This window comes from Christensenella sp. KGMB01412 (genome assembly GCF_055522415.1).
Genome location: NZ_JBVFVW010000012.1, coordinates 1 through 57,671 on the forward strand (window position 1 = coordinate 1; position 57,671 = coordinate 57,671).

The 57,671-nt window shown below is 49.0% G+C and carries 47 protein-coding genes, 1 tRNA gene and 1 riboswitch (1 of these 49 running past the window's edge); of the genes, 35 read left to right on the forward strand and 13 right to left on the reverse strand.

From position 1 onward, the window contains the following. Positions 1-215: 215 nt before the first annotated feature. Positions 216-299: riboswitch (cyclic di-GMP riboswitch) on the forward strand. Positions 300-449: 150 nt separating this feature from the next. The 18 genes from ACS5WU_RS12890 to ACS5WU_RS12975 all read left to right on the forward strand — a co-directional run bounded on the left by ACS5WU_RS12890 (position 450) and on the right by ACS5WU_RS12975 (position 20,828). Continuing rightward, positions 450-5,234 (forward strand): Ig-like domain-containing protein, encoded by a 4,785-nt coding sequence (locus ACS5WU_RS12890; protein ID WP_302761991.1) that lies wholly within the window; start codon positions 450-452, stop codon positions 5,232-5,234. Between the two features lie 147 nt (positions 5,235-5,381). Further along, complete coding sequence (locus tag ACS5WU_RS12895; RefSeq protein WP_046442441.1) at positions 5,382-6,329, forward strand: glycosyltransferase family 2 protein; 948 nt, start codon at positions 5,382-5,384, stop codon at positions 6,327-6,329. 206 nt (positions 6,330-6,535) lie between these two features. After that, positions 6,536-6,685 carry a 50S ribosomal protein L33 gene (gene rpmG / locus ACS5WU_RS12900; protein WP_046442442.1) on the forward strand — a complete coding sequence of 50 codons (150 nt, stop codon included), beginning with the start codon at positions 6,536-6,538 and terminating at the stop codon, positions 6,683-6,685. Between the two features lie 19 nt (positions 6,686-6,704). Continuing rightward, positions 6,705-6,977, forward strand: a complete 273-nt coding sequence (gene secE, locus ACS5WU_RS12905) for a preprotein translocase subunit SecE (RefSeq protein ID WP_052740200.1) — start codon at positions 6,705-6,707, stop codon at positions 6,975-6,977. A 14-nt stretch (positions 6,978-6,991) separates the two neighbouring features. Then, positions 6,992-7,633, forward strand: a complete 642-nt coding sequence (nusG, locus tag ACS5WU_RS12910; RefSeq protein WP_082103351.1) for a transcription termination/antitermination protein NusG — start codon at positions 6,992-6,994, stop codon at positions 7,631-7,633. A gap of 106 nt (positions 7,634-7,739) precedes the next feature. Further along, the gene (rplK, locus tag ACS5WU_RS12915) at positions 7,740-8,165 is read left to right on the forward strand and encodes a 50S ribosomal protein L11 (RefSeq protein ID WP_046442443.1); all 426 of its coding nucleotides are present in this window, start codon (positions 7,740-7,742) and stop codon (positions 8,163-8,165) included. Positions 8,166-8,168: 3 nt separating this feature from the next. After that, positions 8,169-8,861: a 50S ribosomal protein L1 gene (gene rplA, locus ACS5WU_RS12920; RefSeq protein WP_046442444.1), complete on the forward strand. Its 693-nt coding sequence runs from the start codon at positions 8,169-8,171 to the stop codon at positions 8,859-8,861. Between the two features lie 178 nt (positions 8,862-9,039). Then, the gene (gene argC / locus ACS5WU_RS12925) at positions 9,040-10,074 is read left to right on the forward strand and encodes an N-acetyl-gamma-glutamyl-phosphate reductase (RefSeq protein WP_046442445.1); all 1,035 of its coding nucleotides are present in this window, start codon (positions 9,040-9,042) and stop codon (positions 10,072-10,074) included. A 12-nt stretch (positions 10,075-10,086) separates the two neighbouring features. Next, positions 10,087-10,950 carry an acetylglutamate kinase gene (gene argB, locus ACS5WU_RS12930; protein WP_059109245.1) on the forward strand — a complete coding sequence of 288 codons (864 nt, stop codon included), beginning with the start codon at positions 10,087-10,089 and terminating at the stop codon, positions 10,948-10,950. A gap of 66 nt (positions 10,951-11,016) precedes the next feature. Beyond that, the gene (locus tag ACS5WU_RS12935; RefSeq protein WP_302760583.1) at positions 11,017-12,207 is read left to right on the forward strand and encodes an aspartate aminotransferase family protein; all 1,191 of its coding nucleotides are present in this window, start codon (positions 11,017-11,019) and stop codon (positions 12,205-12,207) included. 67 nt (positions 12,208-12,274) lie between these two features. Continuing rightward, positions 12,275-15,469, forward strand: a complete 3,195-nt coding sequence (gene carB / locus ACS5WU_RS12940; protein ID WP_046442448.1) for a carbamoyl-phosphate synthase large subunit — start codon at positions 12,275-12,277, stop codon at positions 15,467-15,469. A gap of 15 nt (positions 15,470-15,484) precedes the next feature. Further along, positions 15,485-16,012: a GNAT family N-acetyltransferase gene (locus tag ACS5WU_RS12945; RefSeq protein ID WP_052740202.1), complete on the forward strand. Its 528-nt coding sequence runs from the start codon at positions 15,485-15,487 to the stop codon at positions 16,010-16,012. Positions 16,013-16,075: 63 nt separating this feature from the next. Then, the gene (locus ACS5WU_RS12950; protein WP_046442449.1) at positions 16,076-16,345 is read left to right on the forward strand and encodes a hypothetical protein; all 270 of its coding nucleotides are present in this window, start codon (positions 16,076-16,078) and stop codon (positions 16,343-16,345) included. A 273-nt stretch (positions 16,346-16,618) separates the two neighbouring features. Further along, the gene (locus tag ACS5WU_RS12955; RefSeq protein ID WP_046442450.1) at positions 16,619-17,053 is read left to right on the forward strand and encodes a DUF2975 domain-containing protein; all 435 of its coding nucleotides are present in this window, start codon (positions 16,619-16,621) and stop codon (positions 17,051-17,053) included. Positions 17,054-17,061: 8 nt separating this feature from the next. Further along, positions 17,062-17,277 (forward strand): helix-turn-helix domain-containing protein, encoded by a 216-nt coding sequence (locus ACS5WU_RS12960; protein ID WP_046442451.1) that lies wholly within the window; start codon positions 17,062-17,064, stop codon positions 17,275-17,277. Positions 17,278-17,380: 103 nt separating this feature from the next. Beyond that, positions 17,381-18,745, forward strand: a complete 1,365-nt coding sequence (locus tag ACS5WU_RS12965; RefSeq protein WP_302760577.1) for a B12-binding domain-containing radical SAM protein — start codon at positions 17,381-17,383, stop codon at positions 18,743-18,745. A 103-nt stretch (positions 18,746-18,848) separates the two neighbouring features. Beyond that, a complete protein-coding gene (gene proS, locus ACS5WU_RS12970) occupies positions 18,849-20,291 on the forward strand; it encodes a proline--tRNA ligase (protein ID WP_046442452.1) in 1,443 nt (480 codons plus the stop codon). Positions 20,292-20,369: 78 nt separating this feature from the next. Then, a complete protein-coding gene (locus ACS5WU_RS12975) occupies positions 20,370-20,828 on the forward strand; it encodes a GNAT family N-acetyltransferase (RefSeq protein WP_046442453.1) in 459 nt (152 codons plus the stop codon). Positions 20,829-20,889: 61 nt separating this feature from the next. Here ACS5WU_RS12975 and ACS5WU_RS12980 read toward each other — a convergent pair whose 3' ends face one another. The 3 genes from ACS5WU_RS12980 to ACS5WU_RS12990 form a co-directional block, all read right to left on the reverse strand. After that, on the reverse strand, positions 20,890-23,139 hold the full coding sequence (locus ACS5WU_RS12980) for a bifunctional diguanylate cyclase/phosphodiesterase (protein ID WP_046442454.1): 2,250 nt from the start codon (positions 23,137-23,139) through the stop codon (positions 20,890-20,892). Between the two features lie 65 nt (positions 23,140-23,204). Then, positions 23,205-25,163 carry a putative bifunctional diguanylate cyclase/phosphodiesterase gene (locus ACS5WU_RS12985; RefSeq protein WP_302760571.1) on the reverse strand — a complete coding sequence of 653 codons (1,959 nt, stop codon included), beginning with the start codon at positions 25,161-25,163 and terminating at the stop codon, positions 23,205-23,207. 264 nt (positions 25,164-25,427) lie between these two features. Next, positions 25,428-26,264 (reverse strand): patatin-like phospholipase family protein, encoded by an 837-nt coding sequence (locus ACS5WU_RS12990; RefSeq protein WP_320607387.1) that lies wholly within the window; start codon positions 26,262-26,264, stop codon positions 25,428-25,430. A gap of 343 nt (positions 26,265-26,607) precedes the next feature. Between ACS5WU_RS12990 and ACS5WU_RS12995 the strand changes: the two genes are divergently transcribed. The 3 genes from ACS5WU_RS12995 to ACS5WU_RS13005 all read left to right on the forward strand — a co-directional run bounded on the left by ACS5WU_RS12995 (position 26,608) and on the right by ACS5WU_RS13005 (position 30,833). After that, entirely contained in the window at positions 26,608-27,174 is a 567-nt protein-coding gene (locus ACS5WU_RS12995) for a MarR family winged helix-turn-helix transcriptional regulator (RefSeq protein WP_302761743.1), read from the forward strand. Positions 27,175-27,295: 121 nt separating this feature from the next. Further along, entirely contained in the window at positions 27,296-29,014 is a 1,719-nt protein-coding gene (locus ACS5WU_RS13000; RefSeq protein ID WP_302761745.1) for an ABC transporter ATP-binding protein, read from the forward strand. A 1-nt stretch (position 29,015) separates the two neighbouring features. Then, positions 29,016-30,833, forward strand: coding sequence for an ABC transporter ATP-binding protein (locus ACS5WU_RS13005; protein WP_302761747.1), 1,818 nt, complete (start codon positions 29,016-29,018; stop codon positions 30,831-30,833). Between the two features lie 129 nt (positions 30,834-30,962). Here ACS5WU_RS13005 and ACS5WU_RS13010 read toward each other — a convergent pair whose 3' ends face one another. The 3 genes from ACS5WU_RS13010 to ACS5WU_RS13020 all read right to left on the reverse strand — a co-directional run bounded on the left by ACS5WU_RS13010 (position 30,963) and on the right by ACS5WU_RS13020 (position 32,242). Next, positions 30,963-31,394 carry a DUF3795 domain-containing protein gene (locus ACS5WU_RS13010; RefSeq protein ID WP_046442458.1) on the reverse strand — a complete coding sequence of 144 codons (432 nt, stop codon included), beginning with the start codon at positions 31,392-31,394 and terminating at the stop codon, positions 30,963-30,965. A gap of 170 nt (positions 31,395-31,564) precedes the next feature. Next, positions 31,565-31,921, reverse strand: coding sequence for a hypothetical protein (locus tag ACS5WU_RS13015; RefSeq protein WP_302761749.1), 357 nt, complete (start codon positions 31,919-31,921; stop codon positions 31,565-31,567). 150 nt (positions 31,922-32,071) lie between these two features. Next, complete coding sequence (locus ACS5WU_RS13020; RefSeq protein WP_165903529.1) at positions 32,072-32,242, reverse strand: hypothetical protein; 171 nt, start codon at positions 32,240-32,242, stop codon at positions 32,072-32,074. A 184-nt stretch (positions 32,243-32,426) separates the two neighbouring features. Here ACS5WU_RS13020 and ACS5WU_RS13025 point away from each other — a divergent pair, with 184 nt between their 5' ends. Both ACS5WU_RS13025 and ACS5WU_RS13030 read left to right on the forward strand, forming a co-directional pair. Further along, positions 32,427-32,660, forward strand: coding sequence for a hypothetical protein (locus ACS5WU_RS13025; RefSeq protein WP_302761751.1), 234 nt, complete (start codon positions 32,427-32,429; stop codon positions 32,658-32,660). Between the two features lie 623 nt (positions 32,661-33,283). Continuing rightward, entirely contained in the window at positions 33,284-33,415 is a 132-nt protein-coding gene (locus ACS5WU_RS13030) for a hypothetical protein (RefSeq protein WP_465089192.1), read from the forward strand. 96 nt (positions 33,416-33,511) lie between these two features. Here the strand turns inward: ACS5WU_RS13030 and ACS5WU_RS13035 are convergent, their stop codons facing one another. The 5 genes from ACS5WU_RS13035 to ACS5WU_RS13055 all read right to left on the reverse strand — a co-directional run bounded on the left by ACS5WU_RS13035 (position 33,512) and on the right by ACS5WU_RS13055 (position 38,228). Continuing rightward, the gene (locus ACS5WU_RS13035) at positions 33,512-35,350 is read right to left on the reverse strand and encodes an ABC transporter ATP-binding protein (RefSeq protein WP_082674849.1); all 1,839 of its coding nucleotides are present in this window, start codon (positions 35,348-35,350) and stop codon (positions 33,512-33,514) included. Next, a complete protein-coding gene (locus tag ACS5WU_RS13040) occupies positions 35,343-37,106 on the reverse strand; it encodes an ABC transporter ATP-binding protein (RefSeq protein ID WP_465089193.1) in 1,764 nt (587 codons plus the stop codon). The genes ACS5WU_RS13035 and ACS5WU_RS13040 overlap by 8 nt, the downstream gene beginning before the upstream one ends. A gap of 71 nt (positions 37,107-37,177) precedes the next feature. After that, positions 37,178-37,351, reverse strand: coding sequence for a cysteine-rich KTR domain-containing protein (locus ACS5WU_RS13045; protein WP_302761627.1), 174 nt, complete (start codon positions 37,349-37,351; stop codon positions 37,178-37,180). Continuing rightward, the gene (locus ACS5WU_RS13050; RefSeq protein ID WP_059109284.1) at positions 37,348-37,812 is read right to left on the reverse strand and encodes a MarR family winged helix-turn-helix transcriptional regulator; all 465 of its coding nucleotides are present in this window, start codon (positions 37,810-37,812) and stop codon (positions 37,348-37,350) included. Before ACS5WU_RS13050 ends, ACS5WU_RS13045 begins: the two co-directional genes overlap by 4 nt. 340 nt (positions 37,813-38,152) lie before the next feature. Beyond that, positions 38,153-38,228, reverse strand: a tRNA-Ala gene (locus ACS5WU_RS13055). Between the two features lie 193 nt (positions 38,229-38,421). Here ACS5WU_RS13055 and ACS5WU_RS13060 point away from each other — a divergent pair. From ACS5WU_RS13060 to ACS5WU_RS13085, 6 genes are all read left to right on the forward strand, one after another. Then, the gene (locus ACS5WU_RS13060) at positions 38,422-39,126 is read left to right on the forward strand and encodes an ABC transporter ATP-binding protein (RefSeq protein WP_046444518.1); all 705 of its coding nucleotides are present in this window, start codon (positions 38,422-38,424) and stop codon (positions 39,124-39,126) included. Between the two features lie 4 nt (positions 39,127-39,130). Continuing rightward, positions 39,131-42,634, forward strand: coding sequence for an FtsX-like permease family protein (locus ACS5WU_RS13065; protein ID WP_302761631.1), 3,504 nt, complete (start codon positions 39,131-39,133; stop codon positions 42,632-42,634). Positions 42,635-42,797: 163 nt separating this feature from the next. After that, positions 42,798-42,974 (forward strand): YlcI/YnfO family protein, encoded by a 177-nt coding sequence (locus ACS5WU_RS13070; RefSeq protein WP_165903532.1) that lies wholly within the window; start codon positions 42,798-42,800, stop codon positions 42,972-42,974. A 65-nt stretch (positions 42,975-43,039) separates the two neighbouring features. Next, positions 43,040-44,614: a response regulator transcription factor gene (locus ACS5WU_RS13075; protein ID WP_046444520.1), complete on the forward strand. Its 1,575-nt coding sequence runs from the start codon at positions 43,040-43,042 to the stop codon at positions 44,612-44,614. Positions 44,615-44,625: 11 nt separating this feature from the next. Beyond that, on the forward strand, positions 44,626-46,389 hold the full coding sequence (locus ACS5WU_RS13080) for a cache domain-containing sensor histidine kinase (protein ID WP_046444521.1): 1,764 nt from the start codon (positions 44,626-44,628) through the stop codon (positions 46,387-46,389). Next, positions 46,386-47,381 carry a substrate-binding domain-containing protein gene (locus ACS5WU_RS13085; RefSeq protein WP_059109282.1) on the forward strand — a complete coding sequence of 332 codons (996 nt, stop codon included), beginning with the start codon at positions 46,386-46,388 and terminating at the stop codon, positions 47,379-47,381. Before ACS5WU_RS13080 ends, ACS5WU_RS13085 begins: the two co-directional genes overlap by 4 nt. A 76-nt stretch (positions 47,382-47,457) precedes the next feature. Here ACS5WU_RS13085 and ACS5WU_RS13090 read toward each other — a convergent pair whose 3' ends face one another. Further along, positions 47,458-48,018 (reverse strand): DUF6512 family protein, encoded by a 561-nt coding sequence (locus tag ACS5WU_RS13090; RefSeq protein WP_302761615.1) that lies wholly within the window; start codon positions 48,016-48,018, stop codon positions 47,458-47,460. A gap of 133 nt (positions 48,019-48,151) precedes the next feature. On the opposite strand from ACS5WU_RS13090, the gene ACS5WU_RS13095 reads away from it, so the two are divergent. Together ACS5WU_RS13095 and ACS5WU_RS13100 are read left to right on the forward strand one after the other, a co-directional pair. After that, complete coding sequence (locus ACS5WU_RS13095; RefSeq protein ID WP_302761617.1) at positions 48,152-49,411, forward strand: homocysteine S-methyltransferase family protein; 1,260 nt, start codon at positions 48,152-48,154, stop codon at positions 49,409-49,411. Positions 49,412-49,445: 34 nt separating this feature from the next. Beyond that, entirely contained in the window at positions 49,446-51,101 is a 1,656-nt protein-coding gene (locus ACS5WU_RS13100; protein ID WP_059109279.1) for an outer membrane protein assembly factor BamB family protein, read from the forward strand. A gap of 159 nt (positions 51,102-51,260) precedes the next feature. Here ACS5WU_RS13100 and rlmD read toward each other — a convergent pair whose 3' ends face one another. After that, a complete protein-coding gene (rlmD, locus tag ACS5WU_RS13105; protein ID WP_320606678.1) occupies positions 51,261-52,604 on the reverse strand; it encodes a 23S rRNA (uracil(1939)-C(5))-methyltransferase RlmD in 1,344 nt (447 codons plus the stop codon). Between the two features lie 130 nt (positions 52,605-52,734). Here rlmD and ACS5WU_RS13110 point away from each other — a divergent pair, with 130 nt between their 5' ends. From ACS5WU_RS13110 to ACS5WU_RS13125, 4 genes are all read left to right on the forward strand, one after another. Then, on the forward strand, positions 52,735-53,898 hold the full coding sequence (locus ACS5WU_RS13110; RefSeq protein WP_059109277.1) for a mannitol dehydrogenase family protein: 1,164 nt from the start codon (positions 52,735-52,737) through the stop codon (positions 53,896-53,898). Between the two features lie 201 nt (positions 53,899-54,099). Then, a complete protein-coding gene (locus ACS5WU_RS13115) occupies positions 54,100-55,368 on the forward strand; it encodes a dihydrolipoamide acetyltransferase family protein (RefSeq protein ID WP_059109276.1) in 1,269 nt (422 codons plus the stop codon). A 163-nt stretch (positions 55,369-55,531) separates the two neighbouring features. Continuing rightward, positions 55,532-56,896 (forward strand): dihydrolipoyl dehydrogenase, encoded by a 1,365-nt coding sequence (gene lpdA, locus ACS5WU_RS13120; RefSeq protein WP_046444526.1) that lies wholly within the window; start codon positions 55,532-55,534, stop codon positions 56,894-56,896. Between the two features lie 172 nt (positions 56,897-57,068). Then, positions 57,069-57,671 carry the 5' portion of an alpha-ketoacid dehydrogenase subunit alpha/beta gene (locus ACS5WU_RS13125; RefSeq protein ID WP_046444527.1) on the forward strand. Its footprint extends 1,869 nt past the window's final position, so the window shows 603 of its 2,472 coding nt (coding positions 1-603); its start codon is at positions 57,069-57,071; its stop codon lies off the right edge, out of view.

Below are 57,671 nucleotides of genomic sequence, written 5' to 3' on the forward strand. Positions count from 1 at the left end.
GCCGCGTTTAAAGACCAAAGGCAAAGAGCAGGTATTCGTACCTGCTCTTTTTATGTGATCAAATAGTCTGACAGATTGAAAGGATATCTTTCCATACGCATTGCCTGAGAAATATTACAAATTCAGCATATTTTAATCGTTTTGCCACTAGCAAAGCCATTTTTAACGAAAAAAATGTTGCTTTCCTGCAAAATAAGTTTATAATGAGGAATAAGTGAATTTTTTAGCAAACCTGTCAAAAGGCAGGGACGCAAAGCCACGGATCTAAGCGTAAATCGTATGATAGCCGGGTTGCAAGGATAGTAAGTCATATTTATGCAACAATATCATACCTGCGTGAGCGGGTATTTTTATTGCAGGGATATTTAAAAAGGCAGCCTTGTAGCCAAATAAGATGTAGTTTTTATGTCAAAACGACGACAGCAATCAGTTTGTCTACAGGTGAAGAAATGAAGAAAAAAATCATAGCGACAGTAATCGTAATCGGGCTTGTGCTCGGCATGTTTGGGATATCGAGCGCACAGCCTTTGAATGAAGCTGTGGAAACGGAGCAGGGAACGGTACAGGCAGACGGTGTGGAGCCGGTGCAGACAGAAACGCCGGAGGAAACGGCATCGCCTTCCCCTGCGGCGTCTGAAGAGCCGGTGCTGCCATCTGTACCAAAGGAGAGCGGACAACCGCAGCCGGGAGCTACTGCGGCGCAGCAAGCGGCAAGTGCGTCTGACGGGCAGACAGAGGCGGAAAGCGGACAGGAGATATTGCTGGCGCCGGATGCAGGCAGCACAGCGGAAGACGGGGTTATAGAGATCACGGAATTAAGCCAGATCACAGGATCGGGCAGTTACCGGCTTGCAGAAGATATTACGCCGGAAGCGGGCGTGACGATTGCCGCAGGCGAGAATGTTTCCCTCGATTTGAATGGGCATAAGATTGCGGCGGAGATACAAAACATATTGGTCAATGAAGGCGCACTATCTGTGACTGATTCTGCGTCCGGCGGTACGATACAGGCGCAGTCGGGCTGTATCCGCAATTTGGGTACGCTGACCATAAACGGCGGTCATTACATGACGACGGATAATCAGGCGGGTTGTGCGCTTTACAATGGAAGCGGCGCAACGCTGGTAATCAATGATTGCACAGTCGACGCTGCTTTTTTTGCGGTGGGGAACCTCGGGGATTGCACGATCAACGGCGGGCAATTCCATTCCACGTCCTCCAATGCGGCGGGCGCTTATGCGTATTGTATCAAAAGCATGGGCGAAGGAGCGAACCTTACGATCAACAATGCGACAGTAACGGGGATACAAGGTGCTGTGGCGGCAGTACAGGGAACGGTTACGGTCTATGATGGCCATTTTTCCACTGAGCAGGGAAACAGCAATTCGTTTTATGCGCTGTATGTGGCGGGCGAAGAGGGCGAAGTTTCCGGAACTGTTTACGACGGTACGTATTCGAGCCCCAAAAGCGCGGTTTACATCGGCAATGACAACACAAATGGAGACGGCGGCATCAATGCGCGTGCCTGCCTGAATATCCGCGGCGGGAATTTTACCGGCGGAGATGCGGCGCTCATTAAGGCGAAGAATACAGGAGCAACCTTTATTTCAGGCGGTACGTTCACGGATGGCAGCGGGCAATCCGGTATTGAAAACTATGTTGCGGACGGTTATACGGTCAAAAACGACAGCGATGGAAGCGTATCCGTCGTGGAACAGGTATTGTCCGTGTCGAACGAAACGACGGGAGCAAAATACGCAACCATTCAGCAGGCAGTCGACGCGGCGGGTGAGGGTGACGTAATCTGCATCACAGCGAACGGGAGCTCATACGACGAGGCTGTAACGCTTACAAAAGCTGTAACGCTGAAAGGGCCTGGAGACGGGAGCGCCGTCCTCACTGGTGGAATCACGCTTGCGGGGCCTTTCGGGGATAACACGCAAACAGTGATCAAGGGCCTTAAATTTGAAAAGAGCGGTATTTATGCGATCGCATGGGGCAGCGAACCGAATCTCAATAACCTGACAATCGAGAATAATATTTTTGAAAATATCAGCGCGTGGTCTGCGGCGGTCAATTTCAACCTGGCAAATACCAGCCCTGTCCGGAACCTGACCATTGCGGACAATACGATCACGAACGTGACTGCGGAAAACGGATCGGGCATCTGGGTATCGGCGGTAGCAGGTACGACACGGATCACGGGGAACAGGATTGACGGGACGAAGCTGAACAGCATACAGGTCACAGGTATGGCGGCAGGAGACGTTACGATTTCACGCAATATCCTCAAAAACTGGGACTCAGATATTGCGGGCGGCGGACGCGCAATGCGACTGACTGCAAACGGAAACGGAAGCATGACCATAACGGAAAACAGTATGGCGCGCACACTCGCGGCAGGCGAGGATGGCGCGCAGGCCGTCAAGATCACGGAGCTTACAGGAACGCTGAATGCTTCCAGGAATTATTGGAATGCTGCGAAACCTGATTTTTCGGCGGTGCTTAAGGCATATACGGATGGCGGCAGCACAGCGGCAGGCGGCACGCAGATTTCTGTCAAACCGTATTATGCGGATGAGGCGCTGACCAAACTTGTGTCGTATGACGTCAGGAACGAGCGCACGGGGGAAACCTACGATACGCTGCAAAAGGCGGTCAACAAGGCGCAGGCGGGCGATACGCTGCTTTTGGGCAACGACTGTGCATTCGGGACAACAACGCAGACGGGATACGACGAAGATAATATTGGTTATGGAACATACGGAAGTTTCAATAAGTCGCTTACGATCCGCAGCGAGGGTACGGCGTGCACGATAGTGGCGACGTCCATCGTTACGGTGAACAACGGGGCGCAGGTAGTCCTCGAGAACGTTACGGTAGATGGTGAAAACAGGATAGGAACGAGCGGGATCAATGTTCAGGGGAGCTCGACGCTTACCTTGGGCAATGGCGCGACGGTGAAGGGCTGCGCAACTTCCTCAGGACGCAGCGCGATCGATGTCGGCAGCGCGGGCGGAACAGGCGGAGAGGGAAAACTCGTTATGAACGAGGGTTCGCTCATAACGCAGAACGTGAACTCCGGCATTTGGCTGGAGCCGGACGGAATATTTGAAATGAACGGCGGCAGGATCGCAAACAACAACTGCCAGCCGACAGCGCTGAGCAAGCAGGCTTACGGCCTTGTGATCAGCGGCGGGAAGGCCGTGATGAACGGCGGCGAGATATTTGGAAACGGTGCCTCGATCGCCGGCGGCGGCGTATCGATGAACAAAAGCGGCAGCGTGCTTACCGTTAACGGCGGCGTTATTTCCAACAACACGAAAAACGGAAGTATTTATGTGACGGCAGCGGACTGTACGGTTACCCTGCACGACGCGGTGATCACAGGAAACAGCGTAAGCAGTTACGGCAGTGTAGGCGGTTCCTCGTCGGCAACAAATTTCAATGTGTATCTTTCAGGCAATACCCAGATCACCGGCAATAAGTATGGAAGTACGGCGTGCAACCTGAAAACGTCGGCAAATATGACGGTGGACGTTACAGGGCTTGCGGCGGGCGCACAAATCGGCGTAACGCCATACAGCAAGGCGGCAGGCTGCGAAGTGGCAAGCGCGGCGGACGCACAGTCGGTAAGGATGGAGTGTTTTACACCGGACAGCGCGCTGAATACGAACGTTTCGCTGGTACGTGTGGGAAATAAGCTGATGACAGGTTATACGACCACAATAAACGCAGCGGGACTGGAAAACAGCCAATTTGAATATACAGGAACGGCTCCGGTACCCAGGTTGCAGGGTGCTTCGCTCCAGGCTGCAAATGGCACGGAGATCGCGGAGCCGGAGGTCGGATTTGTGTATTATGCCGACAACAACGGACAACCGGGGACGGAGCTTGATAGCGCTCCTGCAGCAGCCGGAACATATTGGGCCCGTCCTGTCTATGACGGAAGCGTTACAGGTTCATATGGCGCCAGCCAGGGAACGGACGCTTACCAGTACCGTATTGTAATACCTGTTTCGGGCGTGAGCCTGAACAAGGGAGCTGTTTCCCTTGAGATGGGAACAAAAGGGCAGCTCAGCGCGGCGGTGTCGCCGGCAGACGCATACGATAAAACGGTTACATGGAGTTCGTCCAGCGAAGCTGTGGTGAAGGTAGACAAAGGTATGATTACGCCGGTTGCACCTGGTACGGCGACGGTTACGGCAACCTCATGCAATGGTAAGAGCGCATCGTGCACGGTGACGGTCATAGTCCCGCCGGAAACAAAGCCGGTATTACCGGATACGGAAGGCAAAACGCAGGTCGTAGTGGAACCGGAGATCAAGGGCAACACAGTCGATGCGGATGCGGTAAAGAATGCGATTGCGAACGCAAAGCCGGAAGAGGCGGTTGTCGTGAAGGTGGAAACAAAGAGCGGAGAAGAGGCGCGTGACATCAAGGTAGGCGCGGATGTGGTAGAGCAGGCGGCGAAGGCTGCGGCAGACGGCACAGGTGCAAAGACAGTTGCTTTTTCCATGGCGGATGCAAGCGGGAATGTTGCAGCAGCAGTGACGCTTGACCTTTCAAGGGGCGTTGATCCTGAAAAATTAAAGGACATCAATTTAGGGTTCTCGAACACGGTAAGCGCTTCAGTGGAGCAAAAGGCAAAGGAAACGATCCCTGCGGATGCAACGGTGATGTTTATTAACCTGACGCATAACGGGGAGTTCCCGTGCCCCATTACAAGAATGGACAAAGTAGGCAGCAGCTTCAGGCCGGGCGATACGGTATATCTTTATTATGCAGGGGCGTCCGGACTTTCGGAAGAGCAGGTGCTGACCGTGGATGCGAATGGATATATCACCTACACGATCTCGCATGCTTCGCCATATATGGTGACGGATATGAGGAGTGTTGTGGACGCGGATAATCCGGGCGGAAGCGAAACCCCGGGAATCGACAGTCCGGGCGGTAACGGATTGCCGGGTACGGACGATCCGGGAACAGGACAGGGCGATGGAAGTGTTACGTATGGATCAGGTGATTCGGGAAACGATCCTGTTGTTGTGGATGAAACGGATGGCAGTGTAAAGCCGGTGAGCACAGCTGCGGACGACACAAAGACCACAACGCCCCCAAGGACGGGAGACGTTCAGGATATATCGCCGTACCTGTGGCTGCTTGTGGTTGCAGGAGGTATAATTACTGCGGGAACGGTTATTGCAAATAAGCGCAGAAAAATTGAAAAGTAATACAATTTGCAAAAGAGAACGCGAAGAAGCGTTCTCTTTTTGTTATGCGGTATTCGTATCGCGGCAGGAAAAAATCTGCGTTCGATTGACGCTCCACATGGAATATAGTAATATGAAATAAGAAAATCTGAAAAGCGGGTAGGATGAATGGATAAACTGTATATTGTGGTGCCGTGCTATAACGAAGAAGCGGTATTACACGAAACGACAAAAAGGCTGGTCGACAAATTAAACCGTATGATTTCTGCTCAGCTGGTATCGGCCGACAGCCGTATCATGTATGTGGACGACGGCTCCAAAGACAAAACATGGGCGATTATCGATGAATTGCATAAAGAAAATCCAATGGTTCTCGGCGTGAAGCTGTCACGCAACCGCGGGCACCAAAATGCGCTGCTCGCAGGGCTTATGACAGCCAAGGATATGTGCGATGTAACGATTTCCATGGACGCGGATTTGCAGGACGACATCGAGGTGCTGGACGAATTTATGCAAAAATACACGGATGGCTGCGATATCGTGTACGGCGTGAGGGGCAACCGCGATACGGATACAGGCTTCAAACGCAACACGGCGCAGGCGTTTTATAAGGTTTTGAAGTTTTTCGGCGTGGATTCCGTGTATAACCACGCGGATTACCGGTTGATGAGTAAACGCGCGCTTGAGGGACTCAGCGAGTTTGGCGAAGTGAACCTTTTCCTGCGCGGCATCGTGCCGCAGATCGGCTACAGGACGGCGACAGTGGAATATTCGCGGGGCGAGCGGTTTGCGGGAGAATCCAAATATCCCCTGAAAAAAATGATCAGCTTTGCTTTCGACGGGATCACGTCGTTTTCCATCAAACCCATCCGTATGATTACGGCGGTGGGCCTTATCATTTTTGTGGTGAGCCTTATTATGCTGATTTATTCGCTCGTGGTAAACGCGCTTGGAGGTACGGCGTGGGGATGGACGAGCATGATCATGTCCATATGGCTGCTGGGAGGCCTCCAGCTGCTTGCAATCGGTATTATCGGGGAATATGTGGGGAAGACCTATATGGAAGCCAAAAAGCGTCCCAAATACCTTATAGAGACCGTGCTGAAGGATGAATAAAAAATGCGGATCATTTTGATCCGCATTTTCAGTAATCAGCCGAAGGGCGCCGGTGAAGCGTACTCTGGCAAAAAAACCTTTAAAAAAGCGGCAAAATCATTGACAACAGGGCGCTCAGATGATATTATATTAAAGCATCTTTGATAAAAGGCAGAGAGTGCCTTTTTTTAGATTGCCTAAAAAACGATGTACCGGAGGGAAGATAAATGCGTACGAAAATCACACTGGCTTGCACAGAATGTAAACAGAGAAACTATGATACGATGAAAAACAAGAAAAACGATCCTGACAGGATCGAAATGTCCAAATACTGCAAATTCTGCAAAAAGCATACCGTACATAAAGAAACCAAATAATTTTTGAGGTGGCAATACGATGGCTAAGACCAAACTATTGGGCGAGGAAAGAGAAAAGCATCTGAAGGAACAGAAAAAGCTCGCCAAAAAGAAAAATAAAAAGCAACGGCGCAGTCCCGCCCGGTTTTTTAAAGATGTATGGGGCGAAGTAAAGAAGGTAACGTGGCCGACACGCAAAGACCTGTTTAAGACTACATTTGCGGTAATTGTTTTTATCGTTATATTTGCAGTAATTGTCTGGCTGATGGATATGGGCTTTGGAGCCCTGTTCCGCAACTTCCTGCTTAGCTAGGAGCGAAGTAATTTATGAGTAATGAAAAAATCGGCTCTGAGGATGTATTGAAGCAGCCTGAAGAGACGCAAGAACAAGTAAATACGGAAACGCCAAAGGCGGAGACGGAAGAGAAGCCGAAATTTATCAAACAGGAAAAGACAGATAAACCTTATTGGTACGTTGTATATACTTATTCCGGTTATGAAAATAAGGTGATGGATAATCTTCTGAAGACTGTGGAAAACCACAACCTGCACGATACCATCATTGACGTAAAGGTTCCGATGGAAGAATCTGTTGAAATCAAAAACGGTAAAAAGCGCCATGTAACAAGGAAGCTGTTTCCGGGTTACGTCATGGTAAAAATGTTTTTGACGGACGAATCGTGGTATGTGGTGCGTAATACGCGCGGCGTTACCGGGTTTGTAGGCCCGTCAAGCAAGCCGATTCCGCTTTCTGACGCGGAAGTGCGCTCGATGGGAATCGAAAACGTACGGATTAACCTCGACGTGGAAGTGGGCAACAACGTGATCGTAACGTCCGGCCCGCTCGAAAGCTTTGTCGGCGTTGTGGAGGAAGTAAATACGGAGCGCCAGAAGGTTCGCGTCATGGTGTCCATGTTTGGGCGCGATACTTCCGTAGAGCTTGACTTTGTACAGGTCAAGAGGATTTAAGAAAAAAGCATATGCTCATACGGAGCGTATTTTGCAAAAGTTAGTAAGTGGGAGAACGCTATCCTAGTTCGTTTTACCACAATATATAAGAAAGAAGGATAAAAAAATGGCAAAGAAAATTGCAGGGTATATCAAATTGCAGATACCCGCAGGAAAAGCAACGCCCGCGCCTCCGGTAGGTCCGGCGCTTGGTCAGCATGGTGTTAACATCATGGACTTTACAAAGGCGTTCAACGAGAAAACAGCACAGCAGGCAGGACTGATTATTCCGGTTGTTATCACGGTATATGCAGACAGGTCGTTCAGCTTCATCACGAAAACGCCTCCGGCGGCAGTGCTGATCAAAAAAGCGTGCAAGATCGACAAAGCTTCCGGCGTGCCGAATAAGCAGAAGGTAGCGAAGATCACACGTGCTCAGCTCGAAGAAATTGCAACACTCAAAATGCCCGATCTCAATGCGTCGTCTCTGGACGCGGCTGTCAGCATGATTGCAGGAACAGCGAGAAGCATGGGCGTAGAAGTGGAGGGCTAAGCGATGAAAAGAGGAAAAAATTATCAGGACAGTGTAAAGTCCTATGACAAAATGAATTTGTTCGATCCGGAAGAGGCGATCAAGCTTTGCCAGAGTACGGCAAAGGCGAAATTCGACGAAACGATCGAGCTTTCCGTAAAATTGGGCGTTGATCCCCGCCATGCAGACCAGCAGGTAAGGGGCGCTGTCGTTCTTCCCCATGGCACCGGTAAAACGGTGCGCGTGCTTGTTATCGCAAAGGGCGACAAAGCAAAGGAAGCCGAAGATGCGGGCGCTGATTTTGTAGGCGCTGAGGAAATGATCGAGAAAATCCAAAAGGAAAACTGGTTTGACTTTGACGTAATCGTGGCAACGCCTGACATGATGGGCCAGATTGGCCGCATCGGTAAGGTGCTTGGGCCTAAGGGCCTCATGCCGAACCCGAAATCCGGTACGGTTACGATGGATATTGCTAAGGCGATTGCCGATATCAAAGCCGGTAAAGTGGAGTACAGGGTTGACAAGACCTCTATCATCCACGTTCCGATTGGCAAAAAGAGCTTTACAGAGGATCAGCTGAGGGAGAACCTCAAAGCGATCATGGATGCAATCGTGAAGGCAAAGCCATCCGCTGCAAAGGGTACGTACCTTAAGAGCGTTGTGCTTTCCGCAACGATGGGCCCCGGCGTAAAGTGTAATCCGATCAGGTTCATCTAAAATATCACAGCAAAGAAGCAAAAGACCTTCAGGCACAATGCCGAAGGTCTTTTTTGTGGGATTCTGTAAAATTGGCAAATTGTGGGAAACAATTTTGGAATCAACAAAGAAAGCTGTTGCATAATTATACATTTAGATGTATAATTATGTATAAAATATACAAGGAGTATCAATTAACATGATTAATGTCAGCGTAATCGGCGCGACGGGTTATGTGGGCGAGGAGCTTTTGCGGCTGCTCTCGGCACATCCTGAGGTATCGGTGAAGAAAGCGGTTTCAAAGAGCTTTGCAGGGCAAAGCCTGAAAGACCTGTATGCAAATTTTGTTCCGGGCAAGAACATTGTACTGGACGAATCGGACGGGGACGCAGGAGAAGCGGAGTTCGTATTTTTATGCCTGCCACATGGCGAATCCCTGAAGGCTGCGCCAAAGCTGCTCAAAAAGGGGCACAAGGTGATCGACCTGTCGGGTGATTTCCGCTACGACGACGTCAGCCTGTATGAAAAATGGTACAATATCACCCATACGGCAAAGCAGGAGAACCAGCAGGCAGTTTACGGTTTGCCGGAGTTTTTTAAGGACGCGATCAGGAACACGGATTTTGCTTCAAATCCCGGCTGCTACACGACTACAAGTATCCTTGCGCTTGCCCCGCTTCTCAAAGAAGGGCTTGTAAGCGAAAAGGGAATTGTGATTGATGCAAAGTCCGGCGTAACAGGAGCGGGACGTAAGGAGAAACTTGCTTATTCCTATTGCGAAACAGCGGATAATTTCAAGGCGTATTCTGTGGTGAACCATCGGCACACCTCGGAAATCGAAGAACAGCTTTCCTCTATTTCCGGCCAGGATGTGCGCTTGTTGTTTACGCCGCACCTTTTGCCGGTGAAGCGCGGCATCCTCGCTACGATTTACGCGGATATGGAGGAAGGTGCAGACGCGCTTTCTATTGCCGGAGCATACGAAAAGTACTATGGGGACGCTCCCTTTACACATGTACTGCCCCATGGGCAGCTTCCCGAGCTGAAATTCGTGGTTGGCTCCAACAACTGTATGATCGGCTTCGAGCTTTCGCCAAGGACGGGCAAGCTCGTGATTGTTTCCTGCACGGATAACCTCATCAAGGGCGCCGCAGGGCAGGCAATCCAGAATTTTAACATTATGAACGGCTTTGAAGAAACGCTCGGTCTCCCGCAGATCGCATGGTATTTATAAAGGAGTAATACAATGCAAAAATATATTGAACGTGCAAACGTGCTTATAGAGGCCCTTCCCTATATCCAGCGCCTGTTTGGAAAAACGATCGTAATCAAATACGGCGGCGCGGCAATGACAAACGAGGATCTGACGCAAAAGATACTGGAGGATGTGACGCTCCTGAAGTTTGTAGGGATGAATCCGATCCTCGTGCACGGGGGCGGGCCGGATATCAACCATATGCTCGATTCGCTTGACATCAAACCAAAGTTTGTGGACGGGTTGCGCGTAACGGACGATGCGACCATGGAGGTCGTACAGATGGTGCTTACAGGAAAGATCAATAAGGAGATCGTAGCCAAGCTAAACGGCATGGGCGCGGGCGCAATCGGCCTTTGCGGCATCGACGGAAACATCATCAAGGCGGTAAAAGCGCCGCCCAAAAACGGCGTGGATCTTGGAAACGTGGGGCAGATCGTATCGATCAATACCGATTTGCTCAATACGCTTGCGCACGACCAGTATATCCCGGTGATCGCGCCTGTGGGCACGGGCGACCACGGCGAGAGCTATAATATCAACGCAGACACGGTAGCCGGTGCAATCGCAACAGCGCTGAAAGCGGAAAAGCTGATCTTCCTGACGGATACGGACGGCGTGCGGACAAAGGAAGACGATCCGGAATCCCTCTTGTATGTCGCGTCAAAAACGGATATACTAAATATGATCGACGAGGGGAAAATTACAGGGGGAATGCTGCCCAAGGTATCAAGCTGCCTTTCCGCTATTGAAAAAGGCGTCGGCAGGGCCCATATCCTGAACGGCACGATCCCGCATCCGATTATATTGGAAATCTTTACGGATTCCGGTATCGGCACGATGGTGACGGGCTGAAGCAGGCGGTCACGGTTTTACTGTGCGTAAAGGATACCGGCGCGATACCTGTATACAGGAGATAAAATGACTTACGATGAACTCAGGGAACTGGATTCCCAATATTATATGGAAGTATTCGGCGAACGGCTGCCCGTGGTTTTTGACCACGGAAAGGACGCCCACCTGTTTGATATTGACGGGAAGGAATATGTGGATTTTCTTGCGGGGATTGCGGTAAACGCGCTAGGCTATTCCGATGGGGGGTTCCAGGAGACGCTCAGGAACCAGATCGGCCGGGTGATCCACACCTGCAATTATTTTTACAACGAACCGCAGGCAAAGTTGGCGCAGCTTTTGTGTAAGAAGACAGGTTTTGACCGTGTGTTTTTTGGAAACAGCGGTGCGGAGGCAAACGAGTGCGCATTGAAGCTTGCAAAAAAATATGCGTTCCGCAAGGGGCGCGATACGGCAAAGTTTGTCTGCCTGAAAAACAGCTTTCACGGGCGTACGCTTTTAACGCTTTCCGCCACGGGACAGGAAAAATTCCACACTGCGTTTGCGCCGATGGCTTATGACTTCATTACGATTGAAGCAAACGACATGGATGCCGCAAAAGCCGCTGTTACACAGGAAATTTGTGGTGTAATACTAGAAGTAGTACAGGGTGAAAGCGGTGTTTTTCCGCTTGAAAAAGAGTTCGTTCAGCTTGTGGCAGACCTTTGCAGTAAGCAGGATGTGATGCTGATCATTGACGAGGTGCAAACCGGCATGGGGCGCACGGGAACCTTCCTCGCGCAGGAGAAGTTTGGCGTGAAAGCAGATATCACGACGCTTGCCAAGGCCCTTGGAAACGGCGTGCCGATCGGCGCGTGCCTTGCAAACGCAAAAGCAGCCTCCGCATTTACAGGCGGGGATCACGGCTCTACATTTGGCGGCAATCCGCTTGCGTGCGCGGCGGGACTTTATGTTACGGAGAAGATAGACGGCGCGATGCTGGGGCGGATCGGCGACCTCGGCGGTTATTTCAAATCCCGCCTGCAGGATTTGATGGAAAAGCATCCGGCCCGGATCACCGACGTTCGCGGCATGGGGCTTATGCTCGGGGCGCAGCTTTCAGAAAAAGAGGACGCGCACGATGTCGCGCTCAAACTTCTGAAAAACGGAGTTGTGATCGGAACCGCAGGCTGCAATACATTGCGGTTTGTTCCACCGTTTGTCCTGACAAAAGGGGATATCGACCATTTGATCGATGCGCTGGAAGCAATTTTTTCATAGAAGGAAGAGCAGGCAAGGTTGTCTGCTTTTTTATAAAATTTAGATTGAAGTATTTGGGGGACAAAAAATGCCAAAAATAACCGACATTCAAAAGATACTTGTTATTGGTTCCGGGCCGATCATCATCGGCCAGGCAGCTGAATTTGACTACAGCGGCACGCAGGCCTGCAAAGCCCTGAAGGAAGAGGGCTATGAGGTTGTGCTGATCAATTCCAATCCCGCGACCATCATGACGGACGTTGGAATGGCGGATAAGGTATACATCGAACCGATCACGCTCGATACGGTTATCAGGATACTGAAAAAAGAAAAGCCGCAGGGCATCATTGCAACGCTTGGCGGACAGACGGGGCTCAACATGGCGATTGAGTTGGATAGCTGCGGCATTCTCCCAAAGCTTGGAATCCGTCTCCTTGGTACGCAGCTCGATTCCATCAAGCTCGCAGAGGACAGGGAGCTGTTCAAAGACCTGATGGTGAAAACAGGCCAGAAAACAACGCATTCCACGATTGTTACCTCGCTTGAGGAAGCGGAGGCGTTCTCGCATGAGTGCGATTTTCCGCTTATTGTCCGTCCGGCGTATACGCTTGGCGGAACGGGCGGCGGTACAGCGCACAATATGGACGAGCTGATGGACATCACCGCGCGCGGCCTGAAAATGAGCCTCATCCACCAGGTGCTTATGGAGCAAAGCGTAGCCGGATGGAAGGAAATTGAATACGAGGTTATCCGCGATAACGCGGATAACTGCATTATTGTATGTAATATGGAAAATATCGATCCGGTGGGGGTGCATACGGGCGACAGCATCGTTGTTGCGCCCTCGCAGACGCTGACGGACAGGGAATACCAGATGCTGCGCACCTCAGCGCTTAAAATCATCCGTGCGCTCGACATCAAGGGCGGCTGCAACATCCAGTATGCGCTTGATCCCAATTCCTATGATTATGTGGTTATCGAGGTGAACCCGCGCGTGTCGCGTTCCTCGGCGCTTGCGTCTAAAGCAACCGGCTACCCGATTGCGCGTGTTGCCGCAAAAATTGCCGTGGGTTATAACCTCGACGAGATCAAAAATTCCGTTACAGGAAAGACGTACGCCTGCTTTGAGCCTGCGCTCGACTATGTTGTTACAAAGGTACCGCGCTGGCCGTTTGATAAGTTTTCCGGCGCGGACAGGGCGCTTGGGACGCAAATGAAGGCAACCGGCGAGGTCATGGCGATTGGGCGTAATATCGAGGAATCGCTTTTGAAGGCGATCGACTGCCTGGACGTAAAGCTGAATTATAACCTTGGCATGAAAAATATCGATAACTGGACGCTGAACGAGCTGGATGAATCGCTTAAAAATCCGGATGATGAGCGTATCTTCGTGCTGTCAAAGGCGCTCGAGCGTGGCTATACGGTGGAAAAACTGCATGAGATTACGCAGATTGACGAGTTCTTTATCAATAAGCTGAAAAACATTGTGGACCTTTCCAAGCGGCTCAGGAGTTATACCATAGAGGATTTGCCTGAGTGGGTGCTGCGCAAATGCAAAAAGGTCGGCTTTGGCGACGGATATATCGCAGACTGTATCGGCGCGCACGAATCACAGATCACGTATATGCGTAACGCGCTTGGCATCAAGCCGTCGTTCAAGAAGGTAGACACCTGCGCGGGCGAGTTCAAGGCGGTTACGCCGTATTATTATTCTACCTACGACAACGAGGACGAGGTGGAGCTTTCGGATAAAAAGAAGGTTATTGTACTTGGTTCCGGGCCGATCAGGATTGGTCAGGGAATTGAATTTGATTACTGCTCCGTGCATTCGGTCAATACGCTCAAGGAGCTTGGTTATGAATCGATCATCATCAACTCCAATCCGGAAACGGTATCCACAGATTTCGATACGTCCGATAAGCTTTATTTCGAGCCGCTTACCAAGGAATGCGTGCTCGATATTATCGATAAGGAAAAGCCGGAGGGCGTGATTGTACAGTTTGGCGGGCAGACCGCGATCAATCTGGCACAGCCCATCCACAACAACGGCAAAACGATCCTTGGCACCAGCGTGGAGGATATCGACAGGGCTGAAGACCGCGATAAATTCCTGCACGTATTGCAACAACTGGATATTCCGCTTCCCAAAGGGGATACGACGTTTTCACTCGAGCATGCGCTCGAGGCGGCTGCGGACATTGGCTATCCGGTGCTTGTCCGTCCTTCCTACGTTCTTGGAGGACGCGCAATGGAGGTCGTTTACAACGATGCGGAGCTGACCGAATACATGACCATGGCTGCGGAGGTATCGCCGGACAAGCCTGTTTTGATCGATAAATACGTAGTGGGCAAGGAAATCGAGCTGGACGCGGTATGCGACGGCGAAGACGTGCTTGTAGTTGGAATCATGGAGCATCTCGAACGCGCAGGCGTTCATTCGGGCGACAGCTTTGCCGTGTACCCCACACAGTCCATTTCAAAAGAGGCAAAGAAGAAAATTGCGGAATACGGCATTGCGCTGGGCCGCGCACTTGGCGTAAAGGGGCTTTTCAATATCCAGTTTGTTATGGATAAGGAAGAGAACGTGTACGTGATAGAGGTGAACCCGCGCGCAAGCCGGACGGTTCCGATTCTTTCCAAGGTTACTGGCATCAATATGGTGGCGCTTGCGACACGCGTCATGATGGGAGAGAGCCTGAAGGATATGGGCTTTGAGACAAGCGTGCACAAGGAATCAAAGTTGATTACAGTCAAGGCGCCGGTATTCTCCTTTGCCAAGCTGGCTACGGTGGACACCTTCCTCGGGCCTGAGATGAAATCCACAGGCGAGGTCATGGGAACGGACAGGACGTTTATCAAGGCGCTTAAAAAGGCGTTTCTGGCGTCAGGCAGCAGCATCCCGGATAAGGAAGGCAAGATACTGATCAGCGTTGCGAACCGTGATAAGGAGGAGGCGCTTGGCATTGCCAGAGAAATGCAGGAATGCGGCTTTGAGCTGTGCGCGACTCCGGGTACGCACGCATATTTTAAGGAGCATGGCTTTGACGTGGAGCTTGTGCCAAATGAGAAGGTATTGGACCGTATCAAAAACGGCGATTTTGTGCTGATCGTGAATACGCCAACCCGCGGCAAGCAAAAGACGCGCAGTGGTTTTCACCTGCGCCGCACGGCGGTGGGCTTCAACGTGCCGTGCATCACCTCCATGGATACGGTGAATTCCATGCTGAAGGTGCTGCAGTCGGACGATAACCTCAGCATCATTCCGCTCAATGAGTATAAGTAAGGCGGGTGAACGGTTATGATGGATCAGATAACGCTTGTAAAGGCGACTGACGCGGACGCGCAGGAAATACTCGATATCACAAGGCTCGCCTTTGATTTATATGCGCAGGAAATCCGCAAGCGCGAGAGCGTGGCGGCGCTTTATGAGACGATTGACGACGTGCTTTCCGATATCCATAACAAAAACGTAATCGTAGCCCGTATTGACGATGAGATGGTTGGAAGCGTTCGGTTTGAGATCCTTTCGGACGGCATTGCCTATCTGAGCAGGTTTTCCATCGATCCGCAGGCGCAGAACCTTGGAATCGGCGGGCTGCTGCTCGAAAAGGTAAAGATCGAATGCCTCGCAATGGGTGTGCGCGCGATCACGCTGCATACGGCGTCCAAAATGCGCTCCACTGTTGCGTTTTATCTCAAAAACGGATACTATATCCATTCCATTTCGAGGGACAGCGACTATATCCGCGCACTGATGGTGAACGAGATATGCGAAATGGATGAAATGTACGACTATGAATCCGTATGCGCCCGCGCAAAGCATTGATTTGCGGTTTGTGCACCGCAAGCCGTGTTTATCAATAATAAGCAAAAAACGGAGGAAAATGCTATGATTTCTTTATTGCTTGGCCTTGCCGCACTGATTTGTGATATTTTATCCCTCTTTCCGCAGGTGGGCGTGCCTTACCTTTCGTTGATTGGCTTTGTGCTCGCGATTGTTGCGGTTGCAACCGGTAGCAAGATCATCAAGGTGGATCCAAACGATAAAAACGCACGTGCCGGTAAAGCAATCGGCGTGGTCTGCATTGTGCTTGCGCTCCTGGGTGTGATTTTCTCGTTGATATTGATCCCGCTCGGTTGCCTTGCATTTGTGTTTTAACCGGAAAGACCGGGCCGCAAAAGGCGGCTTATAAGAAGCGGACAGTTTTGGAACGGTATAGTGGTTTTCGCTATACCGTTTCTTTTTTCCCTGAACAAAAATCAGAAGCCCATTGGATTCCGCTATGGCATGAAGCAGTAACTGGTTTTCGTCTTGGCATTTCCTTTAAACAATATAATTTTATTGTTTTTCGATAAAAATTTATTGACATAACGAAAAATGGGCGATATACTTGCCATGATAACATATGCTTGAATCACCGGAGGCAAACTTATGAAATATGGACAAATAAGTGTAAAGATACTGAATGGCGCAATCATAGTATGTATGATGGCGATTATCGCCCTGTTTACAACCACGCCGGTTTTGGCAAAGTACATATTCAGTTTGTACATTGTACAAAATCTTGTGTTCTGTTATACGGCAGGCGCTATCGCACTGTGGTTTCTTTTTGAACTGCGTAAGCTGATTTTAAGCGTGCGCGACGGCAATCCATTCGTCCGCCGGAACGTAACGAGCTTAAAACGGCTGTCGCTGGCGTTGGCGTTGCTGATGGCAGATTTTATCTTTATATTTTGTTTCGTACCTTCCATTTCCAAGCTGTTGTGTATCGCGTTGCTGCTGCTCGGCGTGCTTTGCGCACAGGTGCTTGCATACCTGATTGAGCGCGCGGCGGAATACCGTGAAGAAATCGACCTTACGGTCTGAGGTGGGGTATGGCGATACTTGTGAACCTGGACGTAATGATGGCGAAACGCAAAATAAGCCTGAACGAGCTTGCGGCGAAGGTGGATATCTCGCTTGCGAATTTATCGATTCTGAAAAACAATAAATGCAGGGCGGTACGATTTTCAACCCTGAATGCACTTTGCAGGGCGCTTGACTGCCAGCCGGCAGACCTTCTGGAGTATGTGCCGGAGGAAGAAGCCTGATCCAAAGCGTACATTAGAATGACGATCCCTGTTTCGATAAGTATTTGCGGGGAAGTATTTTGTGCACCCAAAAATGAACGCTATCACATAGATTGGAGTACTTATGAAGTATAAAATATTACTGATCCAGCCGGAAAACAAAGAGATCAACCGCGTCCGAAGGAAACAGCTCAATAACTTCGTCCAGATCACAATGCCTTATCTGGCGGCATTCATCGACGAGACGTTATTTGATATCACGCTTGTGGATGAATACAACCAGTCGGTTCCGTTTGACAGGACGTTTGACCTGGTGGCGATCACGGTCAATACGCCAAATGCGCGGCACTGCTACGATATGGCTGAGCGTTTCCGCAGTAAGGGAGCCAAAATTGTTATGGGCGGGCCGCATGTTACTTTACTTCCTGAGGAGGCGGCAAAACACGGCGATTTTCTGGTGGTTGGCGAGGGAGAACGGACATGGCCGGTATTCCTGAAAGATTTTGTATCGGGAAATGCAAAAAAACGGTATGAAGACAATGAGGCGCCGCCGCTTGACGGCTTACCCGTTCCAAGATGGGATTTGCTGCATCACAGGAGCAGCCTGATGAAAGGAGCGGTGTTTGCGACGCGGGGGTGCCCTTATCACTGCCGCTATTGCAATTTGAAACAAATTTACCATAATTCCTTTCGGATGCGCCCAATCGATGAAGTAATCAGGGAAATCAAAGCGGTACCCTCCGGTTACTTTGTTTTCTGGGACGACAACTTTTTTGCAGACAGGGAATATGCGCTTGCAGTGATGAAAGCGATGAAGCCGCTCAGGAAGCGTTGGGCCGCACAGGCGACGCTCAGGGATTGCGACGACGACGAACTGCTCGGCGCCGCCCACGAGGCAGGCTGCATTTATCTGTTCGTGGGGCTGGAATCCTTTTCGCGCGCATCGCTTGCGGACGCCGGAAAGCCGATCAACCGCGTAGGGGATTACAGGGCGATCATACAAAAGGTGCACCGTTACCGGATATTGATACAGGCGGGGATCGTGTTCGGTTTTGACTCCGATACAAAGGAAGTCTTCGCCGATACGCTCAGCGCCTGCGAAGCCCTGGGAATTGACGGCGCAACGGTGAGTATTTTGACGCCGCTTCCCAAAACGCCGATTTACGAGGACTTAAAACGCGAAAACCGGCTGAAGCATTCTGACTGGCAATTTTACAATGGGAAGACATACGTTGCATTCGAGCCAAAGCATATGAGCGCGCAGGAGCTATACGAGGGGTATTTGTGGTTTCGGAAACGCTTTTATTCGCTGCGTTCCTTTATCAGGCGGATGCGTATTTCAAGGACGCGTACCGGGCATAACTTCCTGATCAACCTCGGTTACCGGTTAGCGATCAAAAAGCCGCGGCGGGGTTACTGGGAATCTATATCTTGCGGGGCATGGAAAAGTTATGCAAAGGACGCGCGAACGCTTGAAAAAAGGGTATAATGATGGTAAACTGAAATCAACGAAATAGAAAGAAAGAATCAGCCGCGGCGTGGCCTGTAAGGCAGTGCGGAAGCGGCGCGATAAGGAGAACGAAACAAACAATATGGCAAAGCAAAACGATGGATTTGTAGAGCACATCACACCCCAGAGCGAGGATTTTTCGCGCTGGTATACGGATGTGATCAAAATGGCGGATATGATCGACTATTCCGAAGTGAAGGGCTGCATGGTCATCAAGCAGTATGGCTACGGAATATGGGAATTAATCCAGCAGCAGCTTGACGAACGTTTTAAGGAAACGGGGCATAAAAACGCTTATTTCCCGTTACTGATTCCAAAGCACCTGCTGGAAAAAGAGGCCGAGCATGTGGAAGGCTTCGCGCCGGAGGTTGCCTGGGTTACAAAAGGAGGCACGGAGGAGCTCGCAGAGCCGCTGTGCATTCGCCCGACCTCAGAAACGATCATTTGTTCCATGTATTCCAAATGGGTGCAAAGCTATCGTGACTTGCCCGTATTGCTGAACCAGTGGTGCAATGTGCTCAGGTGGGAAAAGAGCACCCGCCCGTTCCTGCGCACCTCGGAATTCCTGTGGCAGGAAGGGCACACCGTTCATGCAACGCAGGAGGAAGCGGAAGAGGAAACCGTGCGTATGCTGGGCGTATACCGTGATTTTATGCGCGATGTACTGGCGATTCCCGTGATTTCCGGGCAGAAGAGTGAAAAGGAAAAATTTGCGGGTGCGGATCACACCTACACAGTAGAAGCAATGATGCTGGACGGCAAAGCGTTGCAAATGGGAACCTCGCACAATCTGGGGCAGAATTTTGCGAAAGGCTTTGACATCCAGTTTCTGGATAAGGATGGGCAGCTGAAATATGCGTGGCAGACCTCGTGGGGCGTATCTACGCGTATGATCGGCGGCATTATTATGGTGCACGGCGACGAGCGGGGATTAAAGCTGCCTCCACGTGTAGCGCCGGTCCAGTGTGTGATCGTGCCGATAGCCGCGCATAAGCCGGGCGTGCTTGAAAAGGCCGAAGAGCTGTTCCAGACATTGAAAGCTGCGGGAATCCGTGTAGAGCTGGACGACAGGGACCAGAGCCCAGGATGGAAATTCAACGAATGGGAGCTTAAGGGCGTTCCGGTTCGCCTTGAGATCGGCCCGCGCGACATTGAAAACAATGCGTGTATGCTTGCGCGCAGGGACTTGTGCGAAAAGGAATCGTATTCGCTTGACGGAATCGCGGCAAGCGTTCAGGAGCTTTTGGATAAAATCCACGATAATATGCTTCAAATGGCTTTCGAATACCGTGAGGCGCGAACGTTTGACGCGACAAACTGGGAAGAGTTTATGCAGGGGATCGAGAAAGGACACGGCTTTGTCCGCGCGATGTGGTGCGGAGATACCGAGTGTGAGGAGCAAATCAAGGAAAAGACCGGCGTAACCACACGCTGCGCGCCGTTTGAGCAAAAAGAGCTTGGCGAGGTGTGTGTGCATTGCGGCAAACCGGCCAAAAAAATGATGTATTTTGCAAAGAGCTATTAAACATTGTGATACAAGGCAGGGAAGAATTTGGCGGCAGGGCCGCACGTATTGGCAGGCTACTGGCAGGAGGAGAACAAAATGGGCGTTGAACTAAGGAAAATGACACAAAATGATATCTTTTTTGTAGTAGAGCAGAGAATGGACCTTTTGCGTCAGATATCAGGGGAACGGATGACTGAGGAATTCCAGGAGGAAACCGTTCATTATCTGCAAAAGCACATTGCAGACCAAAGCTGCGTTGGGTACGTTGCGGTAGACGGCCGCAAAATCGTTTCTGTGGCTATGATTTGCATGTATGAGGTAATGCCGAGGCTGTGCAATGTCACCGGAAAGACAGGCTATGTTTTCAATCTGGTTACGCAGCCCGAATACAGGAAACAGGGGCTTGCAACAAAGCTTTTGGAGACGCTGTTTGAAGAAGTAAAGGCAAAGGGCGTTAAGCAGCTGTTCCTCAATTCGGAACCTGCGGCGATTAACCTGTATCGGCGCCTGGGCTTCCAGATGGTAGACCGGGAAATGGTGTTGAATTTTGAATAGTAAATAAAAAAAGGGCGCAAGCCCTTTTTTTGTATCATCATTTTTCAGGCGCGGTATGCAGTTATTGCTCCATGTTCTTACGGAGCAGCTCCTCAAACGCGTCTTCCGGCATGGGCTTAGCATACAGGAAACCCTGTACAATAATGCGATAGCCGATATTCCTTAAAAAGTCTGCCTGGGCGCGCAGCTCAACGCCTTCTGCAACCACCGTAATTCCAAGCTTTTCAGACATCGCGATAATGCTCGAGATAATAGTGGTTTCGCGGTCGTTATCATCCTCGTGGGTAAAGAAACGCTTGTCGAGCTTGATCACGTCTACGGGCAGGGTACGCAGCAGGTTAAGCGAGGAATAACCTGTGCCGAAATCGTCGATGGAGATTGAAAAGCCCGCGTCCCGCAGCTCATTCATACGCGTTAAGATCAGATCGTCGTTGTCAATCAGCGCGCTCTCCGTAAGCTCTATTTCCAGCAGGCCCGGGGAAAGCCCGTACTTTTCGGTAATGTCAAGCAGTTGTTTCACAAAATCGTCATTATAAATATGAAGGCGGGAAAAATTCACGGATATCGGAACCACAGGCATCGCATGGTCAAGCCAGTCCCGCAACATCCGGCACACCTGCTCGAAAACGTAAAAATCTATTTTTACGATAAAACCGTTTTTCTCAAATACAGGGATAAACTCTCCTGGATTCATAAAGCCCTTATCCGGAGATATCCAGCGCACAAGAGCTTCGGCAGCGACAGGTTTCTCGCTATCCAAATCAAACTTAGGCTGGTAATAAACCACAAATTCGTTGTTTTGGAGCGCAGCGTCCATATCGTTTTCGAGTTGCTTTTCATGCAGCATCTTTTGGTTCATGCTGTCGTCGTAAAAAGCATAATAATTGTGCGCGTTACTTTTGACGCTGTTTTTGGCAGTCTTGCTCCAATCGCTCATGCGCGTGACAGAATAATCGTTTTTGGGAACGATGTAAACTCCATAAGAGAGCAGCAGGTTATAATTCTTTTTCCGGATAAAAGGAAAACTCCTGATACGGTTGTTCCAGCCGGATATGCGGCCTGAAATCTCATTTTCATCAGAATAAGTGATGAGTACATTAAATTCATCCGAACCAGCCCTGCAGTAAAGCTCGTGCTCCCTCATGTCATTTTTAAGCACGGCGGAAATATGCCGAATCAGCAGATTGCCGTTCCGGTAACCGTAAAGCTGGTTGAATATCTTGAATTTATTAATATCAAAGTTGATAAAAGCATATTTTTCATTGGCATGATCCTTAAGTATATCATTACAATCGCTGCGGAATTTCACCCAGCTTGACGCTCCGGTAAGCTCGTCTACAAACGCAATACGCTCGAGCCTTTTTTTGGCGTTGCTTTGGGAAATCGCGATATATACAAGCAAAATTACCACGGTAAAAACGATGATACCTGAGATCCAGCCGGTAAAGGCAATCAGGAAGGAGCTCTTTTCCGAAACCACGGAAGCAGGTACAACAGAGAGGATATACCAGTCGTTTACATTGATGGGCGCGTAGCTCATGTAATATAATATGCCTGCTTTTTTGTATTGTGTTACGCCGCTTTCTCCTTTTTGCATATCGGCGTGCATGGTTTCAAATGAATTGCCGTCTATACTGACAAGCAGGTTTCCGTCCAGCTCGAAGAAATTTTCAAATTCCACACTGTTTTCATGGTGGGACCTTGCGATTTTGTCGCCGTTCTTTTCCACAACATAGGCATATCCGTTGCCTTCAAAGGTAGAGACGGAAATTTTATTTTCGAACACGTCTGTGGCGTGCGTTGCAAACAGTACGGATACCACATTGCGTCCGGAATAGATCGGCACGGCGTAAACATTAATACTGTTCCCGTCCACTATATCCGTAAAGGTATCGGAAATATTTGGAATACCGGCCAAAGCCTTGCGAAAATATTTTCTCTCCGAAAAATCATAGGAAAGACCGTCGGTTGTAACGGCATTGCCGTCAGGATCGATAAGCCCCATACGCTTAAATCCATTCTGGTCGCGGATTTTATCCAGCAGTTTCATAGTGGATTCCGTATCAAGCCCGCTGAAATCATTGCTCTGCAATACGGTTGCGACAGATTCAAGCGTGTAAAGGTCGCCGTTTACCTGGGTTTCAATGATTTCTGATTCCTGCAAAGTGATTTCCTTCAAATTTGAGGTGATCTCATCATCGAGCACGCTTCTTACGGTATTGGCATAAAACAGCATCAAAGAGATCGCGATAACCGCGATGATCAAAATAATGACGATTGAAACCATGAGGAGCTTTTTTGGTTTTGCCATAAGACCTGTCTTTCCTGTTTTTGTCGTGCCTGCGCTCATTTGGGGAGCAGCGCACGCAAAACCGGTTATTTTTCGCTATGCCCGATGGTAAATGGAGTATCGCACAGCTCTTTGCCCAGATACAACTTTGCATCCTGTGGTGGAACAGGTTTTGAATACAGGAAGCCCTGGATCATATCACAGCCGCAATTTTCAACAAAATGCTGCTGTTCTTCGGTTTCAACGCCCTCTGCAAGGATATTGATACCAAGCTGCCTGAATGCAGCCGTCATATGGCGTACCACAACTGCGGAACGCGGATTGTGGGTAGACGACCACACAAGGCTTTTATCAAGCTTGACCGTGTTAATTGGAAACCCGAGAACAGTAGAAATATTGGAATAGCCGGTACCAAAATCGTCAAGCGCAAAGCGTACCCCTCTGGCGTGGAGCACGTTGATAAAGTTCCTGACAGTATCGAGGTTTTCAATTAACACGCTCTCCGTAATTTCGATTTTGACCTTGGAGCAGGGGATTCCGTTTGACTCAATAATTTCAAAAACGCGTTTGGAAATATCTTCCTGTGTAAACTGCATGGAAGAGAAATTAACGCTGACAGACAAAATATCGATACCGTCTGCAATCAATTCTACAATATATTTGCATACCTTGTCCAGAACCTGGTAGGTGATATCGATAATCAATCCGGTATCCTCCGCAAGCGGAATAAACTCGGATGGATAAATCGGGCCAATGGGCGTATCGTTTAGCCGCAATAAAGCTTCAGCCCTGTGAAATTTGCAGTCCGCTATGGATAAAATAGGCTGATAGTATACTTCAAAGCTGTTGGTTGCGAGGCGTTCGCGCAAAATTTCAATGATGCGTAGTTTTCGTTTTGCCTGCTCGAGCATTTGCGGCGTGCAATAGGAGTAATGCTCCGGCTTTTGCTTTGCCTGCGCGACGGTGGTTTCAATCCCATCGATCAGCCCTTCCACGCTGTCGGCGCTGCTTGGATAATGCACAACTGCAAGCGCATAAAAAAGGATGCAGCTGCAGGTAGCGGTTTTCCATGGCAATGTCATTCTATGCTGGAGGCGCTCAAAAACAGGACGGATAATCGTCTCGTCCGAGTGCCCGAGCAGAATGGCGAATTCGTCCCCGCTGAAGCGGTAAAGCTGGTGACCACCGAGTATTGAAGCCAGATAGGTGGAGACAGACTGAAGGAAGCGGTCGCCGTTTTGTTGCCCAAATTTATCGTTGATCAGTTTAAAGTTTTTCAACGACAGGACAATGATCGCAAACGAATCATTTTTGTGATGCTCAAGCTTTAGCTCCAGCATTTTTAAAAACTCGTGGCGGTTGGGCAGGCCCGTCAGGTGGTCAATCGAAATTTGTTTATTTTGCAGGTACAAATAGATAATCAACAAAGCGCAGGTAGCGGCGGAACCGGATAGAATATATTCCGGAACAAATTGCTGGATTACGATTACGATTGCTGCAATTACGGGAAATGAAATCAAAATGCGGCGTATGGATCGATCCAGGAGCTGGCCCTTGAAAAGCACAAGGAACAGGCAGGCAAAACAGTAGATATAAAATATGATATAGGTGAGGGAAATGAGGCTGCCGCGCATATAACCAGTTGACGGATCGATGTCAAAAAGGAGTTTCGTTGCAGGATTTATCAGCACAAAAACGAGGTAAGCCGCCGCCGGAACAGAAGCAATAATGAGAACCTTATTGAGCGCCTTATCGTTTTCAAATACAATGGAAGTTACATAGAAAAAATAGAAGACGCCCATAAGCGGCGTCGTTACAAAATAAAATGTCGTGACAATCCATATGAGGGCAAGCGGAATCTCCTGATAATAATACAACATCACGGTGGAAGCAATATTTGAAGTGATCGCAAAAAAGGTTACTAAAAAACAAACCTGAAAAAACTGGTTTTTCAAGGTGGGAAGAGGATTCCCTTTTCTGGAATAAATCCAGATGATACATAAGATAATTGCGGAAATACATTCCGCAGAAATATTCCAAACCATTCTTACTTATTTCCTTTGTATGAGTGCTCCACAAATATGTTGAAAAACAAGAACTACTATATTTTAGCATAAAAAAAAGAAAAAAACAGCAAACAATACCACATTGGTACTGTTTTAATATATCTGTGGAAACATTATTTGACAGAAATGAAAAAAAGGCGTTGAAACGGCAGGGAAAACTTTATGGGACAGCCTTCTTGCCTTTGTTGCAGGGGCAGAATAAAAAGTCCCCTGATGGCCGGGGAGACTTTTTGATTCTATAGTTTATCTCATAAATGCAGCGGCTTTTTCGCCGTCGTGGTAGCCTTTGTCGTACAAGCGCAAAAACGCGTCCTTATCTTTGGTAAACGTACTGACGCCACAGCAGTCTGACGGGCCAATCAAAAGGGCCTTCCCCTGACGCTCAAGCTCCTTGATTTCCGCAATCTCACGGTTGTATGTTTCATGGCGGTGCGCGAGCCTGCGTACGATTTCAGGATATTTTTTCAACGTTCGCGACAGAAGCCCCATATGCTTTTGTTTGGGCTTGATATAATCCGGCGGATGTGTGATCAGTACGATGATTTTATCACAGCCATCCTCAAATGCTTTGCGGTAGGGGAGCGGATCGGAAACCCCACCGTCGAAATACAACCTGCCATTGACCGGATACGGCCTGCACGCAAGGGGCACGGCGCAGGATGCTTTGAGGATATCATAGCTATCCTGTGCAATATCGTCACGGGTAAAATAGACTGAATTGCCTGTTTGCGAATCTGTCGCAACGATATAAAAAGGGCAGGAGGTTTTTGCGAACGCTTCATAATCCAGCGGGTTTTCGCCGCCGCGGTTGGTGAGAGTGGAATAGATATAATCAAGGTTCAGGTAGGAACCTTTTTTTAACCAGTTTGAAAGGCTCATATATTCTCTTCGGAATGTGTACTCAGCAAAAAAGGTAAGCGTACGCCCATGCTGGCCCGCGAGGCAGGTGATCATATTTGCAGCTCCCGCAGATATGCCGATGCCATAATCGATTTTTGCTTTCTCATCCAAAAGGCGGTCATAAATACCGGCAGTGTATACACCGCGCATTCCACCGCCTCCGTCGATCAGTCCAATCATATTGTTTCCTCCGATATTATAATAACCTGTTTTATAATTTTATAAAAAACAAAAAAATTTTTCAACCGGGATTGTATTGGTTGCAGGCATAACTCCGCCATTATCTGCACTGGTTTATCTGATTATAAAAATTATTTACGGTACCTGTAAAAAAATAGGTTGACAAGTTTGACAGGTACCGTTATAATAAAACAACAGGTACCGTTAATAGTTGCGGCATCTGATTGAAAAACAGGAGGATTATAAAATGAATACAATAAATACAGAACTATATGAGAAGATTTCCAGGCTTCAATGGCTACTGCATAAACATCAGATGCGAGGCTATGCACAGGGAGGCCCAATGGCAGATCCTACACGCGGGCAGGGGCGGATCCTTGCGATCCTGAAAATGCAGGATGGGATTTCCACAAAGGATTTGTCCTATTTGCTGGGGATTCGCGTGTCGTCCCTCAACGAGCTGCTGGCAAAATTGGAAAAGGCGGGTTACGTTACGCGCGAACCGTCCGAGGCCGATAAACGTGTGATGCTTGTGAAGCTGACAGAAAAAGGGAGATCGGAGCAACAGAGGGAATGGACGCCGGGCGATATCTTTTCCTGCCTGAGCGCCGAAGAGCAAAGCACGTTTGGAGGATATCTCGACCGAGTTATCGCATCCTTGGAAGAAGGCTTTGCGGATGAAGAAAACGATGACGAACGCACATGGTGGATGCAGGGCGCACGCGAGCGCATGGGCGACGAAATGTTTGAGCGGTTGTTCTCGACAATGCACGGCGGACATGCGCCGCATGGATTCGATCCGCGCGCAGGTTTTATGCGGGGGCGCGGTTTCGGTGGCCTCGCGCCTGATGGGCGTGCAGACGGGCGTGGTACGCCGCCTGAAGCACCGGATGCGCCTGAGCATAAGTAACAGAACAAATTTGTAAGCTGCTGAAAAAGACAACGCTATTTCTATGATTTTCGCAGGACGTAAATGAAAAGTCGTGGCGTTGTCTTTTTTGCGGCCAAAATTCAGGAAAGAAGGTAATTTTATGTGGAAAATAATCAAACGGCTTCCCCCCTTAAAAACGTTGGGGGCGATCCTGTTTTTGTTTGTTCAGATCGGGTGTTCGCTGTATCTGCCGTATGTCACCGCAGAAATCGTTAACAATGGCGTTGCATCGGGGGATACCGGGTTAATCTGGTCAAAAGGTACGTTTATGGTCGTCCTGTCAATTATAAGCCTCGGGGGAGCTCTTTTTAATACCCTGCTCTTTTCCCAGATATCCTACAAGCTTGGCGAAGAGCTGCGTTCGGACGTTTACCGCAAAGCGCTGAAATTCTCAAGGTGTGAATTTGATAAGCTGGGAGCTTCGTCGCTTATCACGCGCAACACAAACGACGTAACACAGGTGCAGACGCTGGTGGAAATGGGACTCAAATTTTTACTGCTTGCCCCCATCCAACTCGTCGGCGGAATTGTGATGACATGGCTGCTTTCCCCTGCGATGGCAACTGTTTTTATTGCCGCTATTCCGATTTTATTGATTGCGTATTTTGTTATTTACCGGTTTGCCAGCCCGCTTTATGCCAAAATGCAAAGCCTTCTGGATAAATTAAACCTGTACTTTAAAGAAGGGCTTACAGGTGTGAAGGTGATTCGGGCATTCAGCAAAGAAAAATATGAAATGAAAAAATATGAGGCCGTAAACAAAGAATATGCAGATGCGTCCATCAAAGCAGGAACGATTATGGGCTTTTTTATCCCAATTCTTACCATGCTGATCAGCTTTGCCACACTTTTTATTGTGTGGATCGGCGGGCAGGGAGCTTCGCAGGGAACGATGGAGGTCGGTTCTATCATCGGCGCAATCAGTTATGGAGCCCAAATTTTGACGGGTTTTGCCATGCTGACGCAGGTTATCCTGTCCATCCCGCGGGGGCAGACGTCCGCAAAACGGATTAATGAGGTTCTGGATATGCCCATTACCATCAACGATCCGGATACGGAATGCAACACCGCTGATCGGAATATTTCACTCACCTTTGACGATGTCGATTTTCGCTATTTGGGTTCTGAACAAAAAACATTGTCAGGAATCAGCTTTACGGTTCATGGCGGGCAGACACTTGCGCTTATCGGCTCGACCGGCGATGGAAAATCTTCGCTTGTAAGCCTCATTTCCCGCATGTACGATGTAGAAAAAGGACATGTGCGCCTGAACGGTGCAGATGTGAGGGAGCTTTCGCAAAAGACGCTGCATGATAAGGTCAGCTTTGTGCCGCAGACCTCTACGCTGTTTTTTGGAACGATCCGCTCCAATATGCTGGTGGGAAAGCCGGATGCGACGGATGGGGAAATATGGAAGGCACTTGATATGGCGCAGGCCACAGAGTTTGTACGTGCAATGGATAAAGGGCTTGACAGCACAGTGGAAAAAGCGGGCGGGAACTTTTCAGGCGGTCAGAAGCAGCGGCTGTGTATTGCGCGCGCACTGCTAAAGGACGCGGACGTGTATGTTTTCGACGATTCGTTTTCAGCGCTGGACTTCAAAACAGACGCGGCAGTACGCCTTTCCATGAAAGAAAAAGTGAAGAATGCCGTAACGGTAATCGTTGCACAGCGCGTATGTACCGTGCAAAACGCGGACCAGATCGCCGTACTGGACGGAGGCGCGCTGGCAGGGCTTGGAACGCATGAGGAGCTGATGGCGGATAATCCGGTGTACCAGCAGGTCGTCGATTCGCAAACGTATAAGGAGGCGGCTTAATATGGGCATGAACAATCATGGCGTAATGAATCCAAATAAAATGGGGGCAATGGCAGCTCCCAAACCAAAAAATGTATGGGGCACGATCAGGCGGTTGCTCGGCTACATGAAAAAATCCGGTTTTCTTATCGTGCTCAGCGTGGCGGTTGCCATTGCCGGAACGGTAATGCAGGTTATTAACCCGAAGATGCTGGGTAACGCCACCACAGTTATTTTCGAAGGAATCAAGCAGGGAACTGGCATTGATTTTTCCGCGCTGGGAACGATCCTGCTGTTTGTGGGGCTATTGTATGCAGGCGTATTCGTTACTTCCTTTTTGCAGCAACGCCTCATGACGGTGGTATCGCAAAAAACAACCCGTGTTTTGCGTGGGGAGCTCAAAGCGAAAATGAACCGTGTACCTGTCGCATATTTTGATAAACATCAAAACGGCGAGCTAATGAGCGTAGCGGCCAACGATGTGGATAACATCGTCACCAATTTACAGCAAAGCCTTACTAGCCTGATTTCCAATGTGGTGTTGATTGTCGGCGTGCTGTGGATGATGCTTTCCATCAGCCCGCTGCTTACGCTTGTGGCGTGTGCGATGGTTCCTGCCAGCCTGCTTGTAATGAAGCTTATCACGCCAAAAGCAAGCAAATACAACAAGGAATATTTTGGTTCGCTTGGCAAGCTCAATGGCAGGATCGAAGAAACATATCAGGGTTTTTCTGTGGTTAAGAGCTTTAACGGCGAGCAGGCGGCGCTTGCTGATTTTGACGAGGTCAATGCAAAAATGTATCAGACAGGGTGGAAAGCGCGCTTTGTAGGCGGCGCATCCATGCCAGGTATGCTGCTCATACAAAACATCGCTTATGTGTTAATTGCCGCGATAGGCTGTGTGAATGTAGTATCCGGTTCGATTCTTATCGGTAATATGCAGGCGTTTTTGCAGTATTCATCACAGTTTTCCAATCCGTTGATGCAGTTTACGCAGATATGGAACAACCTGCTTTCCATGATTGCCTCGGCGGAACGCGTATTCGATGTGCTGGACGCGGAAGAGACCGCCGAGAAAGAAACCATGCTCCCGGATAAAAAAGAGGATAGCAAGGTTGCGTTTGAAAACGTGTGCTTTGGCTATGGCGATACGCCATTGATGAACGGTTTCAATCTGCATGTGAAGGAAGGCCAAATGGTGGCTATCGTAGGGCATACCGGCGCAGGAAAGACGACGCTCATCAATTTGCTTGAGCGGTTTTATGAAATACAGGACGGAAGCCTGCGCATTGACGGGACAGACGTCCGTAATATGGCGGCTGCCGAGTTGCGGTCGCATATAGGAATGGTGCTACAGGATGCGTGGCTTTTTTCCGGGACGATTTATGATAACATTAAGTATGGCAACGAAAATGCTACTGACGAGCAGATTTATGCAGCGGCTAAAGCAGCCTATGCGGATGAGTTTATCCGAAAGCTGCCGGACGGTTATCAAACGGTGCTCAGTGAAGACGCGGGAAACATCTCGCAGGGGCAGCGGCAGCTTATCACCATTGCACGGGCGTTTGTATCCGATCCGGAAATACTGGTTCTCGACGAAGCGACGTCCAATGTGGACAGCCGCACAGAGCTCATCATCCAGCAGGCAATGCGCCGGTTGCTGAAAGGCCGCACAAGCTTTGTGGTCGCACACAGGCTTTCCACCATCTATGATGCAGACCGCATTCTGGTAATGGACAGCGGGGACATCGTGGAGACAGGGACACACAAGGAATTACTGGCGCAGGGCGGAACCTATGCGGACATTTACAACAGCCAGTTTGCAAGGGATGCGGCATAAAAAAGAGGCTTCAATAAAAGAGCGCGATTACCGTTATGGCGGAACCGCGCTTTTGTTATTCCTGACAAATTAAGTTTATTCTGGCAGCAAGGCAAATTCTCATTTTCATGCCGAATGGATTTGGCCTGATTATTTATCCGTAGGGACAGGGCCTTGCCCCACTACAAAATCACCCTCGTAGTAGCGTTTGCGAATACCGGCGGATTCTTCAATCCACGCATCCATACCGTTGAGTTTCATTCTGCAAAGGTTATATACTTTCATATTGTGGGGATAGCTTACCCCTTTTGCGGAAGGGGCCAATAAGCCGCATGGGAATTCGCCGCACTCGAAACAATAAGTAACGCCCTTTTTTTCCACGCACGCCCACGTTGCACAATCACCCTGCGCCCAATAGCATTTTCCCTGCTCGCCCCTGCAGCCCCTGCACCCAACCTCGTCGGGCGGTATTCCAAGCCGGGTGGCCTCGCTGCGTTTGAATTCGTCCGTTACGTTTTCTTCAAACCAGCTGCAGTTAAAGCAATCCAACCCACAAGGCGCAGTCTGATATTTTTTATCCATGTATCATACCTCCAAACATATTATACCATACCTGCAAATATGAAGCCTGCCCGTTTGCCCCGCAACCCGGAAGAAACGAAAATCCTTTACACATTGCAAGGAAGGGCTTGTGCTTTTCCGTTTTTCTGGCGGGATAAATTCTAAAAGACCGCCTGTGGCGATTCTGTTTCTTATAACTTATTTTGCTTATCCAATTCAATCAGCCGCTTCCTTTTTGTTTCAAAATACAGGTTTTCCTCACTTAAAATGTTAGCAATCCTCTCTACGGTTTGCGCCGCGCCCTTGGCCTCCAATTCCTTTCGGAACCAGCGTATAAATAGTCTGTTTCTTGTGCGTTCGATGGCAGAATCGTCTGTCACAAGCAGCATAATGGCGAGAAGAAATTCATAGCCCTGGAAGTGGTCGACCTTAATGTCCAGCATGAGCTCCTGAACCGACAATCCCTCGCCCTCGTTCATATAATATGCAATCTTCTGGGCTCCTTCTATGTTCTGCTCCAAACACTCCAACACCTCTTTATTTAACATGGTTATACCTCTTTCACAGTGATTGCCGTTCCGGCATTGCTTGAAAGGTTTGCCAGCGCATGTTATAATATTTACGCTGTATATGCCTTTTGGCATGTGCCGGCTGGGGAAGTGGTGTAGTACGTTTGCCAACATGCGCACCGCTTCCTTTTATTTTTCATTGAGAGCTTTGATACCGTCACGCAAACCCTGCGGACGTTTCACGCCTTTTCGTTTGCAGTAATCATCAAGAATTTTCAATTCATCTTTTGTCAAACGAATATCTACACGGAAATTTCTGGGGTTTTCTGAAAAAGGACGCCCTCGTTTTTTGTTGGGCATATTCACCTCCTCTCTTTGCCAACAATTCAATTATAATTTATTACCGCCAGTAAATCAAGCGTTTTATTACCGCCAATAATTATGACTAATCGCGCAGAAAAAATGTTCCGATAATTTGTATATTGCATCATCCAATAATGTGTTATAATAATAGCATGTAAAATCTGACGGGAGATAATTACGGATGGCAAACGAAGCAACCTTAAACGATATTATGGAAGCTATTGTCGGTCTTAATCAGAAGATGGACAATAGGTTTGAACAAGTAGATAAGCGTTTTGAGCAAATAGATAAGCGTTTTGACACGCTGTACGATGAAATGGATTTACGGTTTCAGGAGCAGAATATGAGACTTGATCTCATTGAAAGCAAACTGGATCAGGTCGGTGTTAATCGTATATTGGTTTTTGGAGCGTGAAGTAGAAGTAATCAAGGCAAACCTGAAAAAGGCGCTTGATGCCGTTGCGCAGCTTCAGGAAGCAAAATAAAATTTTCATAAGCATAAGAGTCTCATATGAGGCTCTTTTTTATTTGCAAATAACCTTATTATTACAATGAATATTTCATTGGGTAATTTTACCGATGAACTAAAAAGACAGATGGATCAAATATGGCAAACAAAAAAGAAGCTTAAATAAGCCTCTTTTCATGTGTATGGTGGAACGGACTCTTTCAAATCCGAACCGTTATGTTGTTCTAAAAACATCTGTAAGCTGACGGCAGCAAGATATGAGAAAGCGACAGTTGAATATGTGAAAAAGGTAAAAGATGATATGACGGAAGCTCATAGGGCGAACGAGCGCTACTGGCAAACACTTAAGAATATTGGGATGTGGATATATTTGACGCTATCATCGGCACTGGTCATTCTCGAAATGCTGGCACGAAATCTTGGATGGTTTTGATAAAGAGGCTCACATTGATGTTATCTCAAACCAAATACGGAGGAATGAATGCCCGAAAAGAAGCGCGAAACAGAAGTACCACAGCATGTAATTAACTCGTTGGCGCGCTGCATCCTTCCAGAGATACAAGCCTATTTTGAAAGCTAAAAAGGGAAAAGGAATTTGCGAAATGGAAGGAGAAGCAACAACTCAAACGAAAGGGGGCGTGATAAAGCGGGCGGCGGTACCTTTTGATACCGCCGCCTCATTTTTTTATGTTTCGTGCTAAATTCAATCTTGATTTTGTACTATAATTTTATATGCTAATGTGATCGAAAAAGATGCCGGGCTGCCCATTTGTTACGAGCAGCCCCGCGCCTTATTCTTACGCAGCCTCAAACTGGCTGTTGTAAAGCTCGGCGTAAAAACCTCCCTTCTGCATCAGCGTCTCGTGGTTTCCGCTTTCTATAACGTCTCCGTCCTTCAAAACCAATATCACGTCCGCGTTCTTGATCGTGGAGAGCCTGTGCGCGATCACAAACGAGGTGCGCCCCTGCATGAGCTGATCCATTGCCTGCTGGATCAACTGCTCTGTTCTGGTGTCTATCGAGCTTGTCGCTTCATCCAAAATCAGCATAGGCGCGTCGTCGATCATCGCCCGCGCAATCGTGATTTGCTGCCGCTGTCCTGCCGAAAGATTGACCTTGTCATCCAAAACCGTATCATATCCCTTGGGAAGCGTGCGCACAAAGTGGTGCAGGCCAACCGCCTTGCAGGCTTTTTTTATCATATCATCCGTCACGTTCTGTTTGTTGTAAACGATGTTTTCGCGTATCGTCCCTTCAAAAAGCCATGTATCTTGCAATACCATGCAGAAAGTGGAGTGCACCTGCTCCCTGGTCATTCGGCTTATGGGAACGCCGTCAATCAGTATTTCCCCGCCATTGATTTCGTTAAAGCGCATCAGCAGGTTGACAAGCGTTGTTTTTCCCGCGCCCGTCGGGCCGACGATGGCTATTTTCTGCCCGGCCTCTACCTTGGCGGAAAAGTTTTTTATTATTATTTTGTCCGAACCCTCATAGCCGAATCTCACATTCTTAAATTCCACCGCTCCCGTGGCCTCGGGGGGCGCATCTTTTTTGTGCTCTTCGCTCTCCATCTCCTCCGCGTTCAAAAACTCAAATACGCGTTCTCCTGCGGCTGTCGCCATTTGCAGCCCCTGCGACAACTGGGCAATTTGCGTGATGGGCTGTGTAAACAGGCGCACATACACCAGAAATGCTACGATTACCCCAAAAGGGATCGCGCCGGAAAGCGCTAGTACCGCGCCTACGACGCTCACCGCCACATAGCCTATGTTGTCTACAAAGATCATGATAGGCATCATCAGCCCGGATAAAAACTGCGCCATATAGGTGTTTTTCTTCAGCTTTTTGTTGAGCCCCTGAAAGGCCTCTTGCGTCTGCCGTTCGCCATTGTACGCTTTTACGACCGTATGCCCCGCAAAGGTTTCCTCCACATGACCGTTGATTTTCCCCAGATATTTCTGCTGTCCGTCAAAATGCTTTTGGGATTTTTTCATGATCACCATCATGATCACAAAGCCTATGAGTACAGAGCCCACTGCGGTCAGCGCCATTATCCAGTTTGTTATAAACATCATGATCAGCGAACCGCCCAGCATGGTGACAGCCGCCACTAGCGTTGTAAGGCTGGTGTTGAGGTTTTGCCCCAGCGTGTCCACATCGTTTGTGATGCGCGAGAGGATATCCCCCGTGGTATTTTTATTGTAAAACCACATGGGCAGGCGATTGATCTTTTTCTCTATATCAGTCCGCAGACTTTTGGATATTTTCTGCGTGATGGTGGCCATTATCCATCCCTGAATGATGGAAAAGGCCGCGCTCAGCAAGTACAGTGAGGCTAGGAATACAGCTATTTGTACGATCCCGCTAATGTCTACCGTAGCAGACATGCCCGCCGTTATCATGTTTGTTATTTCCGACAGCCTGTTTGGACCTATGAGCGCAAGCACCGTGCCCGCAACCGCCGTTATGACGGCGATTATAAACCCCGCCACATACTTTTTGGAATAGGTGAAAAGCTGTTTCCATGTGTTTTTCGTGTCCTTGGCTTTTTTAATGGTTCCACCTGCCTCTGTTCCAAGGTCAGCCATAGCGTCCATTTTATCCGCACTGTCATTACGGATTTTTTCTTTACTCATTCTCAAGTTCCTCCTTTGAAAGCTGGGAATAGGCTATTTCCTTATATATCTCGCAGGTTTTCATCAGCTCGCGGTGTACACCCATTCCGGCGATTTTACCGTTCTCTAAAACGATGATTTTGTCGGCATCCTTGATCGTTCCGATACGCTGCGCGACGATCAGCACCGTGGCGCCCTTTGCGCGTTTTTTCAAATCACTCCGCAACCGCCGATCTGTTTTATAATCGAGTGCGGAAAAACTGTCGTCAAAAATCAGGATTTCCGGTTCCCTTGCAATCGCCCGTGCGATCGACAGCCGCTGCTTTTGTCCGCCAGAAAGGTTCGTGCCGCCCGGCGCAATGTAGCTTTCATAAGCGTTCTCCATACTTTCCACAAAATCTGTGCTTTGTGCGGTCGCGACCGCCGAAACCACCATTTCCTCAGAAACATCGTTTGCTCCGTTGGAGCCAAAAGCCACATTAGAGGAAACACTGCCCTGAAACAGTATCGCTTTCTGTGATACATACCCGATTTTGTTGCGCAGCGCCGATTGCGTATAGTCCTTGACATTGACGCCGTCTACCAAAACCTCGCCGCTTGTGACATCGTAAAACCGCGGAATCAGATTAACGACCGTACTCTTTCCGCAGCCCGTTGAGCCGATAAACGCGACCGTTTCCCCATTTTTTGCTTTGAAATTCAGGTTTTCCAGCGCATAATCCTCCGCATCGGGGTATTTGAAGTTGACATCCTTAAATTCGACCTCGCCGCTCATGCCATTTTCGGGCTCGATCAGGTATCCGTCGCGGATCACAGGCTCCGTATCCAGCGCCTCGTTAATCCTGTTTGCCGAAACACTCGCGCGGGGAAGCAGTGTGAGCACCACCACCAACATCATAAACGCCATCAGCAGTTGCACCGCATAGGAGGAGAATACCATCATATCTGAAAACAGTATGAGGCGTTCTGTGACCGCTGCCGCCGCTATCAGCGCCGCGCCGATCCAATATACCGACAGCGTCAAGCCATTCATGATCAGCTCGACTCCCGGCATCATAACCGCCATAGCGCGGTTGGCAAACATATTCGTGCGCGTGAGCGTAGCGTTTTTCTTCTCAAACTTTTCTTCTTGATAGCTCTCCGCGTTATAGGCGCGCACCACGCGAATACCAGTGAGATGTTCCCTTGATACGCGATTGATATCGTCCGTTTGCTGCTGCAGCGTCTTGAATTTCGGTATAACCAGCGCTATAAGCACGGCGGATAAGAACACCAGCGCGCCCACCGCAACGCCCGCCGAAAGCGACCACTGCCAGCTTTTGTTTACTATTTTTATGATCGCCCATATCATGAGAATGGGTGTTTTGATGAGTATTTGCAGACCGATAACAACGAAATTTTGTATCTGCGTAATATCGTTGGTCGTTCTTGTAATGAGGCTTGGAACCGTAAAGCGATTGACCTCCTCCATGGTAAACGACTGGATCTTCTGAAACAGATTGGCGCGCAACCTTGCCGAAAGATTGGACGCGATCCTTGCGGCAAACCACGCGATGGCGATGGACACCGCGGCGCTCCCCACAGTAATGAACAGCATACTGCCGCCAGCGGCTAAAATTTCGTTCATTTGGCTGCCGGGCGTTTGCACAAGCTCTGTGATTTTTCCCATGAATTCAGGCAACGTCAAATCCAGCCACACCTGAAAGAAGATGAGAATGGCACTCAGTCCGATAAAGCCCCATTCCTTTGTTGTAAGATTTTTTAATATTTTGATCAAAGCGATCCCTCCATTCGATTATAAAATAAAGAGCCAATAAAATGTTTTCACAATTTTTATTGGCTCTGCGTCTATGCGTCCGGCTCTTGTATCACTGTCGTTTTTAAATTTTTCAGATTGATCAGAACGCTTCTCCTGCATTTTGGACAAAACAGCGGAAATCGTTCCAGCACCGTATCATATCGGGCTTTGATTCTGGTCTTGCTTTCGCAAATGGGACAAAGCACCCAGGTTCCCTCATTCAATCACCCTCACGTCCTTTCAGCTCCGCAATACCGTTTTGACAGCATTCTTCATAAATAGCAAGAAACATAAGCAACACTTCATTCTGCTCTAATGTCAACCGCTCCAATGCTCTTTGGCCAATCTGCTGTAAAGGCTCTACAATGCCTTTCGCATATTTTTTTCCTTCTTTGCGTAGCTTCACCTGTTTGTTCCTGCGGTCGGATTTGATTTCCACAAGCTCCACATAGCCCTGCTCCCAAAACGATTTCACGATCATATTCACGCTTTGCTTGTTAAACTGGCATTGTTCGCAAATCAACTTTTGCGTGCAATCCTCTTGATTTTCATAAATAACCTCCAGTACGGCAAGACTCATGGGTGTTAGGCCTACTAATTTCGCATACTCTTCAAACAATCTGTTGACAGAATTCCATTTCTCCATCATTTTTATCTCTAGCTCTTTTAAGCCTTTGCGGTCCATACGCGCCTCCTGTTGGTACAAAAATAAAATGGTTGTTATTTTGGACTATTATATTGCGGATTGCCTGTTTTGTCAAGAGAGCTTGCGTAAATATTTCGTTAACAAAAGATATGTCAACTCAAATGAAAGGGTACCGGCAGTAGTTTTTCGCAAATTAGCAGAAACAGACGATGCGACTGTCGTATCAATTATGTACCATCGTCATTTTACCTATAATGTGTATGCAATGATTTATGCAAACAAATGCTGGTGAGAAGTTCTTTTTGTCTCACAAAAGAACCGCTGAACTGCAAAAAATCCACTGTCGCCTTCGGCTAGGTGGATTTTCGCATTTCATGTGTGGTGGAGCATAGGAGATTCGAACTCCTGACCCCCACAATGCCATTGTGGTGCGCTACCAGCTGCGCTAATGCCCCAAAATTTGATCTGCAATGAATTATATCATGGGAAAGAAATTTTGTAAATGCGTTTCTGTATGGAAAATAAGTCCATTAATATATTCAGAGACCGGATTTTATGAGGTATTCAAATTCAATTCATACTTTTGGGCTATTATGATATAATAATATCGCTGTAAAAACGCGGGTTTGAAAGGGCGGCAGGATACAGATGGACAGTTTTGTTCAGGTAAAAGACGTATACAAAAGATACCGGATGGGCGAGGTCACGATAGCCGCGTCCAATGGGGTTTCCTTCGAAATAGAAAAAGGCGAATTCGCGGTGATTGTCGGATCGTCGGGCGCGGGAAAAACAACGGTGCTCAATATCCTCGGCGGCATGGATCACTGCGACGAGGGCTCTATCATTGTGGACGGGCAGCTTGTCAGCAGTTATTCGTCAAAGCAGTTGATCGAGTACAGGCGCTACGACATTGGATTTGTGTTCCAGTTTTATAATCTGGTGCAAAACCTGACGGCAAAAGAAAACGTAGAGCTTGCCACACAAATTTGCAGGGAGCCGCGCGACGCGGAAACAGTGCTGCGCGAAGTGGGGCTGGGGGAACGGCTCGATAATTTCCCGGCGCAGCTTTCCGGCGGGGAACAGCAGCGCGTTTCCATTGCCCGTGCGCTCGCAAAAAACCCAAAATTGCTATTATGCGACGAGCCGACGGGCGCACTCGATTCGGAAACGGGAAAAACGATTTTGAAGCTGCTTCAGGATACCTGCAGGCAAAAGCATATGACGGTTATAGTGATTACGCATAACCATGCAATCACTCCAATGGCAGACAGGATTATCACGATGAAAAACAGCAAGGTGGAGAGCGTGAAGCTCAACGAGCATCCGGTACCGGTAGAGGAGATAGAGTGGTAGGCGTATGAAATCCAACTTGGTTAAGGAAACGCTGCGAGAAATATGGAAAAGCCGCAACCGTTTTTTTTCGATATTAGGAATCGTTGCGTTGGGCGTTGCTTTTTTTGTGGGAGTCAAGGTAAGCTGCCCTGATATGAAGCTTACCATGGAGCATTACTATGAGGATACAAACCTTGCGGATATGCACCTAGCTTCCACTTATGGGTTTAATGAAAACGACCTGAAAGCCATCGAGGCGGAGGCGGGGATTCGCGGAATTATGCCTGCCTATTCGGTGGACGCTTTTGTAGATACCGGTTCGCGCGCCGATACGATTGTTAAGGTGCTTTCTTATGACACCAAAGCCCAAAGGGATACGAATAACGACATCAACCGCCCTGTTTTAAAGGAGGGGCGCATGCCCGAAAACCCGGGCGAATGCGTGGTGGAGAAGAATATCCATTCGCCAAAGGAATTTGAGATTGGCAACCAGATTTCCCTGCTCCCCGGAAAAAAGGACGATGACATATCCGATACGCTAAAGGTAGATAAATTCACGATCGTTGGGATTGTGGAGTCGTCTTCCTTTATTTCGTTTGATCGTGGAAAAACACAGATCGGCGATGGGGAAATCGATACGTTTATGTTTATTCCGGCGGAGGATTTCAATCTTGACGTGTATACGGACGTGTACCTGACGCTTGATTCCACCGCAGGGCTTTCGCCCTTCGAGCAGCCTTATAAGGACGCGGTAGCAGCCGCTGTCAAACAGTTTGAAACGGTGGCTGATTCGCGTGAGGAGCTGCGTTACGACGAAATCAAAAGCGACGCGCAGCAGCAGATTGACGATGCGAAAGCCGAGCTTGCGGATGGGGAGCAAAAGCAGCAGACAGAGCTTGCGGATGCACAGCAAAAAATAGATGACGCGCAGCAGCAGCTGGACAGCGGCAGGAAAACGCTGGAACAAAAGCGGCAGGAGTATAACGACCAGATTGCCGCAGCCCAACAGAAAATAGAGGATTCCCGCAGCCAGATTGCAGATGGGGAAAAGGAATATGCGGCGGGTCTCGCGGAGTATCAGGCGGGACTTGCCGAATTTGAAGCGCAAAAACCGGATGCAGTGCAAAAGCTTGAAGAACTTGAGGCGCAGGCGGGAAGCCTGCGGCAGCAGATTGCGGACGGAGAACAGCAGATCACCCAGGGGCGTACGCTTGCAAACGGCGTAAAAAGTGTAAGGGATTCCTTTGCGAATACGTTTGTACCAGACCTTTCCTATCTTCCTGCTGAGGTTGCGGCTGTTATCAACGCTTCTTCGGCGCTTGACGTGCTATTACCTGAGGGCACATTGCCGCAGGGGGTGAGCGTGAAGGATATGCTGCAGCAATATATACAGCTTGATCCTTCGGATCCATCGCAGGCCGCGCAAAAGGTGGCGCTTGGAACGCAGCTTGACGCGGTGGTAACCGGCGTTCATGCTGCGCTCGATGGGATGGAAGAGCAGCTTGCGCCTGCAAAGGCCGGACTTGAACAGCTTCAGCAGGGAATCGATGACGGTTATGCGCAGCTTGGAGCGGCACAGGGCCGGCTGGACGAAGCAAAACAAAAGCTTGACGCATCACGCGCACAGCTTGACGACGCGCAAAATCAGGTGGATTCCGGTCAGGCGGAGCTTGACAATCAGAAAAAATCAGGCGCGCAGGCCCTTGCAGATGCTCAGGAAGAGCTGGACGACGCGGACGCGAAGCTGGCACAGGCGCGAATCGATTATGAGAACGGTAAAAAAGAATCTGATGAAAAAATCGCGGATGCAAAGGAGCAGATCGCAGATGCAGAGCAAAAGCTTGCGGATGTAAAGCAGCCGGTTTGGTATGTGTGGGACAGGGATAACAATCCGGGGTATTCCAGCTATCAGGAGGACGCGGAAAAGGTGGAATCGATTTCGCAGGTGTTCCCTGTATTCTTTATCCTTGTAGCAGCGCTTGTGTGCCTGACGACAATGACGCGCATGGTGGAGGAGCAGCGCACCCAGATCGGAACGCTCAAGGCTCTTGGCTACAGCAGCCGCGCAATTATGGCGAAATATTTGTGGTATGCGATCCTCGCAAGCGTAATTGGCAGTATAATCGGCCTGTGCGTTGGGTTTACGCTCATGCCGGCGGTGATTATCAACGCATATCAGCTGCGTTATTTTATGCCCGCGCCGATCACGCCGTTCCGTCTCGATTATGCTTTGATCTGTACGGCGGTTGCGGTTGCGTGCACAGGCTTATCCGCATGGGCCGCGGGATATAAAGAGCTGCGGGAGCATCCTGCCCAGCTGATGCGGCCCAAGGCCCCGCCTTCCGGAAAGCGGGTATTGCTTGAAAAGTGGACGGCGCTTTGGCAGAAGCTTAATTTTACGACCAAGGTGACGATCAGGAACCTGTTCCGGTATAAAAAACGCGTGCTCATGACAATAATCGGCATCGCAGGGTGTACTGCGCTGATGCTGACCGGATTTGGGCTGCAATATTCGATTGGCGTAATCGTTACGAAGCAGTTCGACGAGATTTTTGTTTACGACGCAATGGGCGCGCTTGACAGTGAAATTACGGACGATGGAATCGCAAAGGTTGAGCAGCGGCTTACGGATATGCCCGGGGTAAGGGACGACCTGATGATTTCCTATCAGGGGATGGACGCGGAGGCAGCGGGAAAAAAGGCGAGCGTAAGTACGTTTGTGCCGCAGCAGCCTGATAAGATAGGCGATTATATTGTGCTGCGTACGCGGGAAGGGCATACGCCCTTGCGTCTTTCGGACAGCGGGACGATCATCAATGAAAAGCTGGCAAAGCTGCTCAGCCTCAAAGTGGGCGATACCTTTACGCTCGAGGATGCGGACGGGAATCAGGCGGACGTACTGATTGAAGGCATTACGGAAAACTACACGATGAATTATGTATACATGACGCCAGGCTATTACAGCCAGGTATTTGGTAAGGCCGCGCCTGTCAATAGCTTTGTGCTGAACGCGCAGGAGGGTGCGGATATCAGCGCCCTTTCGGAAGAAATCCTGCAAAATGACGAGGTACAGGGGGTTTCCCTTGCGGAAAGTACGGTGTCCCAGTTTGGGGATATTGTAGACAGCCTTGGCAGTATTGTGCTCGTGCTGATCGTGTCTGCGGGAGCGCTCGCGTTTATCGTGATGTATAACCTTGTGAACATCAATGTAACAGAACGGCTTCGCGAGCTTGCAACCATCAAGGTGCTTGGTTTTTACGATAAGGAGGTTTCGGCCTATATCTATCGTGAAAACACAATATCAGCGGTGATTGGGATGCTTGCCGGCCTTGTGGGCGGGATATTCCTGGAGAAATTTGTAATTTCGACTGCGGAGGTGGATATTGTGATGTTTGCGCCGGAAATACCCTTTACGGCATTTTTGTATTCCGGTCTGCTCACCATGGCGTTTGCGCTTATCGTAAATTTTGTACTGCATTTCAAGCTCAAAAAGATCGATATGGTGGAATCAATGAAGTCAATCGAATAAGAATCGTTTCACATTCTGTAAAGCCTGCTTTGACGCTTTTGCCCGGCGTCCGGCAGGCTTTTTTTGATTGCAAGTAAAATAGCAATTAAATTTTACTTGTATTTTATAGTGCGATATTCGCTTACACTATTTATAACAGATGAAGGGGAACAGGTAGAACCATATGAAAGCTTTTGAAGTCAAAAAACCGACATCTTCCAATAAAACAATACGGATGCCCGACGAGCTGATCGGCAGGCTGGAGCAGCTGGCAAAGGAAAAGGATATTTCCTTTAACAAGCTTGTGGTACAGTGCTGTGAGTTTGCGCTGGACAATTTAGGGGAGCAGGACGAAGAATGACGCGTTGGAAGTGTGAGCGCAGGTTTTTTTAAAATGATAACGCAGCAACAAAGCAAGGGTTGGATATGTATAGAATATTAATTGTGGACGACGAGCCGCTGGTGCGGCGCGGCATCACGAAAAGTGTAAACTGGAACGAGCTGGATATTGAAATGGTAGCGGAGGCGGAAAACGGCATCGAGGCAATGGAGCAGGTGCTGGAAAACGTCCCTGATATTATTTTGCTCGATATTTGTATGCCGCGAATGGACGGACTGGAATTTGCAAGCATTGTAAAGAAGCAATACCCGAATATTAAAATCGTGATCATTACGGGCTTTGATGATTTTGAATATGCGCGCAGCGCCCTGCGGAGCGGTGTGGACGATTATATTTTAAAACCGATCACAAAGGAAATGGTTGCAGGCGTGGTACGCGCCCAGCTTGACAGAATCGAAGAGGAACGAGAGAAAAAAGAACCGGAGAAGGCAAACGACGCAAAAGCCGCGGCGATCCTCAACTCTGTTTTGAAGCAGGAGGCCCGCTCGCAGCAGGAGATTCCTTCCTTTTGCGAATATACCGGCCTTGAGGACAAGGACGTTTATTTTGTGATCATGAAGGATTATCTGGCGGATTGCAAAATGTGGAGCGAGGAAACGGACGACCAGCTGGCGGAATTTGCGATTTTAAATATCGCGGGCGAGCTTTTGCAGAGCGCGGGAAACGGCTTTGCTTTCGAGACCTATAAAAACGAGCTCGCAATGGTTATATGCGGCAACCAGAGACACAAGCTGGAGCATATCCTGACAGAGATATACGAGAATATACTTGGTTTTATTGAAATCCCCGTAGATTTTGCGATTTCAGCTGCCGGCGAATTAAAGGAGCTTCCGCGTATGGCAGAGCAGGCGCGGCAGGCACTTACATGTACGTTTGTCCTTACAGACCAGAATGTTATTTTTTATGAGGACATTATAACGCACCGGGAGTCCGAATTTTCTTATCCCGAGCAGATTGAACGTGAAATTCTGGCTGCAATGTTCGCAAACGATACGAGTGTCCAGCAGACAAATGAACAAATCAGCGAGTTTTTCAGGCGGGTAAAAGAGGTAACGCCGGATGTTGCAAAGTGTAAAAGCATGCTGCTGCGGCTGCTACTCAAAATATCCAATACGATTGAATCTGTAAACAGCAGGATGCAGGCCCAGAGCGACCACCAGGTGGTATCGTTTGATCCTGTACGGCTGCTGGAAACCTTCAATACGATGGATGAAGCGGAGATATGGCTCAAAAAGCTGTATGCGGAGACGATTGACTATGTCTCGTCCATGAAATCAAGGACAGGGCAACTATTTTTGAAAATCAAAAATTATATTGAGAAGAATTATGGGGAAAGCAGCCTGAATCTCAAAAAGTGCAGCGAGGACCTGTTCCTGAGTTCAGGATACATCAGTATGACGCTGAAAAAGAGTACCGGAAAAACATTTGTAGATTACCTCAACGAGTTTCGCGTGGAAAAAGCCGCACAGCTCCTGACGCAGCCGGAAAGCAAGGTTTACGAGGTTGCTATGGAGGTTGGTTTTACACACCAGACCTATTTCAGTTCCGTATTCAAGAAGATCATGGGAACGTCGCCCAAGCAATATAAGGAGCAGTGTTAAAGGAGGATGCAGTGAAAAGAGCGCCCATGCCCAAAAAAATATCGACGCTGATCATAATGTATTTTTCTTTATTCATGGTTGCGATTTTGATTGCAATGAGCGCGATCTCTTATTACTATTCCTATCAAAACATGAGGGAAAGGACAATCGCGGATACAACCGTGGTACTTTCCCAGGTTGGAAAAAACATCGGACGGTATATCACCAATGCAAAGGATATCACGGGGATCATTAATGCGAATACGGATATCATCGATACCCTGCAGGAGGATAAATTCTACAACGACACGCAAAAGCTGCTTGCAAGAAGGAGCTACGAGCGTTTTTTGAAGGACATCCCAAAGATTGGAGACGGAATTGTTTCTGTGTTTATCTTCGGCAAAGATAACATTCCAATCTATGTGCAGGATGGCCTTGCAATGAAAACGGATTACGACATAACGCAGGACGAGTGGTTCAAAAAGGTGCAGGACGATACGAGCGGCGAGTGTGAGATCACCGGGACAAGCGTACGCGTCATGACAAAAACAAATAACCCGTGGGTTATTTCCCTGTCGCGCCGGATTGTAGACGAGAATAATGAGGTTGTGGGGACGCTGCTTCTGGAGCTTAATTATGCGGTCATCGACTCCATACTGAGCGATATCAACCTTGGATCAAAAGGCTATGTTTTCATTGTTGACAGCAACGGGAACATGGTCTACCATCCGCAGTTGCAGCTCATATATTCCGGGCTGAAAAGCGAGAATGTAGACGCGGTATTGAAGCATTCGTCATCCACCATAGACCTTCCTGAAGAAAACAAAATGTATACGATCAGCAATGTGCCGGGGACGGATTTTTCCATTGTGGGCGTTACCTTTCAGGACGAGCTGGTGGCGACCGCGAACGAAATGAATTTGATTTATGTGATCCTTGCGCTCCTGATGGTGCTGCTTGCGTTTATTGGCTCTGTACAGCTTGCCAAGGTGATTACAAAGCCGCTCGATAAACTGGGGCTTGCCGTGAACGAGGTAGAGCAGGGAAACCTTGACGCGAACTTCAATATCCACGGGACGATTGAGGTGGAAAAACTGGGGACCTCCCTAAGCTCTATGACCAACACAGTCAAGCAGCTTTTGGAGCAGATCATGGAAGATCAGGAAAAAATACGTTCAAGCGAGCTGAAAGCGCTTCAATCGCAAATTAACCCGCACTTTTTGTATAACACGCTGGATTCGATCATATGGATTGCAGAGGATGCAGGCAACGAAAAGGTAAAGGAAATCACCATGGCGCTCGCAAATTATTTCCGCATCGTGCTTTCGTCAGGAGAGGAAATCATTACTGTTGAAGAGGAGATCGAGCACGTCAGGAGCTATCTCGTAATCCAGAAAATGCGGTATGAAAACCTTGATTTTGAGATCACAATGCAAAAGGATGTGCTGAAGCTTTATATGCCAAAGCTCCTGCTGCAGCCCATTGTTGAAAATGCGATTTACCATGGGATCAAAAACAATCCGGGCGGCGGAAAAATCAGCGTAAACGGTATGATCAGGGATGGGGAGCTGGTATTCGAGATTACGGACAATGGCCGTGGAATGCGCCCGTTTGAACTGAAAAACAGCTTTAAGAGCAGTGAAAAAAGGCGCGTTCGCCACGGAGGAGTGGGGCTTAATAATATCCGCGAACGGATCAGCCTGTATTATGGAGACCATTACGGCGTGCAAATACAGAGCGAATTCAAACGCGGGACGCGCGTAACCGTGACGTTACCCATAAAGGAGCAGAGATGAGCAAGAAAACCTATTACAGTATTATAGCGGTCATTGTTGCGGCGGTTTTCGTGATGCTCGGCGTTTTCTGGGTGAAATCGGAGGAAAGCAAGGAAAGCATAACGGCAGTGTTTGTCAGCAAATCAACGCAAAAAGGCTTTGAGTTCTGGAATCTCGTAAAGCAGGGGGCGGAGGAAGGCGCAAAGGAATTTGGCGTAAACCTTAAGGTAACCGGCCCGAATGCAGGGGACGACGCGCCGCTTTCCGAGTCGGACGCGCAGGCGCAGATCAGGCAGCTTGAAGAAGCGATCGAGCAGAAGCCGGATGTTATCCTGCTCGCGGCTGTGGATCAGGATAAGCTGCTTCCCTATGCAAAAGAGGCGATGGACCGGGGGATAAAGCTTGTCATGGTGGATTCCGGCCTGTCGGAAAATATTGAAGATTGTTTTGTGGGGACGGACAATTATGTTGCGGCGGGCAGCGTGGGAAGGCAAATGTCCCAATATATTGGAAATGAGGGAAAGGTGGCGATTATCTCTCACCAGATGATGACCTCCACGTCCATAGAACGTATCGCCGGCTTTGAGGACGCGCTTGGACGCGAAGGCGTGCAGGTGATTGGGAAATACGATATAGGAGACAGCGTCGAACTGGCATACACGACAACGCTGCAGGTGCTGGAAGAAAATCCGGATCTCAAAGGGATCTTTGCAACAAACCAGATATCTGCGGAGGGCGTGAACAAAGCGCTTCTGGAAAGCGGAAAATATGATACGGTTGCGTTCTTTGCCATCGACAGCTCAAACGCACTTAACGAGGGCATGGAAAAAGGCGCTGTAAAGGGCGTTGCAGTGCAGATGCCGTTTAACATGGGATATATGGGGATCAAGGCAGCCGTAGACCTCGCGAAAGGGAACGCGGTTGCAAAAGAGATCGATACGGGTTTTGCATTTGTGACAAAGGAAAATATGCGGCAGGAAGAAATACAAAAGCTGATTTATCCGTTTGTATAAAAGAAGGTGGATATCAAAAAAGCCCGGCAGCAATATCGTGCCGGGCTTATTTATTGGTATGGTTTTGCCTGCAGGCTTAGCCGGGGAAACCGAAGTTTCCTGTAACGGAATCCTGGAACAATGGGATTTCAGGCGGGAAAGCCGTAAAGAAAAGCTCCATCGCGAGAATTGCGGCGAACAGGATCACAATCAGCAGGAACACATTGTCGTAGTCCGTGCCTGAGGTATAAAAACGGTAAGATAAATAGAAAACGAGGATCGTAAGTACAAAAGTGAAAATGATGTCTACGATCAGGTTTTCCGTACCAAACATACCGGAATAGGTATAGAAAAAAGTAATCATCAACAGCAATATGAGCGACATGGAGAGTGTCTTGGCCGCAAAGAATTGCCGGAAATCAGGCCTTAAAATAAAGTATTCGGCAATCGAGTAAAACAGGAATGGGAAATATACAATTTTTGTGTGCTCCCATACGCTCTCATTGACAGCTGCAAAAATACCGACAAAGGTATTGTCTCCCGACCATTCAAAAAGGAAGTGGAAAACAGGCGCAAGGATACACACAATGATCGCGCCGATGATTTCGAGACGCTTCAAATCCTGATCCGGAAGGGAAAGTATGTTCCTTTGATTCATAGTATGGTACCTCCTGAAAATACTATTACATTAATAAACCGTTTGCTGCAAAAAACACAAATTTTGTTCGCATAACAAGTCTTCATGAAGTATAATAAAAGAAATGCGACAGGTGGAAAAAGGAGAGGCTGATATGGGAATACTGTCTGAGGAAATCAAAAAAAGAGTGTTGCTGTACGATGGATCCAAGGGGGTTATGCTGCAGATGGGAGGCCTTTCTGGCGGCGAGAGCGCCGAGGAATGGAATCTTTCACATCCTGAAAAGGTACGTGAGGTTTATAACGGATATATCGATGCGGGTTCGGATATCATCCAGACGAACACCTTTTGTGCAAACAGGCCGTCCCTGCAAAATCATGGGCTTGCCGAAAAACTGTATGAGATCAATTTTGAAGGGGCGCGGCTTGCGCTCGAGTGCGCCGAAGGTAAAAATGTCATGGTTGCGGCTTCTGTCGGACCGACCGGATTGTTTTTCCAGCCGGCAGGGGACATGACCTTTGAAAGCGCTGTCGGGATTTTTAAAGAGCAGCTTGTGCCGATTAAGGATGCAGGTGTGAAAATCATTAATTTTGAGACGTTTACGGATCTCAATGAAATGCGTGCGGCGATGGTTGCGGCGACGGAACTTGGAGAATTGGAAATCATTTCCAGTATGACCTTTGATGGAGGACGCACAATGTCCGGCAATACGCCGCAGGTATGCGCGGTCACATGCGGCGCGATGGGTGCGGCGCTTGCAGGTGCAAATTGCTCCGGCGGACCGGACAGCCTGTTAGAGCCGATCAATCAAATGGAACAGGTTTCAATAACGCCGCTTTGCGTAAAACCAAATGCGGGCCTGCCGGAAATGGAATCGGGCGGCGCCGTTTTCAGGCAAACGCCGGAGGATTTTGCAAAGCTGACGCCGGAATTTATAAAAGCGGGCGTGCGCCTTATTGGCGGGTGCTGCGGGAGCGGGCCGGATCACATCAGGGCAATGCGGCGGGCAGTTGACGCGGCGCAATGCGCTGCAATGCCGGCAGCGAAGAAAAAAATGCTTGCTTCACCCTATGAAGTGGTGGAATATACGCCGGATATGCAGCTCGCGGAAATGAACCTTGATGTGGACAGCGTACGGAACGGCGTCGCGGGCGGGGACTTTTTTTGCCTGATGGATGTGATACCGGCAGGCGTGGACGATGCGGATGCCATGATTCTTAATTTTGGCGGACTGAAGCCTGATTTTGATATGTGGAGCCTTGCATCCACCCTTGGTATGTTTGTGAAAAAGCCGGTCATAATAAAAGCAGGCCGGGAAATTGCGCAGGCATTCCTGCGCTGCTATGCGGGACGGGCAGGAATCCTTTGTACGGAGGAATGCCGTGGGTTTTACGGCGCGCTGGAACTGCAATAAATCAGGAACATGATTTTAAGGAGATAATAGATAGATGAAAACAAACCGCTTTATTAGGATTTTTATGATGGCGCTCGATACGGTCGTCCTGTTTTTTCTGGGACTGTTCCGCAAATTCAGTAAGGTGTACCGCTATGAAGCGACAGAACAAAATAATTTGGAGCAACAGCCGCATGCGGTGAAGGGAACCTCGCCGGAGGTGCTTGGCATTCAACCGGAGCTCGAGCTGGATGGCGAAGCGGTATCGAATTATGAGAGGCCAGATAAAATTGATTTCCCGCTGGCGTCGCCCTATACGAAGATGCAGGGTGTCGTAACCTTCCGCGGGGACAACTTTCGAAGCGGCGCAACCTACGGCACGCTTGCGGGCGCGCCCAAAAAGCTGCGGGAAGGCTGGGCTGTTACCACGGGAAGGCTGGAAAAGGGTTATGGAAAAGGATATTGGACGGGCAGCGGATGGACTGGACAGCCGCTTATTGTGCGCTGGGATGACCAACTGAAAGCGGTGATGAACCTTTATCCGCACAAAAAGGAAAAGAAGGGCCTTGTAGAAGCAATTTATTCCACAATGGACGGCAACGTATATTTTATCGATATCGAGGATGGGGAAAAGACGAGGGACGACCTCCATGTAGGGCTTCCCTTTAAAGGCGCGGGCGCCCTTGATCCGCGCGGTATTCCGCTTTTGTACCTGGGCCCGGGAGACTCGTGCGGCGATGAACCCGCGCGGGGATTTATCTACAGCCTGATCGACTGTAAAAAGCTGTATGAATTCGGCGCGCAGGATCCGTTCTCACTTCGCAAATTCCACGGATACGACAGCTCCGTACTGGTATCGGAAAGTACGGATACCCTGATTGCGCCCGGTGAAAACGGAATCATTTATACGATGAAGCTCAATACCAAATTTGATATAAAAACGGGAGAGCTTTCCATTGATCCGTCGCAGATTGTGAAGCTGCGGTACCGGACAAGCCGCTCGAGCGAGCAGAGCTATTGGCTGGGCATGGAGGACAGCGGCGTAATCTGGAAAAATTACCTTTACATTGCCGATAATGGCGGCACGATGATGTGTATAGACCTGAATACCATGAAAATTATCTGGGCGCAGGACGTTGTGGACGATACAAACGGCTCGCCGGTATTCTCTGTAGAAGATGGGGTTCCTTACCTTTACATCGCAACCTCGCTGCACTGGACGGCAAGCCGCAGATTGAAGCTTGGAGATGTGCCGGTCTTTAAGATCAATGCAATTACAGGGGAGTATGTATGGAAGCATACCTATTTGTGTAATACCGTCGCGGGTATATCCGGCGGCGTACAGGCGACCTGCGTAAACGGGAAACAAAATATTTCAGACCTGGTCATTTTCCCGGTTGCACGTACGCCCCAGGTGCGTACAGGAATCCTTGCGGCGCTCGACAAAAAAACCGGAGAGACTGTATGGGAATTTAATACCGGTAAATATGTATGGAGCTCGCCGGTTGACCTGTATGATGAGAACGGAAACGCTTATATCATAACGTGCAATTCCGTAGGAGATATGATGCTTCTTGACGGACGCAGCGGTAAGCTGATAGACAGGATAAACCTTGGCGCCAATATAGAAGCGTCTCCGGCAGTGTTTGGCGATACGCTTGTTGTCGGCACAAGGGGGCAGAAGATATATGGAATCAAAATAGAGTCCTGATTTTTTATGGAAACCGAATAATGGAAACCGAATAATGGAAACCGACAAAGCAGCTCCGGTCGTATAGTATATGGAAGGAGCTGTTTTTGGCTTGGAATACATAAAATAAGGAAACAAAAAAGAGCCGGTACCGGCAAAAGCGGGCGGGCTCTTTTTTACTTATTTGCGTTCAAGCACCGTCACGCACTCCACGTTAGTGGTTTGCGGGAACATGTCGACAGGCTGGACGACGCCGGCACGGTAACCAAGCTCTTCAAAGAGCGCGAGGTCACGCGCGAGCGTGGATGGGTTGCATGACACATAGCCGATTTTTGGAATCCCGGAATTTGCAAGCATCCTGACCACTTTTTCGTCTAGGCCTTTTCGTGGAGGATCGACAATTACTGTGTCGATTGTTTCCGATTCCAGTATGGAGGGCAGCAGCTTTTCCGCGTCTCCCGCGAAAAATTCTGCGTTTTCAATACCGTTAAGCCTCGCGTTGAATTTTGCGTTCAGGATGGCCTGTTCTACGATTTCCACGCCGATTACCTTTCCTGCCCGCTGGGCGGCACACAGCGAGATTGTACCCGCGCCGCAGTAAAGATCGAGGACCGTGTCCGTCTTGCATAGCGAAAGCTGCTTGAACAGGGTGTTATATAAAACCTCCGCCTGGACGGAATTAACCTGCAAAAAGCTTTCCGCACTGATTTTGAAATCGAGTCCGCACAGGGTTTCGAAGATATGGTCCCTGCCGTGTATACAGATGGATTTTTCACCCATGATCACATTGGTTCTTTGCTTATTGATACTTAGCATAATCGATTTGACCTGCGGGAGAACGAATTCAAACAACATGATAAGATGCGACCGGTGCGGGATATCCTCGCCGTTAATGCACAGCACGAGCATAATATCGCCCGCTTTGTTTTCGCGCAACACAATATGCCGCAGCAGGCCGGTATGCGTTTTTTCATCATAAATAGATATGCCGTTTTTAACGATCCAGACGCGCAGCTGGGACATCACGATCTCCAGATTATGCGGCTGTATCTTGCAGTCGTCCACATCCACAATGCGGTGCGAATGCCTTGCATAAAAGCCGATATCCACATTCATGCCGTTCTGCCGGAGGGGGAAGGCCGCCTTGTTGCGGTAGCGGTATTCCTGCCGGTCGGGGAGCGGAAAATTGACCGGCACACAAAGGCCTGCGATACGCTCCATGCAGCTTAATACATGGTTGTGCTTAAAGGTCAGCTGGCCCGCGTAGGAAAGATGCTGCAGCGTGCAGCCGCCGCATTTGCCAAACACATGACAGGGAGGTTTCACGCGCATAGGGGAGGGCTCTGTAATTTCCTCCAGTTTGCCGACTCCATAATTTTTTTTGAGCGCGATCATCTTGGCACGAACCGTTTCGCCGGGAAGCGCCCCGTCCACAAATACGGCAATGCCTTCGTGGTGCCCGATGCCCTGGCCATCTGTGCCGATGTCATCGATCATAAGGGTAATAAAATCATTCTTTTTCATAAAAAATATTATACCAAAATCAAACGGAATATGATATAGTAAGTACTGATGATTTATAACATATTTTGTGAATAATTATCACAAAATAGACGAATAATATGTGAGTAAGAGACAAACCGGAGGGATCACAATGAAAAAAGCAGTTATGTACGGTGCGGGCAACATTGGCCGCGGATTTATTGGAAAGGTGCTTTCTGAAAGCGGATATGAGGTATGCTTCCTTGATATCGTGCCGGAAGTAATCGACGCATTCAACAAAAATCACGAATACAGGGTGCACATCGTTTCCAATGATGGAGATCATTACGACGTGGTAAAGAACGTGGAAGCGGTAAATGCGAACACGCCGGAAGCGGCAGAGCGTATTGCGGACTGCGACCTGATGGCGACAGCGGTAGGCGTGAATGTACTCCCATACATTATTGACAATATTGCAAAGGGCATTGCGCTTCGTATGGAGCGCAGCGGAAAACCGCTTAATATCATCCTTGCCGAGAACCAGCTGAACGCAGATCAGATTATGCGTGATTACATTTATGAAAAGCTAAACGATGGGCAAAAGAAATGGGCGGACGAAAACCTGGGGCTGGTGGAGGCGTCTATTGGGCGCATGGTGCCGCCGCTCACTCCAGAGGAACGCGCGGCGGATCCGCTTGCAATCGCAGTGGAGCCCTATGCGCTGCTGCCGGTGGACAGCGACGCTTTCCGGGGCGGCATACCGGACCTTGCAGGCCTTGTGCCATATTCACCGTTTGGCTTCTACATCAAAAGAAAGCTGTTTATCCACAACATGGGACACGCCATGTGCGCGTACTTTGCATGGCAGAAGGGCTATGAGTACATCTGGCAGGCTGTGCAAGATCCGGAGATCAGGAAAATGGCAGAAGCGTCCATGAACGATACGGCAAATGCGCTGCACAAGCAGTACGGCGTTCCGCTCAGCGAGATCACAGACCATGTACAGGATTTGCTGACAAGGTTTGAAAACAAAGCGCTTAAGGATACGGTTGTGCGTGTGGGCGGAGATCCGGTACGCAAGCTCCGCAAGGACGACAGGCTTGTTGGCGCTGCGCTTTATTGCCTTGAATACGGCACGAAGCCGGAAGGAATCGTGAAAGGAATCGTCGCGGCATTGCACTTTAATAATCCGGATGACAAATTTGCCGTGCAAATTCAGGACGATTTAAAAAAGGATGGCCTCGATGCGGTGATTGAAAAATATATGGGAATTGCGGCTTCGAGCGAGCTTGCAAAGATGATCAAAAAGGAATATGCGGCAGGTTCCGAAAAATAGCTGTTTTTTGAACGGTTATTTCTGCGAAAAAGTCCCATAATCCATTGACAACAGCAGTGTAAATTTGTTACAATAAGCACATAAAAATGTTAAATTTTAACATGGTTATGTGCTTATTTTGTATTTGGATGATTTTTAACATGAAAAGTTAACATTTATTAAATGTTTTAACAAATTTAGAGCTTATGGAGGTAATATTCGATGGCAACAGCGGTAATTATGCCAAGACAGGGACAATCTGTTGAAAGCTGCATCATCACAAAGTGGAACAAAAATGTGGGTGACAGCGTAGCCGAGGGCGATATCCTGTTTTCGTATGAAACAGACAAAGCGTCCTTTGAAGAAGAAGCAAAGGTTGCGGGGACGATGCTCGCGATTCTGGCGGAAGAGGGCGACGACGTTCCGTGCCTTGAAAATGTATGTGTGATCGGCGAACCCGGCGAGGACGTTTCGCAGTTTGCGGCGGCGACAACAGTAGACGGCGGCAGCGAACCGGCAGCGGCGCCGGCACAGGAGGAAGCGCCTGCGGCAGCGGCAGCACCTGCGGCACCTGCGGTGGCAGCGACCGGCAGCGTTGCGCAAGGCGATTTTGTAAAGATTTCCCCGCGCGCCAAAGGCATTGCGGAAAACCAGATGCTCGATTATAAGCAGGCGGTACCCACAGGCCCTAACGGCAGAATTATTGAACGCGACATTCTGGAGCTTTCCAAAAATGGCGGCGCAGCGGTTGTAGCGGCACCTGCGGTTGCACAGGCGGCAGCAGCGGCACCTGCGGCGGCATACGAAGATGTAAAGCTTGCGAACATCAGGAAGGTGATCGCAAAATCCATGCACGCATCCCTTTCGGAGATGGCGCAGCTTACGCACTCCTTCTCGTTTGATGCAACGCAGATCATGGCTTACCGCAAAATCGTCAAAGAGAACGCGGAAAAGATGGGCCTTGCAAACATTACCTTCAACGATATCATCCTGTTTGCAGTTTCAAGGGTTCTTCTGAACCACAAGGACCTCAATGCGCATTTCCTGGGCGACAAGATGAGATATTTTACGGACGTAAACCTTGGTATGGCGGTAGATACGCCCAGAGGGCTTCTGGTTCCGACGATTTTCGGCGCAAACAAAATGTCGCTTAACGAGATTGCGATTGCAGCCAAAGACCTTGCAAAGCAGGCGCAGGAGGGAACGATTTCCCCGGATTTGCTTTCGGGCGCGTCCTTCACGGTATCCAACCTTGGCGTATTTGGCGTAGAGCACTTCACGCCGGTTATCAACCCGCCGCAGACGGGCATCCTCGGTGTGAACAACATCCAGACAAAGCTCAAGATGGTGGATGGCGAAGCGGTTCCGTACCAGGCGATGGGAATTTCCCTCACGTACGACCACAGGGCGCTCGACGGCGCGCCGGCGTCGCGTTTCGCACAGGAGCTGTGCAAAACACTGGAAAATTTTATGGCATTGCTTGCTAAATAAGTGTCAGGCAGTCCGAAACTCCGCAATACGGTGTCAACGAAAATTTACCGCTCGGTTACGTATGCCATCAATACGCGCCCTCGCGTAAATTTACCGTTTCCTTGTCTTGCGGAGCTTCAATCCAGCCTGGCCTCGGTGGTGTGAAAGACTTTGGAGGTTATTTATGAGTTATGATTTGGTAGTTTTGGGCGGCGGCCCTGCGGGTTATCTTGCCTGCGAAAGGGCTGCGCATGAAGGCTTAAAAGCAGTATTGATTGAAAAGAGAAACGTAGGCGGCGTGTGCCTGAACGAAGGCTGCATCCCGTCAAAAACATTCCTGTATTCCGCAAAGCTGAAGGACGGCGCGGAGCATGGCGACAAATACGGCGTTGTATGCAAAGGCATCGAGATCGACCATAAGGCGGTTGTTACGCGTAAAAACAAAGTCGTGAAAATGCTCACCGGCGGTATCGCGGCAACACTCAAAGGCCTTGGCGTTGAGTGGGTGAAGGCAGCGGGCGTAATCAAAGGCAAGGGCGCGGACGGCTATGAAGTGGAAGCCGACGGCAAGGTATATGCAGGAAAACGCCTGCTGATCGCAACGGGCAGCGAGGCGGCTATGCCTCCGATCGACGGCCTGCGCGACCAGTACGAAAAGGGCTTTGCACTCACAAACCGTGAAATTCTCGACATCGAGAGCGTTCCGAAGAAGCTTGTTGTAATCGGCGGCGGCGTGATTGGCCTTGAGATGGCAAGCTATTTCAACTCTGCAGGCAGCGAAGTGACTGTGATCGAAATGCTCGACCAGATCGGCGGGCCGATCGATGCGGACATCGCAAAGCTTCTGAAAAAGAATTACGAGGATAAAGGCATTACCTTCAAAATGGGCTGCAAGGTCACAAAGATCGAAAACGGCGCTGTCGTTTACGAAGAGGCCGGTAAATCCCAGAAAGCGCAGTGCGATAAGACGTTGGTCTGCATTGGCAGAAAGGCGAATACGCAGGGAATCGGACTGGAAAACATCGGCGTACTCATGGAGCGCGGCGCAGTTGTGACGGACGAGCATATGAAGACCAATATTCCGGAAGTATACGCCGCAGGCGACGTGAACGGCAAGTCTATGCTTGCGCATACGGCATACCGCGAGGCGGAAGTTGCAATCAATAATATGCTTGGTAAAAAAGACAAAATGACATACAATGCGATTCCGGGCGTGATTTACACGAATCCTGAGGTTGCAGGCGTTGGCGAAACAGAGCAAACCGCAAAGGCCAAAGGCCTTGATGTTACGGTGAAAAAGGTTCCGATGCAGTTTTCAGGCCGTTATGTGGCAGAGAACGAAGGCGGAAACGGCTTTGTCAAAATTATCGTTGACAATAAATGGAATAAAATTGTGGGCGTGCACATGATCGCGAATTATTCTTCTGAAATCATCTGGGGCGCGGACGCTCTGGTTGCAAAGGAAATGCCGATCGACCAGATCAAGAAGATCGTATTCCCGCATCCGACCGTATGCGAGATCATCCGCGAAGCGATTTGGCAAATCTGAGCGGCGCATCCTGAATTTTGATTGCGCCGGTGCAGGCCGCGATGAACGCTGGGTTCTATCCCGCACTGCGCCGCCGTAAAAAAATCCAGCCTGCATCCACTCATCTTTTTCCAAATAGCAGATGAGATGAATTTAGTAATTATTTAAGTGTCAATATAAAAGGAGAAAAACAATGACAAAAAGTTTGGTAATTGATCCGAAGAAAATGAGAAAGCCGGGTAAGATCACCTTCAAAGATATTCCGATGAATGTGTATCAAAAGTCGGTTAAGGATGAAGTGAAAAACTTTACCAAAGAGCAGTTCAAGAACATCTACAGGGATATGTGGGTTGTTCGTGAATTTGAGACGATGCTGAACATGATCAAAACAACAGGACAGTACGAAGGCATCGAATACAACCATCCGGGCCCGGCTCATCTTGGTATCGGGCAGGAAGCGGCTTACGTAGGACAGGCGTTTGAGCTTGGCATCGAAGACTTTACCTTTGGTTCCCACAGGAGCCACGGCGAAATCCTTGCAAAGGGGATGTCCTCCATTGAGAAGCTGAGCGACAAAGAACTTGAAGACATCATGGAAAACTTCTTTGACGGCGAAACATACGCTGTTGTAAAGGAGCATACGCAATATAAAAATATCAAGGACATGGCAAGGGAGTTCCTGCTTTACGGCATGATCGCAGAGACATGGGGACGTCAGACAGGCTTCAACAGGGGCCTTGGCGGATCGATGCACGCGTTCTTTATTCCGTTTGGCATCTTCCCCAACAACGCGATC

Excerpts from the sequence above, each read along its gene's own strand:
- ACS5WU_RS12990 (WP_320607387.1), bottom strand. The coding sequence starts at position 26,264 with ATGATTGGACTGATCGACGGAGGCGGTGGAATGCGCGGTGTATACACT.
- ACS5WU_RS13085 (WP_059109282.1), top strand. The coding sequence starts at position 46,386 with ATGAGCAAGAAAACCTATTACAGTATTATAGCGGTCATTGTTGCGGCG.
- ACS5WU_RS12955 (WP_046442450.1), top strand. The coding sequence starts at position 16,619 with ATGAAATATGGACAAATAAGTGTAAAGATACTGAATGGCGCAATCATA.
- rplA (WP_046442444.1), top strand. The coding sequence starts at position 8,169 with ATGAAAAGAGGAAAAAATTATCAGGACAGTGTAAAGTCCTATGACAAA.
- ACS5WU_RS12890 (WP_302761991.1), top strand. The coding sequence starts at position 450 with ATGAAGAAAAAAATCATAGCGACAGTAATCGTAATCGGGCTTGTGCTC.
- secE (WP_052740200.1), top strand. The coding sequence starts at position 6,705 with ATGGCTAAGACCAAACTATTGGGCGAGGAAAGAGAAAAGCATCTGAAG.
- ACS5WU_RS13100 (WP_059109279.1), top strand. The coding sequence starts at position 49,446 with ATGAAAACAAACCGCTTTATTAGGATTTTTATGATGGCGCTCGATACG.
- rlmD (WP_320606678.1), bottom strand. The coding sequence starts at position 52,604 with ATGAAAAAGAATGATTTTATTACCCTTATGATCGATGACATCGGCACA.
- ACS5WU_RS13020 (WP_165903529.1), bottom strand. The coding sequence starts at position 32,242 with ATGCCCAACAAAAAACGAGGGCGTCCTTTTTCAGAAAACCCCAGAAAT.
- ACS5WU_RS12960 (WP_046442451.1), top strand. The coding sequence starts at position 17,062 with ATGGCGATACTTGTGAACCTGGACGTAATGATGGCGAAACGCAAAATA.
- ACS5WU_RS13015 (WP_302761749.1), bottom strand. The coding sequence starts at position 31,921 with ATGTTAAATAAAGAGGTGTTGGAGTGTTTGGAGCAGAACATAGAAGGA.
- ACS5WU_RS13060 (WP_046444518.1), top strand. The coding sequence starts at position 38,422 with ATGGACAGTTTTGTTCAGGTAAAAGACGTATACAAAAGATACCGGATG.
- ACS5WU_RS13025 (WP_302761751.1), top strand. The coding sequence starts at position 32,427 with ATGGCAAACGAAGCAACCTTAAACGATATTATGGAAGCTATTGTCGGT.
- argC (WP_046442445.1), top strand. The coding sequence starts at position 9,040 with ATGATTAATGTCAGCGTAATCGGCGCGACGGGTTATGTGGGCGAGGAG.
- ACS5WU_RS13010 (WP_046442458.1), bottom strand. The coding sequence starts at position 31,394 with ATGGATAAAAAATATCAGACTGCGCCTTGTGGGTTGGATTGCTTTAAC.
- lpdA (WP_046444526.1), top strand. The coding sequence starts at position 55,532 with ATGAGTTATGATTTGGTAGTTTTGGGCGGCGGCCCTGCGGGTTATCTT.
- ACS5WU_RS13070 (WP_165903532.1), top strand. The coding sequence starts at position 42,798 with ATGAAAGCTTTTGAAGTCAAAAAACCGACATCTTCCAATAAAACAATA.
- ACS5WU_RS13000 (WP_302761745.1), top strand. The coding sequence starts at position 27,296 with ATGTGGAAAATAATCAAACGGCTTCCCCCCTTAAAAACGTTGGGGGCG.
- ACS5WU_RS13035 (WP_082674849.1), bottom strand. The coding sequence starts at position 35,350 with ATGAGTAAAGAAAAAATCCGTAATGACAGTGCGGATAAAATGGACGCT.
- ACS5WU_RS12975 (WP_046442453.1), top strand. The coding sequence starts at position 20,370 with ATGGGCGTTGAACTAAGGAAAATGACACAAAATGATATCTTTTTTGTA.
- ACS5WU_RS13075 (WP_046444520.1), top strand. The coding sequence starts at position 43,040 with ATGTATAGAATATTAATTGTGGACGACGAGCCGCTGGTGCGGCGCGGC.
- ACS5WU_RS13110 (WP_059109277.1), top strand. The coding sequence starts at position 52,735 with ATGAAAAAAGCAGTTATGTACGGTGCGGGCAACATTGGCCGCGGATTT.
- ACS5WU_RS12965 (WP_302760577.1), top strand. The coding sequence starts at position 17,381 with ATGAAGTATAAAATATTACTGATCCAGCCGGAAAACAAAGAGATCAAC.
- ACS5WU_RS13095 (WP_302761617.1), top strand. The coding sequence starts at position 48,152 with ATGGGAATACTGTCTGAGGAAATCAAAAAAAGAGTGTTGCTGTACGAT.
- ACS5WU_RS12945 (WP_052740202.1), top strand. The coding sequence starts at position 15,485 with ATGATGGATCAGATAACGCTTGTAAAGGCGACTGACGCGGACGCGCAG.
- rplK (WP_046442443.1), top strand. The coding sequence starts at position 7,740 with ATGGCAAAGAAAATTGCAGGGTATATCAAATTGCAGATACCCGCAGGA.
- ACS5WU_RS12980 (WP_046442454.1), bottom strand. The coding sequence starts at position 23,139 with ATGGCAAAACCAAAAAAGCTCCTCATGGTTTCAATCGTCATTATTTTG.
- carB (WP_046442448.1), top strand. The coding sequence starts at position 12,275 with ATGCCAAAAATAACCGACATTCAAAAGATACTTGTTATTGGTTCCGGG.
- ACS5WU_RS13115 (WP_059109276.1), top strand. The coding sequence starts at position 54,100 with ATGGCAACAGCGGTAATTATGCCAAGACAGGGACAATCTGTTGAAAGC.
- argB (WP_059109245.1), top strand. The coding sequence starts at position 10,087 with ATGCAAAAATATATTGAACGTGCAAACGTGCTTATAGAGGCCCTTCCC.
- proS (WP_046442452.1), top strand. The coding sequence starts at position 18,849 with ATGGCAAAGCAAAACGATGGATTTGTAGAGCACATCACACCCCAGAGC.
- ACS5WU_RS12935 (WP_302760583.1), top strand. The coding sequence starts at position 11,017 with ATGACTTACGATGAACTCAGGGAACTGGATTCCCAATATTATATGGAA.
- ACS5WU_RS13050 (WP_059109284.1), bottom strand. The coding sequence starts at position 37,812 with ATGGACCGCAAAGGCTTAAAAGAGCTAGAGATAAAAATGATGGAGAAA.
- ACS5WU_RS12950 (WP_046442449.1), top strand. The coding sequence starts at position 16,076 with ATGATTTCTTTATTGCTTGGCCTTGCCGCACTGATTTGTGATATTTTA.
- ACS5WU_RS13005 (WP_302761747.1), top strand. The coding sequence starts at position 29,016 with ATGGGCATGAACAATCATGGCGTAATGAATCCAAATAAAATGGGGGCA.
- ACS5WU_RS13090 (WP_302761615.1), bottom strand. The coding sequence starts at position 48,018 with ATGAATCAAAGGAACATACTTTCCCTTCCGGATCAGGATTTGAAGCGT.
- ACS5WU_RS12995 (WP_302761743.1), top strand. The coding sequence starts at position 26,608 with ATGGCAGATCCTACACGCGGGCAGGGGCGGATCCTTGCGATCCTGAAA.
- ACS5WU_RS12985 (WP_302760571.1), bottom strand. The coding sequence starts at position 25,163 with ATGGTTTGGAATATTTCTGCGGAATGTATTTCCGCAATTATCTTATGT.
- ACS5WU_RS13065 (WP_302761631.1), top strand. The coding sequence starts at position 39,131 with ATGAAATCCAACTTGGTTAAGGAAACGCTGCGAGAAATATGGAAAAGC.
- rpmG (WP_046442442.1), top strand. The coding sequence starts at position 6,536 with ATGCGTACGAAAATCACACTGGCTTGCACAGAATGTAAACAGAGAAAC.
- ACS5WU_RS12895 (WP_046442441.1), top strand. The coding sequence starts at position 5,382 with ATGGATAAACTGTATATTGTGGTGCCGTGCTATAACGAAGAAGCGGTA.
- nusG (WP_082103351.1), top strand. The coding sequence starts at position 6,992 with ATGAGTAATGAAAAAATCGGCTCTGAGGATGTATTGAAGCAGCCTGAA.